This is a genomic window from Lentzea waywayandensis (genome assembly GCF_900115955.1).
GTDB lineage: Bacteria > Actinomycetota > Actinomycetes > Mycobacteriales > Pseudonocardiaceae > Lentzea > Lentzea waywayandensis.
The window spans coordinates 1-56258 of record NZ_FOYL01000003.1; the positions used below are offsets into that span (position 1 = coordinate 1).

Here is a 56258-nt window from a genome sequence, read left to right on the forward strand (position 1 = left end):
AAACCCGCACCACCTACGACGAGACCACCGCCTGGGCACACCACACCACCGCAGCCGCTTGACAGCCCCAGCAACTGGGATGTCTTCGGCTTCGCGGTGGGCTGCGTGTGGCCTCGAACGAGTGGATTGGCCCCCAGCAGGCGCGTCTGTATGCCTGGAGGCGAGGGCCACGAGACGGTTATCGACGGATGGCGACGATGAACAGCCGGTCGGCGGTCGTCCGTCCGACTCCGGGTCCGATCTCGATGTCGTGGAAACCTGCCGTGGACAGACGCTGACGGAGTTCTGCCGTGCTCCAGGGACGCATCATGAAGTCGTAGCTCGACCTTTGCTGAGGCTCGTCTTGTGCAAGAAGGTCGTACTGCTCGTGGACATGCAGCATTCCCGCCTGCCATGTGACGGTGCTGGTGAAGATCAGTTGTTTCCCCGGGCCGAGTTCCACGGTCCGTTCACGGGGCGTCCCGTCTGCGCGTTCCCGGGACCCGTGCTCGTCGCGGACGTCGAGTATCAGCAGACCGCCCTCCTGCAGACTGCTCGCGAGCGAGACGAGAACCGCGTCGCGTTCGGCATCGGTGATCATGTCGTTCAGCACGCCGCGGCAGGTCACCGCCTGGTATGGCGATCCGACGTCAAGCGAGCACAGGTCGGCCTGGTAGCGGCGTGCTGCGGGACACCGTTTCGCCGCCTGGTCCAGGAGTGTGCCGGCTGCATCGGCGAGGTCGACGTGGTGGCCTTTGGCCGCGAGGGCGGCGGCATGCCGGCCGGTCCCGCAGCCTGCGTCCAGAACGGACGCCGCGTGATGGCCGGTCCGCACGAGCACGTCGTGGACCGCGTCGACCCAGGGCTCCACCGGATCCGTGATGAGCAGGTCGTAAGCGGCGGCATGATCGGCGTAGAACGGTCGGGACTGGCTCACCTGCGCAGAGTGTGATGTCACGGCAGACATCCTGCCCAAGCCGCGGACTTCCAGGGCGTCAGGCTGTGTTGGATTTCAGTGCTCTGAGACGTTGTCCATGCCGTGCTCGTTCACCAGCCGGTCGAACACCCGCTTGGCCGTGTGGCGCTGCTTGCGCGGGGCCGGCCACGGTGAGGTCAGGGATCGACAGCTTTCCGTACGAGAGTCGCGGCGGATCGCCGCGAAGAGCTCGACCTTGGATCTCGGGCCGGCCATGCGGGCCCCTGCCTGTCGGAACCACATCGATGCTCCCCGCCGCAAGACTGCCCCTGGGGCCACTTCTGACGAACACTCAAACCCCGATCAAGCCCCAGGGGCCAGAGCACTCGTTCCGTCAGGGCCAGAAACGTCGTTCATCGCCACTGCGTGTCATGAGCGCGCCAAGAATGGCTCGTCCATGCCCCCACCTCGACCCAGCTTCGCCGTTGGTCTCGCCCCTGCCCCCGGCTTGCTCTCGTTCTCGCCCTTGCCTCGCCCTGCTTCGCTCTTGGCTTCGGCTGTGTCGGGCCTGCCGGGAGTGTCAGACCTGCTCTGTACGTTGGGTCGCGGGGGACGCTGAATCCAAGGGGACCCCTGCCTTGGCCTGCCGCTTCAGCGGTTGGCGATGCCGTCCAGGCGGAGCGTTGTCGACTCGTCTCGGTGGCTGCCGGCGGTGCCCACGTGCTTCTCGCTGATCTGCGCGCCGTTCTTCAGCACGTGGTAGAGCGCCATGCCATGGCCTCGGCCCAGGTCGTAGTCGGTCTTCAGCCACTCCAGGAACACGCCTGCCTTGGTGGTTCCGTCGTACCCGCGTCCCGCCGCCTCCGTCAGCAGGTCGGCCGGGGTCTTGCCGGTCTTCTTCTCCGCGCCGTCGAGGTAGGCCTGGAAGGACATCGTGGTCTCCGTTCGTCTGTTGAACAGAGCCTAGGACAAGTCAAGCTGTCTTGACAACATTTTTTGTCGGTGAGGATTGTGGGTCGTAGGTGAGTCTGCGTAGGAGGGTCTCCGCTGGGCCTTGGCGGTTGGCTCGGCGCAGGTTGTCTGCCAGTAGCACTGTTGCCAGCCAGGTGGTTGTGGCGATCGCGGAGGCGGCTGCCGTGCCCAGGGTTGTGCCCAGGTTGCCCGCGTACGGGACGAACAGGGTCACGAAGGCTGCGGACTGCAGCAGGTAGCAGGTCATGGAGCGTTGGCCGCAGGAGGCGAGTGCGGTCAGAACCGGGCCTGGGGTGGTGGTGCGGGCTGCAATGAGGCCTGTTGTGGCGGCGTAGCCCACGCCGCCGGCCAGGCCGGTGATGCCGTGCAGGACGTAGGCGGGGACGGACAGGGTTGCGGGGGCGCCTGTCCAGATCTGGGCGTCCAGCAGGGCTAGGGGGAGACCGCCCAGCGTGGCTGTTGTGATGCCGGCGAAAGCTGTGGTGCGCAAGGCTTTGATGTGGTGGTGTGGCTCGGTCAGCACCTTGTGGCGGGCCGCCCACACGCCTAGTAGGAACGGGACGATCAGTTCGATGAGCAGGAACGGGGTGAGGGTGGCCCAGAGTTCCAGTCTGTCGGTGAGTGCGGTGATCGGGTTGGTGGCCGCGGTCATGCCGGACGGGCCGCCGAACTCGGCGATTCGCAGTCCTGTCAGCGTTGTGGCTGTGGCGTGCACGGTCAGCCAGGTCGCCGCGAAGATCAGGAGTGAGCGGTCCTTCCAGCGCAGGACGCCGGTCAGGATCAGGCCGGCCAGGCCGTAGGCGGCGAGGATGTCGCCGAAGAACAGCAGCAGTGCGTGGCAGGCGCCGAACGCCAGTAGCCAGCGGCTTCGTCTGCGGAGCAGGCGGCGCGTGTGTGGCCATCCGCCTGTCTGTTTGCCTGCGATCTGCACGAAGCCGTAGCCGAAGAGGGCCGCGAACATCGGCATGGCCCTGCCGTCCACGAACGTCACCTGCAGGCCGGTGACGAGCAGGTCTAGTGGGCTGCCGTCGGTCGCGTAGGCGCGGAAGCCCGTTGGGTGCCCTGACAGGTACATGTGCGCGTGGGCGAGAGCGATCAACAGCAGCATCGCGCCCCGTGCGAGGTCGGGTGCCAGTGCGCGGGGCGGTCTGGGTGGCGCGGACATCGACGGATCCCCCAAGTTGGATACGGTGCCGTAGCTTATTGCGGTGATAAGATACGGCATCGTTTCTTGAAGGGGAAGGTGCCTCGTGACGACGGAGCGACGGCGAGGGGACGTGCTGGTCCGCGCGATTCATGAGGCGGCGCTGGCTGAACTTGTCGACGTCGGGCTTGGGCAGCTGGGCATGGAGGGCATCGCGCGGCGGGCCTCGACCGCGAAGACCGTGCTCTACCGGCGCTGGGCGAGTACGCACGAGTTGGTGCTCGACGCGTTGGCTCAGGCGCATCCGGTGGAGGTGCCGACGCCTGCCGCGAACGACCTGCGGGCGGATCTCGTCGCGGCGCTCGTCCTGCTCACCGACTGGATGCGGACTCCGGCGGCGGCTGCGGTGTCCGCGATTCTGGCTGAACGGGAACGTCATCCCGGGCTGGTCGAGGCCCTCTATCGACGGGTGTTCGATCCGCGTGGGGCCACGTTCACCACCACGGTGCTGCGGCACTACGCCGACAACGGGCGAGTGGACGCGCGGCGGCTGACGCCCATCACGACGCAGATCGGGGAGGCGCTGGTCTTCAAGCTGGCGATCGACCTGGGGCGGACGCCGAACGCCGAGGAGGTCGCCGCGATCGTCGACGAAGCCCTGCTGCCCGCGCTCGGGATCTAGCGGCGGCGGGCTCTGGCCAGGGCTCTGGCGCGGATCACCAGGTCGTCCACGAGGTGCTCGTCGACGAGGGGTGGGATGCCGGACTCGTCGGTGCAGCAGCGGGGTTTGGTTCGCTTTTCCGAGAGTCTCGGGCGGACGCCGGCCATCTCGTAGAGGGCCTCGTAGAGGTCGAGGCCCGGGTCGTCGTCGTGTGGGCCCACCAGGAGCACCCACACGACTTCGGGTGAGGGGAACGCGACTACTACGCGGTCGGGGCCTCGCAGGTGTTTCACGCACAGGCGCGGGAGTGGTTCCGGGCCGGTTACGCGGTAGCCCAGGGCGGCGCAGCCTGAGTGCGCCAGTTCGTCCAGGAAGCGTTCGTAGGCCACGCGGGCTCTGCCGCGCAGGCCGTTGGCCTGGGCGTGTGCGGTGGGGGTTTCCACTACCTCGATCAAACCGGGCGGACCACGCGTCCTCTGCCGCTGCGCATCTCGTCCAGGGAGTTGGCGAGGTCTTGGCGGTCCAGCAGCGACTGGTCGCTCAGGCGGCGGTGGACTTCGTCGATGAGGCCGCGGGTCTTGCCTGCGCGGCGGAGGTCGGACACGAGGTGGAGGACCTCGTGCAGGCGCACGGTGTCGAGCAGCATGCGCGGTTCTTGGCTGTGGATGGCCAGTACGCCTTCTCGGGCCCAGGCCTTCACCGTCTTCTCGGTGAGGTCGAGGAGTTCGCCTGCCACCACGGGGCGTACCGGTGGGGCCTGGCGGAGGGTCTTGGCCACGACGCCGTCCAGGCGGTGGCGGCGTTCGTCGTCTACTGACAGGGATGACGCGACGGCTTCGAGTTCCTCGATCGTGTCGAAGAGGTCGCGGATGTGGGCGGCCTCGGTCGCGACAGACATGGCTACTCCTCCCGTTGACTACCGATTATCCACTACTTTTTCGGTAGTCGTCAACGGCCCCGGAGCAGGGATCCGGGGCCGTCGCACGATCAGGAGGAGAAGAAGAGGCCGGCCAGGCCGTGCTTCTTGCGGTGGCCGTAGCCGTACGGGGCGGCGTGGCCGCCGTGGTGGTGGTGGATCTGCTGCGGCGCGGCGCCCCAGGCGGGCTGGGCCGGCTGCGGGTACGCGGCGGGCGGCGGGGCGGCGACGGGCGGCGGAGCCTGCATCTGGGCCTCGAGGCGCGTGATCGACTCGAGCTCGCCGTAGTCGAGGAAGACCCCGCGGCAGCCGTCGCACTGCTCGATGTGAACGCCCATGCGGTCGAACGTGCGCATGTTCGCATGACACTTGGGACACTGCATCGTGGTGAGCCTCCTGCGGTGGGACCGGACAAATACGATATTAGCCGCGGTCACTGCTCTCGTGCGTCGTGGCGATCCGACGACAGGCTTCAACCAGCGGTTCCACTGCCTGCAACCCGGACACGAGTGCCCGCGCTGCCATCTGCACAACGTACGCCTGAGCCGGGATGTTGAGTGCTTCCCATTCCATTGTCGGCAGAGCCACACCACCCGTTTCACGGTAGGCGTTCAGGAAGCGCGCCCACAGGTCACCGGGCAGCACCCCCGCGGCGAACAAAGCCGCAGGTCGCGCCAGGTCCCAGACCGGATCGCCGACCCCGAGATCGTCCACGTCGATGAGCCGCCAGGCACCCCGGTGCACGAGCTGTCCGAGATGCCAATCACCGTGGATCAACGCACGGCCGTTCGTGTCCAACGGCGGCAAGACTTCGAACGCGCGCAACACGACATCGGCGTGCGGCAACTCCGGTGGCAACGCCCGAATAGCCCGAACAATCCGTTCCGGCGTTCCGGCCACGGGTCCTTGCACGGGCAACGCGTGCAGCTTTGCCAGCAGTTCCGCGCTCTCCTCCCACGGCGCGGTATCGGGATCCGCCTGACTCACCGGCGTCCCGTACGGCCACACCGTCACCGGCCGGTCGTCCACGAACTGCAGCGGCTTCAAAGGCGGCAACAACAACTCGGGATGCGCCGCCGCGATCTCCACCCGCTGCCGCAACGCCTCGACGTCGGTGTCCGCGGGATGCGCCTTGGCCACCACGTCGCCCACGCGCACCACGACGACGTCACCGCGGTCGCCGCCGAGCACCTCGGGGGTGGCGGAAGAGCCGGTCAGCGAGGCCATCGCCGCGATCAGGTCGTCCACGCGCACTAGTGAATCACTGGGCTGCGGGCGGCTGACGCAGCGCGTCGGTGTAGCTGTACATGAAGCCGATCAGGTAGGTCGCCGCGTCGCCGGGCGAGTCGAACTCCGCGTAGAAGCGCCGATCGCTGTCATGCAGCCAGAACACGACATAGGTGTCCTCTTCGCGCACGAGGCACAGGGCGTTCTCGACGGCCGTGCCCAGCGAATAGCTGCGCTTGTCGAGGGCCAGGAACTCGGCGATGCCGTGCACGGCCTGCGCCGCGGTCTCGAACTCGCCCGCGAGTGCGGGTTCGAGCTCCGGCGCATCCGTCGCCACCGCCAGCGCGCGTGCTCGCACAGGTGACGACAACCGTTGCGGCAGTTGGTATCCCCGTTCGCGGATGTGTGCGAGGAACGACTGGTCCGGGGCGACGTCGTACTTCTCCAGGTAGTACGCCACCGTGCTGGGCCAGACCCAGCGACCGTCCGTGTGGAAGGCCATCGGCACTTCCCGCGCGCGCTCGGGGTCCATCCAGTCGCGGACGAGACCGCGTGACGCCAGCACCACGGTGGCGTTGGTCAGGTAGTCCAGCAACGCCTTCTTCTCACCGGGCACGACCGGCGAGCGGAACAGCACGGGCTTCTCGTCCTCGTCCATTCCGTCGAACACGCGCACGAGGTGGGTTTCCCTGTTGCCGCGTGCCGGCGACTCGGCGAACACCGACTTCGGCGGCCCTGCCAGCGTGAGCGTGCTGAGCGCTGCGGCCATCCATTCGGGCGTGGCCTGGGGCATCCGCGGGAAGTGGAGGAACTCGGTGCGCAGCAACTGGTCCGCGAGGTCCATGGGGCCGCGGTCGAAGTAGACGGCCCAGCGCGGTTCGGCCCGTGTGCTGAACTTCAGCTTCGGCCGCTCGCCCCTGGTGACCTCGTAGTGCGCGGTCGTCCAGGCGCCGAACGGGTAGGCGTAGTTCGCTGCCCGCAGCCGGTGGAACCACTGGCCGACCATGACGGGCGCGAACCAGCGGCGCTCGTGACCATCCGCATCGCGGAAGGACGCGGTCAGCTCCTGCCACGGTCCCAGCGCGTGGCACTCCACGACGATCGTCTGCCAGCCCCTGGGACAGTGCCGGGTGAGCAGAGCGGTGATCTCGTCCACCACGGCGTCGGCCTGGGCGGGCTTCTGGTCGGAGCCCGGAATCACCAGGTACGGCGGTGCCGCGTCGGTCACGTCGAGGGACGGGAGGAGGTTGAAGCGCATCTGCGCCAGCCGTTCGAACTCCCCGCGGGACTTGGTGACGAACTCCTTCGGCTTGCCGGTTTTGAGCAGTGCCACCTCAAGGTCGTCATCACTGACGCTGCGCACCTCGTACATGGAGCCATCGGTGCCGTGCGCCAACGCGAAGTGGGTGAAGTCCGACTCCACGAGGCTCTGCCCCAGCGGCTCAGGAGTGCCCGAACCGTCGTCGAACACGACGTGAGTCGCGATCCGGTGATCGACCGTGCCGTGGGTGGTGGGCAGCAACCTGTTGTTCCACACCACGAAGTCACCCACGCCGAGTTCGGGCTCCGCCGCGGGCGTGGCGGCTGCGAGAAGGTCGGCTGCGGGGATCGTCACCGAGGCCACGGCCGGGACGCCGGGGTTGAGCCGGAGCAGCACCCCTTCGAGGGCGCCCAGATCGCTGCCACGTGCCCGCTGCCAGCGCGACCAGTTGCCGGGCAGGCGTGCCTCGGAGGTGAAGACGTGCAGAACCTGGTCGTCGCCTTCCCTGGCGATGGCGAAGTGTCCGGGGTGTTCTTCGCGGTCGAAGGTGAAGACCTCCGCCTCCAGCAACGCGAGCGCCACGTCGGCGTCGGGCCCGTAGCCGGTCGCGGCCAGTTCGATCGCCCGCTCCAGCGCGTTCTCCGGCAGGGAGAGCTCGAGCGCACGAGGGCTCGGCCGGTACTTGGCGTTCGGGATGAACTCACCGATCTCGCCGCGGTCGTCCACCGGGAAGGCGCCCCTGATCGCGAACGGCGGTACTGCGCCGTCGGGGTCGAACATCGGGTCGATCGAGTACAGGTGAACGCCGGGGCTCCGCTTGGCCGTCGCCCGCATGTTGTCCGTGATCTCGGGCGTGCCGAGTGCGTTGCCAGGCTTCGTCATGACGTGGTCCCCAGTGCATCAGTGGTGTGCGGCTCGTAGTGCGGGTTGGTGAAGGACTGCTTCGTCGGAACCCACTCCGTGCCGTCCCACTTCACCTCGATGGCCTCCTTGACGAAACGCCGGTCGATGCCGCCCAGGAAGCCGACCTCCGCCTCCTGGTCGACCGACAGCAACAGGTCCCGGTGGCCTTCTCGCTCCAGGGTGGCGAGCACGTCCAGGCCGCCTGGTGCGTCGATCACATAGTTGTACGCGACGTCTCCGATCTGGGGCGCCTGGTTACCGCCGAACTGCTTGCTCGTGTACCAGGTGGAGTCGCGGGTCACCGACACCATGCGGCCCGAGTTCGACGTGACCTGCTCGCGGGTCGTGCCGCCCTGCTTGTGCTCGCTGACGTGGAAGCCTTCGCCGAAGACCGTCGTCGGATGCCTGTTGTCGAACCGGTAGAGCTCTTCGCTGCTGATCCGCCAGGCGGCCTTGTCGCTGATGTCCTCGAAGTGCAGCGCGGCGCCGTCGGGTGCCGCCTGTGCTCCGTGGGCCCGTGCGTCGTCCGAGTGCGGATCGACGTAGTCGGTCGCGCCCTTGGCGATCGCGTCCTCACGCAGGTCGTGGGCCTTCTGAGCCCACTCGCGGCGGATGTCGGGCGGCGGCTCGAACCCGTCCAGGCGCGATCGGATGCCGTTCTTGTCCTCAGTCGCTGGGTACGGCGACGGCGGCAGCTCTGGCTTCGGTTCGGGCTCAGGCGCAGGTGTCGGCTCGGCTTCGCGGATCGGCTCGGCTTCGTGGACCGGCTCGCCTTCGTGGACCGGCTCGCCTTCGTGGACCGGCTCGGTGTCGTGGACCGGCTCGGTGTTGAGCACCGTGCCGGGAGCCTCGACCGGGTCCTGGATGCGTCCGGGCTCGTCCTCGATCCGATGGGACTGCTCGGGTGCCGGTGCCTGCTGGACGGGCTGAGCCTGCGGGGGCGTGACGTCGGAACGTGTGCTCGGTACCGGGCTGTCGTCTCCGGGACGGTGCCACTGCACCTCGGACACGTCGGCCGGCCGAACGGGACGCCAGTCGTTGCCCGGTGCGGGCGGTTGCCAGTTCGGTCGCTGCTGTCCGGGGTTCGGCGGCAGCGGACGGCCGCTGTGCTGCTGCGGTGGTGGCAGCGGCGGCCGCTGCTGGCCGGGCGGTGGGAGCGGCGGCCGTTGCTGGTTCGGTGGCGGCGGGGAGAACCGCTGCTGGACCGGGCCCGGTTGCGCGAAACGCTGCGGACCGGGGCCTGGCTGCGGCACCGGGCCTTGCTGGGGGAACCGCGGCGGCATCTGCCCCGGCGGCGGACCAGCAGGGCGGCGTCCCTGGTTCGGCGGCGGAGGCATGGGTGGCCGCTGGCCGCGGTTCGGCTGCGGCCCCTGGCTCGGGGGCGGGGGCGGGGGTGGCGGCTGCCTGACCTGATGCGGCGGCGCGACATGGCTCGCGGGCACGAGCATCGCGTTGCCGAACCGGTCCTGGACCCACACCATCGGCTCGCCGCGGCGGTGCGCGCGCACGCCTTGCTCGGGGACTTCGTCGCCCCAGGTGGGCGTGGTGCCCGGTGCGGTGGACCTGTCGTGCTTCGAACTGGTGCCGTCCGGCTTGAACGTCGCCCAGTCACCGTTGGGCGGCCAGCCGGGTGAGTCGCCGCCACGTTTGTGGTCGTAGTGCGTGGAGCTGGCGAACACGTTGCCCATGTCGTCGACCCACGCGTCCTTCGTGGGCGCCAGGACCTCGACGCCGAGCTCCTGGCTCAGCTTCGCGGCGAAACCGTCCGCCTTGGTGCCCGTCTGGCAGGACAACAGCCGGATCGGCTGCTTGCCGTCCCAGTCGCCGCTCGACCTGATGATGTCGGCGACGTCCTTCGGCGTCAGCTTGGCGTCGCCGATGTGCACGTTGTCCGCCGACCCGTGCACGTCGACGGTGTAGCGGTGCGGGTCAGGCGCGACCGTTGTCGCGGAGTAGACCGAGCTGTCCCTGCGGTTCCATCCCGCACCGGCGTTGTCGTGCAGCGACAGGCCTGCCTTGGTGTGCGCGGCGTGGTCCTGCAGGTGCTTCAGGTGCTCCGGCAGGGTGACCGGCCGCTTCTGCCGAGCCACCTCCTCGAGCTGGCTGCGCACCTGCCGTTCGTGGGGCTGGGCTGGTGCCGAGCGCTGGTCAGGCGGCGGAACGTGCGCCGCGGCGGCCTGCTGCGGTGCCGGCTGGTGCTGCGGGCCGGGTTGGGGTGGCTGTGGGTGTCGAGGGCCTGGCTGGTGCTGCGGGCCGGGCTGCGGTGGCTGTGCGTGTCGAGAGCCTGGCTGGTGCGTTGCCTGCGAGTGCTGAGGTCGTTGCGCGGGAGGTCCGCCCTGGTACGGCCGGACACCCTGGTTGTGCGGGGCTTGGGGTTGGTGGGCCGGGAAGCCCTGTTGTGCCGGGCCGGGCCCTGGGGACTGCGGCGCGGCCTCGTTGTGACGGTTCGGCGGCGCGGTGAAGGGCGGCGGCGCGAGCGGGGCGGACGTCGCCGCCTGGTGGATGGCATCGCCTGCGGGAGACCTGTGCTGTCCGGGCCCGGACAGATTCCCGGGCATGCCGGGTCCGCTGGTGGGATGCGGGCTCGGCGAGTGCGGCCCGGAGCCACCCGGCAGGTGGTTCGGGCCACCGAGGGGCTGACCACCGGGCGGGCCGCTGTGAACTGGGCCCGACGGACCGTTGTGAGCCGGGCTGTGCGGCGAGAGGCCGCCCGCAGCGGGCGAGTGACCGGGCGACACCGGCGGCGGGCCACCTGTCGCGGGCGACGAGGTGTGGCCACCTGCGGGTGGCACCGGGTTGCCGACGGCCGGAGCATGGCCTCCGCCGGGCACGGGACCGGTGCCGGGTGCCGAGGGGGAGTGGCCGGCGGTCGGCCCGGCGGCGTTGGGCGAGGAGCCTCCCCCGGCGGACGCCGGGGCGTGCCCGCTGCCCGTCGGGGACGGACCGTGACCCGGCGTCGGCCCGCCTGCGGGCGCTGTGCCGGCGGCACTCGTGGGAGAGGGGCCACCGCTGGGCGAATGGCTGCCGGCCGCTGCCGGAGTGCTGCTCGGCGAGAAGCCCCCGCCGCTCGACGGGGACGGGCCGCCCATCGGCGGGGCGGACGGCATCGACGTGCGTGCCGCTGCCGGAGCGCTGGAAGGCGCGTTCGACGCGGCTGGTGCCGACTGACCAGGGGACTGGCTGAAGCCCTGCGGTTGCGTGGATGGCGGGGGTGCTGCCGATGCCGGGGTCGTGTCCGGGGTGGCGCGGTGTTGCGGTTGCTCGGTCGGTGGGGCCGCGTAGGACGTGTTCGTCGCGTCGGCGGTGCGGCGTGGCGGGGCTTCGGTGTCCGGGGCGGACGCAGAGGAAGGTGTGGTGGGCGGCGGGCCCTGAGGGCCGTCCACGCGTGGGGCGGCTTCTGGGCGAGGCATGGCGGACGGGCTTGGCATGTCGCCTGCCGTGGGGACGGCGAAGTCGGCGTTGACGCCCTCGATGCCGGACTTCATCCCCGAGACGCTGCCGCTCACGGCGCCCGAGGTGGCGCCGAACAGGGCGTTCTCGGCCTTGATGCCCTCTTCGCTCAGTGCGCCTTCGGCGAGGGCCGAGCCTGCGCCGGTGATGGCTTCCTCGGCGGCGTTGCGGCCGATGGAGCGGCCGATCGAGTCGCCAACGCCGTCGCCCAGGGCCTTGCCCATGCCGGCGCCCACGCCCATGCCGACGACGCCGGAGATCAGGCCCGACTTGGCGGCGTCGAGGGTCATCTTCGTGTCGAGGGTGTCGCGGGTGCCCTTGGCGAGCTGGATGCCCTGGACGGCCAGGTCGGTGGCTACCGAGGTGGCCACCTCGATGCCCACCTGGAGGGCCAGTTTGCCGATGAGGTTGCGGCCCACCTGCTGCATCAGCTTCTGCACGAGTTGGCGGAAGACGATCTGCACGCCTGCTCGGGTGGCCAGTTGGGCCGGCACGATGCCCGCGGTCGAGGCGCCGAAGGACGCCACGGCGGACGCGATCATCATGGCGATCTGGATGGCCAGGATGACCAGGGCGATGATGATCGAGAGCTTCGCGTACTCGATCTGCATCGCGCAGTTGCGGCAGGCCGTCGACAGCTTGTCGGAGACGTCCTTCATCTTGGGGAGGGTGGCTTCCTCGCCCTTGACGAACTTCTCCCAGTACTTCTTGAACGCCTCGGCCGCTTCACCGTCCATGTTGGACGTCGCCTGCTTGACCGCGTCCTCGGCCTCGCGCATGGCGTCGTCGACGTCGGTGGCGGCCTGCTTCCAGACCTCGGCGAGTCGTTGCAGCGCCGTTTCGTCGCCTTCCGGCCAGCTGTCGCCCACCACGATCGGGATGAGCCAGCGGACCTCGGCGGGCATCTCGATGCCCATGTGCGGCAATCCCCCCAGACTGCTAGCCGCTGATGCCGCGTGCGTTGAACGTGTCCTGCTGTTCCATCAGGTTCGCGGACTCTTCCAGGTTCTTCCCGATGTCCTGCAACGTCTTCGCGACCTCCGCCATCACCTTGCGGACGCCGTCGGACGCGGGGACGTAGTCGGTGCCGAACTTCTGGCCGGCCTCGTCGTTGCCCCAGCACTGGCCTTCCGCGTCGAGGCCGCCGGCGAGCGCGGTGGCCCGGCCGGCCATGTCCTCGCCCGTGTTCACCATCTTCGCCGCGGCCGAGCGCACGCCGGCGGCCTCCATGTACGTGCGGCCACCTGCGCTCACCAGCGGTTCCCCTTGCCCATGATCGAGTTGCCGCCGAAGTCCTCGTCCTCGTCGGTGGAGACCGCGCGCTGCACCGGGCGGGCCTCCTTGCGCAGCACCGAGGAACCGAAGTCCTCATCGGACGGTGGGGGCGGCGGGGCCGGTTCGTCGCGTTGCTCGACCTTGAAGATGTCCTTGATCGACGGCGCGCCGGGCACGATGTCCGGCAGGTCCAGGACGCCCTCTTCCGAGGTCAGCGGGGCCATGTGGGCGTTGACCTGCTCGCGCACGCTCTGCGCGGCGCGGCGGGCCACCTGCGTGATCGTCTGCGACAGCTGTTCGGGCGTGACCCGCTCGAAGGCGCGGGGCCCGAGCTCGAGCTTGTCCAGCACACCCGTCGAGTCCACGGTCACCACGACGTTGCCGTCGGGGGAGGACGCCACACCGGACATCGCCGCGATCGCCGCCTGGGCGTCGCGCAGTCCGTCGGTGCGGTCCTTGAGCTCCCGCATCAGGTTGTCGAGGGTGCCGCGCAACTCTGCGTTACGAGTCGCTAGCTGATCGTCGTCGAGCACCCGGGAAACGTACCGAACCTGATCAGAAGGTGTCGGCCGAACGGCTCAGTTGGTGATGCAGATCGTCTTCACCGGCTGCGAGTACGTCTTCGCGTCGTCCCCGTTGCACAGCGCCCGGTCGGACTCGCCGTCGACGACCTTCGCGACCTTTCGCGTCCCGGTGCCGCACGCCACCCGTTCGAAGTACTGGTTGACCGGCTTGAGGCAGTCGCCCTCCTGCACGTTGAGGACGTAGCAGAGGCGCGTCTTGCCGTTGGTCCTCGACCGTCCCGACGACTCGGTCAGGTAATCACCGGTCGGGCACATCGTGCGTCGCTCACGCGAAGACACGCGGTACACGGCCTCCTGTGACGAACAGTCCACTTCGGCCATCTCGACGTTCGTGTCGTTGAGGTCGACCTGTTTCGCGCACTCGCCGACGCCGGCCTGCTCCTGAAAGCCGGAGCACCCCGACGCGAGCAACACCAGCGCGGCGATCAAGGCAGCGGTCCTCGGCTTGACCTGCACAGTGCGTTCTCCGTCACACGAGTAGCCTGGTTCCTGCGGGCATTGTCTACCGAAGGTGCTGGTGCGGTACCCCCGTTTTGACCCAGGTAGACGTGGGCGGGTATCTTTGCTACTCGTGCCCGACCCATGTCGGGCCGCTCCGCGTGCCCGTGAGGCAGCGGTGTCCTCCACTCGCAGTGGCAGTTGAACTGTTGCTTGCGGACCTGGGGAGCGGGCGACACGCCCGACCTCGGGTGCAGAGAGGGATCAAGAAACAAGTGGGTGAACCGCAAGGGGAACCCGTGAAGACGGAAGAAGCAGCCGGCGAATGCCAACGATCCAGCAGCTGGTCCGCAAGGGCCGCCAGGACAAGGTGGCCAAGCAGAAGACGGCGGCCCTCAAGGGCTCGCCGCAGCGGCGCGGTGTGTGCACCCGCGTTTACACCACCACCCCCAAGAAGCCGAACTCCGCACTGCGCAAGGTCGCTCGCGTGAAGCTGACCAGCGGCATCGAGGTCACGGCCTACATCCCCGGTGAGGGTCACAACCTCCAGGAGCACTCGATGGTGCTCGTCCGCGGTGGTCGTGTGAAGGACCTGCCGGGTGTTCGTTACAAGATCATCCGTGGCTCTCTCGACACGCAGGGTGTCAAGAACCGCAAGCAGGCTCGCAGCCGCTACGGCGCGAAGAAGGAGAAGAGCTAATGCCCCGCAAGGGACCGGCCCCGAAGCGGCCGCTTATCTCTGACCCGGTCTACAGCTCGCCTCTCGTGACCCAGCTCATCAACAAGGTGCTGGTCGACGGTAAGCGCTCCGTGGCCGAGAAGATCGTTTACGAAGCCCTCGAGGGCGCTCGCGAGAAGACCGGCACCGACCCGGTCGTCACGCTGAAGCGCGCGCTGGACAACGTGAAGCCGTCGCTGGAGGTCAAGAGCCGCCGCGTCGGTGGTGCGACCTACCAGGTGCCGATCGAGGTCAAGCCCGGCCGCTCCACCACGCTGGCGCTGCGCTGGCTGATCACCTTCTCGCGGCAGCGCCGTGAGAAGACCATGGTCGAGCGTCTGATGAACGAGCTGCTCGATGCGAGCAACGGTCTCGGTGCGAGCGTCAAGCGCCGTGAGGACACGCACAAGATGGCCGAGTCCAACAAGGCCTTCGCCCACTACCGCTGGTGATGTGCGGCCCGGTTCCGCGAGGAGCCGGGCGCTCCCAGCCCTAGTGAGCCCACAAGCTCAAGACAGGGGAAAGACCCGTGGCACAGGACGTGCTCACTGATCTTGCCAAGGTCCGCAACATCGGGATCATGGCCCACATCGACGCGGGCAAGACCACGACGACTGAGCGGATCCTCTTCTACACGGGGATCAGCTACAAGATCGGCGAGGTTCACGACGGCGCTGCCGTGATGGACTGGATGGAGCAGGAGCAGGAGCGCGGCATCACGATCACGTCGGCCGCGACGACCTGCTACTGGAAGAACCACCAGATCAACCTGATCGACACGCCCGGCCACGTCGACTTCACCGTCGAGGTCGAGCGCAACCTGCGCGTCCTCGACGGCGCCGTTGCCGTCTTCGACGGCAAGGAGGGCGTCGAGCCGCAGTCCGAGCAGGTCTGGCGGCAGGCGACCAAGTACGACGTCCCGCGCATCTGCTTCGTCAACAAGATGGACAAGCTCGGCGCGGACTTCTACTTCACGATCAAGACGATCCAGGACCGGCTGGCCGCCAAGCCGCTGCCGCTCCAGATCCCGATCGGCTCCGAGAGCGAGTTCATCGGCGTCGTCGACCTGATCGAGATGCGCGCTCTGACGTGGCGTGGCGAGGTCCAGAAGGGCGAGGACTACGCGATCGAGGAGATCCCCGCGGATCTGCTCGAGAAGGCGCAGGAGTTCCGCGAGCAGCTGCTCGAGGCCGTCGCCGAGACCGACGACGAGCTGACCGAGAAGTTCTTCGACCAGGGCGACCTGTCCGTCGAGGAGATCAAGGCCGGCCTCCGCAAGATCGTCGCCGCCGGTACCGCGTACCCGATCCTCTGTGGCTCGGCGTTCAAGAACAAGGGCGTTCAGCCCATGCTCGACGCGGTCATCGACTACCTGCCGTCGCCGCTGGACCTCCCGCCGGTCGAGGGCACGCTGCAGGACGGCGAGACCGTCGTGAAGCGCAGCCCGTCGAGCGACGAGCCGTTCTCGGCGCTGGCGTTCAAGATCGCCGTGCACCCGTTCTTCGGCAAGCTGACCTACATCCGGGTCTACTCGGGTCAGGTCGCCGCGGGCACCCAGGTCATCAACGCGACCAAGGACCGCAAGGAGCGCATCGGGAAGATCTTCCAGATGCACGCCAACAAGGAGAACCCGGTCACCGAGGCCATCGCGGGCCACATCTACGCCGTGATCGGTCTCAAGGACACCACGACCGGTGAGACCTTGTGCGACCCGCAGCACCCCATCGTGCTCGAGTCGATGACCTTCCCCGAGCCCGTCATCCAGGTGGCCATCGAGCCCAAGACGAAGGCGGACCAGGAGAAGCTCGGCACCGCGATCCAGAAGCTGGCCGAGGAGGACCCGACGTTCCGGGTCAACCTCGACCAGGAGACGGGCCAGACCATCATCGCCGGCATGGGCGAGCTCCACCTGGACATCCTGGTGGACCGCATGCGCCGCGAGTTCAAGGTCGAGGCCAACATCGGCAAGCCTCAGGTGGCGTACCGGGAGACCATCCGCAAGGCGGTGGAGAAGTACTCCTACACCCACAAGAAGCAGACCGGTGGCTCCGGCCAGTTCGCGAAGGTGCTCGTCACCGTCGAGCCGCTGGAGAAGAAGGAAGACGGCGCGCTCTACGAGTTCGTCAACGCCGTCACCGGTGGTCGCATCCCTCGCGAGTACATCCCGTCGGTCGACGCGGGTGCGCAGGACGCGCTGCAGTACGGCGTGCTGGCGGGTTACCCGCTGGTCGGCGTGAAGGTGACGCTGCTCGATGGCGCCTACCACGAGGTCGACTCCTCGGAAATGGCGTTCAAGATCGCTGGTTCGATGGCCCTCAAGGAAGCCGCCCGTCAGGCGTCTCCCGCGATCCTCGAACCGCTGATGGCCGTCGAGGTCACGACGCCCGAGGAGTACATGGGCGACGTGATCGGCGACCTGAACTCCCGCCGTGGCCAGATCCAGGCCATGGAGGAGCGCAGCGGCATCCGTGTCGTCAAGGCACTGGTTCCGCTGTCGGAAATGTTCGGGTACGTGGGTGACCTGCGGTCCAAGACCCAGGGTCGTGCCAACTACTCGATGGTGTTCGACTCCTACGCAGAGGTTCCCGCGAACGTCTCGAAGGAGATCATCGCGAAGGCGACCGGGGAGTAGTCCCCAACCGGAGCACCGCAGTTCCACCGCGGGCTCTCCGGGGATGAATCCCTGGGGTCCGCACTTTCCGACCCTGACGTGTAGTCCGGCGGGTGGCCACAGATGCCCGCCGGACAAGCAAAAAAGAAGTCCAGGAGGACAATCCAGTGGCCAAGGCGAAGTTCGAGCGGACGAAGCCGCACGTCAACATCGGCACCATCGGTCACATCGACCATGGCAAGACCACGCTGACCGCGGCGATCTCCAAGGTTCTGCACGACGCGTACCCCGATGTCAACGCTTCGTTCGCGTTCGACCAGATCGACAAGGCGCCGGAAGAGAAGCAGCGCGGCATCACGATCTCGATCGCGCACATCGAGTACCAGACGGAGAACCGTCACTACGCGCACGTTGACTGCCCCGGTCACGCCGACTACATCAAGAACATGATCACCGGTGCGGCGCAGATGGACGGCGCCATCCTGGTGGTCGCGGCGACCGACGGTCCGATGCCGCAGACGAAGGAGCACGTCCTCCTGGCCCGCCAGGTCGGCGTTCCCTACATCGTTGTCGCCCTGAACAAGGCCGACATGGTGGACGACGAGGAGATCCTGGAGCTCGTCGAGCTCGAGGTCCGCGAGCTGCTCTCCGAGTACGAGTTCCCGGGCGACGACCTGCCGGTCGTGCGCGTTTCGGCGCTGAAGGCGCTGGAGGGCGACGAGACCTGGGGCAAGTCCGTTCTCGAGCTCATGGCCGCCGTTGACACGGCGATCCCGGAGCCGGAGCGCGACACCGAGAAGCCGTTCCTCATGCCCGTCGAGGACGTCTTCACGATCACCGGCCGCGGCACCGTGGTGACCGGTCGTATCGAGCGCGGCATCATCAACGTGAACTCCGAGATCGAGATCGTCGGAATCAAGGAGACGTCGAAGAAGACGACCGTCACCTCGATCGAGATGTTCAAGAAGTTCCTCGACGAGGGCCGCGCCGGCGACAACGCCGCGCTGCTGCTCCGTGGCATCAAGCGCGAGGAGGTGGAGCGCGGCATGGTCATCGTCAAGCCGGGCACCACGACCCCGCACACCGAGTTCACCGCGCAGGTCTACATCCTGTCGAAGGACGAGGGTGGCCGCCACACGCCGTTCTTCAACAACTACCGTCCCCAGTTCTACTTCCGGACGACGGACGTGACCGGCGTTGTGACGCTGCCCGAGGGCACCGAGATGGTCATGCCGGGTGACACCACCGGTATGGACGTCAAGCTCATCCAGCCGATCGCCATGGACGAGGGCCTCCGCTTCGCGATCCGCGAGGGTGGCCGCACCGTCGGCGCCGGCTCGGTCACCAAGATCCTCAAGTGACCTAGCAGCACCAGTTCGGCGTGAAGCCGGGCCAACGATCTTCGTTGGCCCGGCTTTCGTCGTTCAGAGGAAATTGTGCGACAGCTCACGTAGAACTGTCGCCGACGCGCGGGTGAAGAGCCGTCGCCGAGATTCTGTTGCCGGACAATGGAACCGGCGCGCCCGTCGCTCCACATGCGACGGATGACAGTGGCTCACCGGCCAAGATCCGCACGTGATCTGGGTCCAAGTCACCCACCCCGATTTGGATCGCCTCGCGTCCGTGTGGCATCCTTTACGGGTTGCTCGATGAAGGCCGGACCCGCGTCATGCGTGCCCGCGTTTTCGATCGAGCGTCCGCGCCCTGTTAGTGAACGCCTCCTTGCGGAGATGGGCATCAGGGTGCATGGGCTGTGGTAGGCCCAATCCCACCGGGGAGACCTTGAGTGGGACCGGTATGCGCACCGGGCGCGACACGCCCGACCGCGTGGACCGGGCACCATGACACTTCAACAGGGGCGGAGCGCGCCAAGAGGCTGTAAAAGGCCTCATCCGAGGCACCGCACCGCAGCGGTTACGAGAAGCAGAGGAACGGCAAGCCATTATGGCGGGACAAAAGATCCGCATCCGGCTCAAGGCCTACGACCACGAGGCGATCGACGCGTCTGCACGCAAGATCGTTGAGACCGTGACGCGCACCGGCGCTCGGGTTGTCGGGCCCGTGCCGCTGCCCACTGAGAAGAACGTGTACTGCGTCATCCGCTCGCCGCACAAGTACAAGGACTCGCGCGAGCACTTCGAGATGCGCACGCACAAGCGGCTGATCGACATCCTCGACCCGACGCCGAAGACGGTTGACGCGCTCATGCGCATCGACCTGCCGGCCAGCGTCGACGTCAACATCCAGTAAGCGTTGGGCGCGGAGAGTAACGGACCAATGTCTGACAGGCAGATGAAGGGCATCCTGGGCACCAAGCTCGGCATGACTCAGGTCTTCGACGAGAACAACCGGGTTGTCCCGGTGACGGTCGTCAAGGCTGAGCCCAATGTCGTGACCCAGGTACGCACCGAAGAGAAGGACGGCTACACCGCCGTCCAGCTGGCGGCCGGCGCGATTGACCCGCGCAAGGTCAACAAGCCCGTTGCTGGGCACTTCGCCAAGGCCGGGGTCACGCCCCGTCGCCACCTGGTGGAGCTGCGCACGGCGGACGCCAGCGAGTACACGGTCGGCCAGGAGATCACCGCTGAGGTGTTCGAGGCCGGCGCTGTTGTCGACATCACCGGCACCAGCAAGGGCAAGGGCACCGCGGGTGTCATGAAGCGCCACAACTTCAAGGGCCTCGGCTCCAGCCACGGCACCCAGCGCAAGCACCGCTCGCCGGGTTCCATCGGTGGCTGTGCCACGCCTGGTCGCGTCTTCAAGGGTCTGCGCATGGCTGGCCGCATGGGCCACGAGCGTGTGACGACCCAGAACCTGAAGGTGCACAAGATCGACGTTGAGAACGGCCTGCTGCTCATCAAGGGCGCGGTTCCCGGTCCCAAGGGCGGTCTGGTGTTCGTCAAGACTGCTGCGAAGGGCGGTGCCTGATGTCGACGGTTGAGATCCGCACCCCGGATGGCAAGACGGCCGGCTCGGTCGAGCTGCCTGCCTCCGTTTTCGACGCGCAGGCGAACGTCGCTCTGCTGCACCAGGTCGTCGTGGCCCAGCAGGCCGCGGCGCGCCAGGGCACGCACTCGACGAAGACCCGCGGCGAAGTTCGTGGTGGCGGCAAGAAGCCGTACCGCCAGAAGGGCACCGGTCGCGCCCGCCAGGGTTCGACGCGTGCGCCGCAGTTCGCCGGCGGTGGCGTCGTCCACGGCCCGCAGCCGCGCGACTACTCGCAGCGGACGCCCAAGAAGATGAAGGCCGCCGCTCTGCGTGGCGCCCTCTCCGACCGGGCCCGCGCCAACCAGGTGCACGTCGTGTCCGGCCTGGTGGACGGGGACACCCCGTCGACCAAGACCGCGCGCAAGGTCCTGGAGTCGGTCACCCAGGCTCGTCGCGTTCTCGTGGTGCTCAACCGCACCGACGAGGTCGCGTGGGTCAGCGTGCGCAACCTGCAGCACGTGCACGTGATCGCGCCCGACCAGCTCAACACCTACGACGTGCTCGTCAACGACGACGTGGTGTTCACCAAGGACTCGCTCGACGTGTTCCTCGCCAGCAAGGCCCAGCAGGGTTCTGGCTCGGCTGAGGCCACGGCGACCGTGGTGGACGAGGAGGCCTCGAAGTGATCCCCGACCACAGGGACATCTTGCTCGCGCCCGTGATCTCCGAGAAGTCCTACGGACTGCTCGAGGAGAACAAGTACACCTTCTTGGTGGCGCCGGGTTCGAACAAGACCCAGATCAAGATTGCCGTGGAGAAGGTCTTCGGCGTCAAGGTCGTCAGCGTCAACACCATCAACCGCCAGGGCAAGCGCAAGCGGACCAAGAGCGGTTTCGGCAAGCGCAAGGACACGAAGCGCGCGATCGTCACGTTGTCGGCTGACAGCAAGGCGATCGAGATCTTCGGCGGCCCTGCCGCCTGATGACGAGGACTGCGTAGAGATGGGCATTCGCAAGTACAAGCCGACGACGCCTGGTCGTCGCGGTGCGAGCGTCTCCGACTTCGCCGAGATCACTCGGTCGACTCCGGAGAAGTCGCTGATCCGCCCGCTGCACAAGCTGGGTGGGCGCAACGCGTCGGGCAAGATCACCACGCGTCACAAGGGCGGCGGTCACAAGCGGGCATACCGCCTGATCGACTTCCGTCGCAACGACAAGGACGGCGTGCCGGCCAAGGTCGCTCACATCGAGTACGACCCCAACCGCACCGCGCGCATCGCGCTCCTGCACTACGCGGACGGCGAGAAGCGCTACATCATCGCCCCGGAGAAGCTCAAGCAGGGTGACACGGTTGAGAACGGCCCCAAGGCCGACATCAAGCCGGGTAACAACCTGCCGCTGCGCAACATCCCGGTCGGTTCCGTGATTCACGCGATCGAGCTCCGCCCCGGTGGCGGCGCGAAGATCGCCCGCTCCGCCGGCGCCTCGGTTCAGCTCGTGGCGAAGGACGGACCGTACGCCCAGCTGCGGATGCCCTCGGGCGAAATCCGCAACGTGGACGTGCGCTGCCGCGCCACGCTTGGCGAGGTCGGCAACAAGGAGCACCAGAACATCAACTGGGGCAAGGCAGGCCGCATGCGGTGGAAGGGCAAGAAGCCCACCGTCCGTGGTGTCGCCATGAACCCCGTTGACCACCCGCATGGTGGTGGTGAGGGTAAGACCTCCGGTGGTCGCCACCCGGTCAACCCGGCTGGTAAGCCCGAGGGTCGTACCCGCCGCCGTAAGCCAAGCGACAAGCTCATCGTCCGGCGTCGTCGCACCGGTAAGAAGCGCTGAGCAGGGAGGGAGTGAAGGATGCCTCGCAGCCTTAAGAAGGGTCCCTTCGTCGACGACCACCTGCTCAAGAAGGTGGACGTTCAGAACGAAGCGGGCAAGAAGACCGTCATCAAGACGTGGTCCCGCCGGTCCACGATCATCCCGGACATGCTCGGCCACACCATCGCGGTGCACGACGGTCGCAAGCACGTCCCGGTGTTCGTGACCGAGGCGATGGTCGGGCACAAGCTGGGCGAGTTCGCCCCGACCCGCACCTTCAAGGGCCACATCAAGGACGACCGGAAGTCTCGTCGCCGCTAGGCGTCGAACTGAGAAGAGCAAGGGAAAAGCAGCGATGAACGCCCGTAAGGACGCTGAGGCGCAGGAGTTTCCGCGCGCCGTGGCTCGGGCTCGCTACGTCCGCGACACCCCCATGAAGGTCCGTCGCGTCGTCGAGCTCATCAAGGGTCGTAACGCAAGCGAGGCCCTGGCCGTGCTCCAGTTCGCGCCCCAGGCCGCTTCTGAGCCGGTCGCGAAGGTGCTCGCCAGCGCCATGGCCAATGCCGAGAACAACATGTCCCTGGACCCCTCGACCCTCTGGGTTGCGGTGGCCTACGTGGACGAGGGTCCGACCCTCAAGCGTTTCCGCCCGCGTGCCCAGGGCCGCGCGTACCGGATCCGCAAGCGGACGAGCCACATCACCATCGAGGTGGAGTCTCGTCCCAAGAAGACCAGCGTGAAGGGAACGCGGTAGTGGGCCAGAAGATCAACCCGCACGGCTTCCGGCTGGGGATCACCACCGACTGGAAGTCCCGCTGGTACGCAGACAAGCAGTACGCCGAGTACGTGGCGGAGGACGTCAAGATCCGCCGCCTGCTCAGCAAGGGCATGGAGCGTGCCGGCATCTCCAAGGTGGAGATCGAGCGGACCCGTGACCGGGTGCGCGTCGACATCCACACCGCCCGGCCGGGCATCGTCATCGGCCGTCGTGGTGCCGAGGCGGACCGCATCCGCGGTGAGCTGGAGAAGCTCACCAAGAAGCAGGTCCAGCTGAACATCCTCGAGGTCAAGAGCCCCGAGTCGGACGCGCAGCTCGTGGCACAGGGTGTCGCCGAGCAGCTGTCCAACCGCGTCGCCTTCCGGCGCGCGATGCGCAAGGCCATTCAGTCGGCCATGCGTTCGCCGCAGGTCAAGGGTATTCGCGTGCAGTGCGGCGGTCGCCTCGGCGGCGCCGAGATGTCCCGCTCGGAGCACTACCGCGACGGCCGCGTGCCGCTGCACACGCTCCGCGCGAACATCGACTACGGCTTCTTCGAGGCCCGCACCACGTTCGGCCGTATCGGCGTGAAGGTGTGGATCTACAAGGGCGACATCGTCGGTGGCATCTCGGCCAAGCGCGCGCTCGACGCGGCCCCGGCTCAGGCCGACCGCGCCCCGCGCCGCGACCGTGGCGAGCGTCCGAACCGGGCCCGTCGCTCCGGTGCCAGCGGCACCACCGCGACGAGCACCGAGGCCGGCCGTGCCGCAGCTGACGCCACGGCGTCGGCGGAGGCTCCGGCTGCTGCAGAGAAGACGGAGAGCTGAGTAATGCTCATCCCTCGTAGGGTCAAGCACCGCAAGCAGCACCACCCCAAGCGGTCGGGTGCTGCCAAGGGCGGCACGAAGGTCACCTTCGGTGAGTACGGCATCCAGGCTCTCGAGCCGGCCTACGTCACCAACAGGCAGATCGAGTCCGCTCGTATCGCCATCACGCGCCACATCCGTCGTGGCGGCAAGGTCTGGATCAACATCTTCCCGGACCGCCCGCTGACGAAGAAGCCGGCCGAGACCCGCATGGGTTCCGGTAAGGGTTCGCCGGAGTGGTGGGTCGCGAACGTCAAGCCGGGTCGCGTCCTCTTCGAGATGGCCTTCCCGAACGAGCAGGTGGCCCGCGAGGCTCTTCGCCGCGCGATCCACAAGCTCCCGATGAAGTGCCGCATCGTTACGCGTGAGGGTGGTGAGTTCTGATGGCAGCGGGTACCACCGCTTCCGAGCTGCGTGAGCTCACCGAGGAAGAGCTCGTGCTGCGTCTGAAGGAATCGAAGGAAGAGCTGTTCAACCTTCGCTTCCAGATGGCCACGGGCCAGCTCGACAACAACCGGCGGCTGCGCACGGTCCGGCATGACATCGCCCGGATCTACACCGTGATGCGGGAGCGGGAGCTCGGGCTCTCCGTTTCGCCGGATTCCACTGGTGAGGGTGCGGCATGACCGAAAGCAACGAAGTCCAGACCGAGAAGCGCAACGACCGCAAGGTCCGCGAAGGCCTCGTCGTGTCCGACAAGATGGACAAGACGATCGTCGTGGCGCTCGAGGACCGCAAGAAGCACCCGCGTTACTCCAAGATCATGCGCTCCACCACCAAGGTGAAGGTGCACGACGAGGAGAACGCGGCGGGCATCGGCGACCGCGTGCTGCTCATGGAGACCCGGCCTCTGTCGGCGACCAAGCGCTGGCGGCTCGTCGAGATCCTCGAGAAGGCCAAGTAAGTCTCATCTAGACAGACCGAGCCCGTCGGGTCGGAAATCCGGCGGGCCAGGAATGGTCAAGGAGCAAGTAAGTGATTCAGCAGGAGTCGCGGCTTCGCGTCGCCGACAACACCGGTGCGAAGGAAATCCTTTGCATCCGTGTTCTCGGTGGCTCCGGCCGCCGCTACGCGGGCATCGGCGACATCATCGTCGCGACCGTCAAGGACGCGATCCCCGGTGCCGGTGTGAAGAAGGGTGACGTCGTCAAGGCCGTCATCGTCCGCACCGTCAAGGAGCGTCGCCGTCCGGATGGTTCGTACATCCGCTTCGACGAGAACGCCGCCGTGCTCATCAAGAACGACAACGAGCCCCGCGGTACCCGCATCTTCGGCCCGGTCGGCCGTGAGCTGCGCGACAAGAAGTTCATGAAGATCATCTCGCTGGCTCCGGAGGTGCTCTGACCATGAAGGTGAAGAAGGGCGACACGGTCGTCGTTATCGCCGGCAAGGACAAGGGCGCGAAGGGCAAGGTCATCCAGGCCTACCCGGAGACCGGCAAGGTCCTGGTCGAGGGCGTCAACCGGATCAAGAAGCACACCAAGATCACGCAGACCCAGCGGGGCGCGCAGTCTGGTGGCATCGTGACCCAGGAGGCCCCGATCAACGTCTCCAACGTGATGGTGGTCGACGCGGACGGCAAGCCGACCCGTGTTGGTTACCGGACGAACGACGAGGGCAAGCGGGTCCGCATTTCCCGTCGTAACGGGAAGGACATCTGATCATGACCACCGCAGAGAAGATCATCCCGCGGCTCAAGACGCGCTACCGCGCCGAGATCGCCGGCGAGCTGCACAAGCAGTTCAACTTCGACAACGTGATGCAGATTCCGCGCGTTGTGAAGGTCGTCGTCAACATGGGCGTCGGCGACGCCGCCCGTGACGGCAAGCTGATCGAGGGTGCCGTGAAGGACCTCTCGATCATCACCGGCCAGCGTCCCGAGGTCCGCCGGGCCCGCAAGTCCATCGCGCAGTTCAAGCTGCGTGAGGGCATGCCGATCGGCGCGCGCGTCACGCTGCGCGGCGACCGCATGTGGGAGTTCCTCGACCGTCTGCTGACGATCGCGCTGCCCCGTATCCGCGACTTCCGCGGCCTCTCGGGCAAGCAGTTCGACGGCAACGGCAACTACACGTTCGGCCTGAACGAGCAGTCGATGTTCCACGAGATCGACCCGGACGCTATCGACCGGCCTCGCGGCATGGACATCACCGTCGTCACCACCGCCACGAACGACGAGGAGGGCCGGGCGCTGCTGAAGCTCCTGGGCTTCCCGTTCAAGGAGAACTGAGTCGATGGCCAAGAAGGCGTTGATCAACAAGGCCGCGAAGAAGCCGAAGTTCAAGGTCCGGGGTTACACCCGGTGCCAGCGTTGCGGCCGCCCCCACGCGGTGTTCCGCAAGTTCGGCCTCTGCCGGATCTGCCTGCGCGAGATGGCTCACCGCGGTGAGCTGCCTGGCGTGAGCAAGTCCAGCTGGTAATTCAAAGCTCCATTACTTCGCTGTAGGCCCGCACACGACCGTCCTGTCCCTCCCTTCACCGGGAGGGCAGGTCTGGACCCTGAGCCGGTGAACCGCAGCGAGAAAGGTTGACCAGGTCACCATGACGATGACCGATCCCATCGCAGACATGCTCACTCGTCTGCGGAACGCGAACTCGGCTTACCACGACAAGGTCGTGATGCCGCACTCCAAGATCAAGGCGAACATCGCCGAGATCCTCAAGCGCGAGGGCTACATCGCCTCGTACCGCGACGAGGACGGCGAGGTGGCCAAGAACTTGGTCGTCGAGCTGAAGTACGGCCCGAACCGTGAGCGCAGCATCGCCGGCCTTCGCCGCGTGTCCAAGCCCGGTCTGCGCGTGTACGCGAAGTCCACCGGCCTGCCCCGAGTTCTCGGTGGCCTCGGCGTGGCGATCATTTCGACCTCTGGCGGTCTCATGACCGACCGTCAGGCCAACAAGGCAGGCGTGGGCGGAGAAGTCCTCGCCTACGTTTGGTAAGGGGGAGTAGACATGTCGCGCATCGGTAAGCAGCCGATCATTGTCCCCTCCGGGGTCGACGTGAACATCGCCGGCCAGGACGTGAGCATCAAGGGCCCCAAGGGTCTCCTGACGCTGACGCTCGCTGAGCCGATCATCGTCGAGAAGGCCGAAGACGGCACTCTCGAGGTCAAGCGCCCGAACGACGAGCGCCGGAACCGCGCGCTCCACGGCCTGTCGCGCACGCTCGTGCACAACATGGTCGTCGGCGTGACCCAGGGTTACGAAAAGAAGATGGAAATCCACGGCGTCGGTTACCGCGTCGCGCTCAAGGGCTCTGAGCTCGAGTTCGCGCTCGGTTACTCGCACCCCGTCAAGGTGGAGGCCCCCGCGGGCATCACCTTCGCGGTCGAGACCCCGACCCGGTTCTCCGTCTCGGGTATCGACAAGCAGCTGGTCGGTGAGGTCGCCGCCAACATCCGCAAGCTGCGCAAGCCCGACCCGTACAAGGGTAAGGGCGTCCGTTACTCGGGCGAGAAGATCCGTCGCAAGGTCGGAAAGACGGGTAAGTGACATGAGCGAGTCGACTGTTACGAAGCGCAAGCCGGTGGGCAAGGACATCTCCACCAGGCGTCGTGTTGCGAAGGCCCGTCGCCACTTCCGCCTCCGCAAGAAGGTCAACGGAACTGCCGAGCGTCCGCGCCTGGCCGTGCACCGTTCGTCGAAGCACATCACCGTGCAGATCATCGACGACCTCAAGGGCCACACGATCGCGTCCGCTTCCTCCATGGAGGCCGACGTCCGTGCCCTGGACGGCGACAAGAAGGCCCGTGCGGCCAAGGTCGGCCAGCTGGCCGCGGCCCGCGCCAAGGACGCCGGCGTCACGGCGGTCGTTTTCGACCGCGGTGGCAACGCGTACCACGGCCGCATCGCGGCTCTGGCTGACGCCGCTCGCGAGGCGGGGCTGGAGTTCTGACAATGATCATCACCGGAATTGAGAGGGACGCCTGATGCCAGGACGTACGCGTCGCGAAGGCGGCGGGGGCGAGCGCGGAGAGCGCCGCGACCGTCGTGACGGCGGCCGCGGCGGCGCGGCCCAGGAGAAGACCCCCCACCTCGAGCGCGTGGTTGCGATCAACCGCGTCTCCAAGGTGGTCAAGGGTGGTCGTCGTTTCAGCTTCACCGCGCTCGTCGTGGTGGGTGACGGCGACGGCATGGTCGGCGTCGGTTACGGCAAGGCCAAGGAAGTTCCCGCGGCCATCGCCAAGGGTGTCGAGGAAGCGAAGAAGAACTTCTTCCGCGTGCCTCGCATCGCCGGCACCATCCCCCACCCGATCCAGGGTGAGAAGGCCGCTGGTGTGGTCCTGCTGCGTCCGGCCTCGGCCGGTACCGGCGTCATCGCGGGTGGCGCTGTCCGCGCCGTCCTCGAGTGCGCCGGCGTGCACGACGTGCTGTCGAAGTCGCTCGGCTCCGACAACGCGATCAACATCGTGCACGCGACCGTGGCGGCCCTCAAGGGCCTGCAGCGTCCCGAAGAGGTCGCGGCCCGTCGTGGCCTGCCCCTCGAGGACGTGGCTCCCGCCGGCATGATCCGCGCTCGCGCGGGCCAGGGGGTGTGATCATGGCTCAGCTCAAGATCACGCAGGTTCGCAGCACCATCGGTACCAAGCACAACCACCGCGAGTCGATGCGCACCCTCGGGCTGCGCAAGATCCGTCAGTCGGTCGTGCGTGAGGACACCCCCCAGGTTCTCGGCCTGATCCACGCCGTGCGCCACCTGGTGGTTGTTGAGGAGGTCCAGTCGTGACCATCAAGATCCACGATCTGCGTCCCGCCCCCGGTGCCAAGACCGCCAAGACCCGCGTTGGTCGTGGTGAAGGCTCCAAGGGCAAGACCGCCGGCCGCGGTACGAAGGGCACGGGCGCTCGCAAGAACGTCTCGCCGCGCTTCGAAGGTGGCCAGATGCCGCTGCACATGCGGCTTCCGAAGCTCAAGGGCTTCAAGAACCCGTTCCGCACCGAGTACCAGGTCGTGAACGTCTCCGCCATCGCTGCCTCCTTCCCGGAGGGCGGCTCGGTGGACGTTCCCGCGCTGGTGCTGGCCGGGCTGGTCCGCAAGGGCTCGCTCGTCAAGGTGCTGGGTGACGGTGACGTCAGCGTCAAGCTGGACGTCACGGCTGACAAGTTCTCCAAGACCGCTGTGGAGAAGTTGGCTGCCGCTGGTGGGTCTTCCACCGTTTCTGCGTGACGTTCGCTGGTTGAACGTGGTTGAAGGGCCCTGAGGCTTCGCCTCGGGGCCCTTTGGCGTTCCTCGGGGTGGTTGCGCGTTCGTTGCGTTGGCCGTCTCCCTGTTGCGTTGGCGGGTGCCTGTTGCGTCGTCCGTAGGTGGTTGGGTTGCGGGCGTTCAGGTTGCGCTGATTCCTGGGGCTCCGCCCCAGACCCCGCCAATCTGATCCAAAGCCGGGGCCTGCGCCGTGCGTGGGTTGATGGCACGCCTGGTGCGTTGGGCGGAGTTGCGTTGCTTTGGTGGTTGCGTTGGTGGGGTGGCTTCGTCACGAGTCGAGCCAAGAGCGGGCCACATCAGGGAAGGGGTGTCAAACCGACGAAAAGCGTGTCCAGTTGACACCCCTTCCCTGATGCAGCAAGAGCTGTGGCACGACTCGTGACGAAGCCACCCCACCCGGACCGCTCGGTGAGGACGGCTCGCCTTCGGCTTCGCTGCGATCATGCGTGGTTCGCTCTGCGGGTATTTCTGCGGGAACTTTGGTGTTGGTGTGAACGTTCGCCGGTGGCGCAATTGTTGGTCGTAGCACGGATCTTCAGTGCTCGGTACCCCGGATGGCCTAGTGGTGTGGTCAGAGATCAACGAGTTGGAACCTGTGATTGGCCACTGGGTACGGCCTGGTCCTGGAGGGCTGTTAGAGTCGCGGGCTGAACCCGGATGTCCTCCGGGTTGCTTGGTCGTGGCTACCTGACTCGGCCTGCCAACTACCGCATGTGCCGGTCCCTGGGGGTCGGCAACGCTCAGGAGGTTCGCGTGCTCGGCGCATTCCGCTCGGCTCTCGCGACGCCGGATCTACGCAAGAAGATCCTGTTCACGCTCGGGATCATCATTGTGTACCGGCTTGGTGCGACCATGCCCGCGCCGGGCGTGTCCTTCAAGAACGTGCGGGCGTGTGCTGAAGCGCTCGAAGGTCAGAACATCTACTCGCTGATCAACCTGTTCAGCGGTGGCGCGCTGCTGAACCTCTCCGTGTTCGCGCTGGGCATCATGCCCTACATCACCGCGAGCATCATCATCCAGCTGCTCACCGTGGTCATCCCGCGGTTCGAGCAGTTGAAGAAGGAAGGACAGGCTGGTCAGGGCAAGCTGACCCAGTACACGCGGTACCTGACGATCGGGCTGGCGATCCTGCAGTCGACCGGTCTCGTGGCGCTGGCGGTGCGCGGGCAGCTGTTCGGTGAGTGCGACCAGGACGTCATTCCCGGCAAGGACAGCATCTTCACCCTCATCGTGCTGGTCATCACCATGACCGCCGGTACCTCGGTCATCATGTGGCTGGGTGAGCTGATCACCGAGAAGGGCATCGGCAACGGCATGTCGCTGCTGATCTTCACCGGTATCGCCGCCCGCATCCCCGCCGAGGGCAAGAACATCCTCGACAAGGACAAGCTCACGTTCGCCCTCGTGGTCGTGGCTGCTCTGATCATCATCGCGAGCGTCATCTACGTCGAGCAGGCCCAGCGTCGCATCCCGGTGCAGTACGCGAAGCGCATGATCGGTCGCCGCATGTACGGCGGCACGTCGACGTACCTTCCTCTCAAGGTGAACCAGGCCGGCGTCATCCCGGTCATCTTCGCCTCGTCGCTGCTCTACCTGCCGGACCTGATCGTGCGCCTCACCCAGGGCTCGTCGACCGAGACGAACTGGTTCTCGACGTTCGTCCAGACGTACCTGGTCAAGCAGTCGAGCTGGGTGCACATCGCCGCCTACTTCCTGCTGATCGTCTTCTTCACGTACTTCTACGTCGGCATCACGTTCAACCCGGACGAGCGCGCTGACGAGATGAAGAAGTTCGGTGGCTTCATCCCCGGCATCCGTCCTGGACGCCCGACCGCCGAGTACCTCAAGTTCGTCCTGGGCCGCATCACGCTTCCCGGTTCGCTCTACCTCGGCATCGTGGCGATCCTGCCGAACCTGTTCCTGGACCTGACCGGTGACGGCCAGAACCAGAACTTCCCGTTCGGCGGCACCGCGGTTCTGATCATGGTCGGTGTCGGTCTCGACACCGTGAAGCAGATCGAGAGCCAGCTCATGCAGCGCAATTACGAAGGGTTCCTCCGCTAGATGCGACTCGTTCTCGTTGGCCCGCCCGGTGCGGGCAAGGGCACCCAGGCCGAAGTTCTGAGCCGCAAGCTCGGCGTGCCGCACATCTCGACGGGCGACCTCTTCCGGTCACACATCAGCAACCAGACCGAGCTCGGGCTGGAGGTGCAGAGCATCCTCGACGAGGGCGCTCTCGTGCCGGACTCCATCACGAACGAGATGGTGCGCAAGCGCTTGGCCGAGTCCGACGCCGCGGACGGGTTCCTGCTCGACGGGTTCCCCCGCAACGTCGCCCAGGCCGACACGCTGGGCGAGTTCCTCGCTGTCGGTGGCCACTCGCTCGACGCGGTGCTGGAGTTCCGGGTCGACGAGGACGTCGTGGTGGAGCGGCTGCTCGCACGTGGGCGCACGGACGACAAGGAAGAAGTCATCCGGCACCGCCAGCAGGTGTACCGCAACGAGACCGCGCCGCTGCTGAGCTACTACGCGGAGAAGGTCATCTCCATCGACGCGGTCGGCGAGATCGACGAGATCAGCGAGCGGGCACTGGCCGCGCTGAACGAGAAGTGACTGGTGGACTGCTTGACCGGCTCCGCTCAGTCATTTCGGGCGCAACAGGTAGTGAAGGCATGAGCAAGATCGAGATCAAGACCCCCGGCCAGCTGGAGGCCATGCGCGCCTCCGGCCTGGTCGTGGCACGCGCGTTGCGCAACGTCGTCGACGCGGTGAAGCCCGGGATCTCCACGTGGGAGCTCGACGAGATCGCCGAGCAGACCATCCGCGACGCTGGCGCCATCCCGTCGTTCAAGGGCTACCACGGCTTCCCGGCGAGCATCTGCGCGTCGGTGAACGAACAGATCGTCCACGGGATTCCGAGCAGGACGCAGGTGCTGGCCGAAGGAGATCTGATCTCCATCGACTGCGGTGCGATCCTCGACGACTGGCACGGCGACTCGGCCGTGACGGTCGGCGTCGGCACGCTGTCTCCCGCGGACCACAAGCTGTCCGAGGCGACCAGGCTGTCGATGCTCGCGGGCATCGAGGCCGCGGTGCCCGGTGGCCGGCTCACGGACATCTCGTTCGCCATCGAGTCCTCGGCCATCGAGTCGGGTGAGCGCGACGGCATCGAGTACGGCGTCGTGGCGGACTACGGCGGCCACGGCATCGGCTCCAAGATGCACATGGAGCCGTTCCTGCCGAACTTCGGCAAGCCGGGCAAGGGGCCGCGGCTCAAGGTCGGCATGGCCATCGCGATCGAGCCGATGCTGACGCTCGGCACCGACGACTCCCAGGAGCTGGAGGACGGCTGGACCGTCATCACGCTCGACGGCACGCGTGCCGCGCACTGGGAGCACAGCGTCGCGATCACCGAGAACGGCCCCTGGGTGCTCACCGCGCCCGAGGAAGACTAAGCGCCCCAACGGTTTTGGATGTAACCCCGCTCACCTGCCCGGTGAGCGGGGTTATTTCGTTTGTCAGCCTCGATACGGTCGTGGTGACGAGCGAGTCCAATGCTTGGGGGCATTGTGGGGGTAACCCGTTTCGTCCTGTCCGCCCTTCTGATTCCACTCGCAGGCTGTGCTGCCTCTAAGCCGGCCACCGATTTCACCTACCAGGACGTGCCGGCGGAGCGGATCGCCGACCGGATCTTCCTGGCCGACGCCATCGCGGCGACCGAGGGCTGCTCGCCGCCGTTCTCCGACGTCGTCGTCTGGCGTCCGAACTTCATCAGCCCGCCGCCACCGGTCGACGGTGGGTGCGGAGGCGGCGTACGTGCCTCCGCGCCGTGGGAGTACGTCGACGCCGTGAGCCGCATCACGGTGCTGCACGACGCCGTCGTGCGGGAGTGGGACACGCTGCTCCAGACAGGTCCGGAGGCCGCGGAGACACGGGCGGCCACGGCGACGTTGCTGCACTGCCTCGACCGGGCGGGGTTCGTCCAGCGCGAACCAGGCGAGCCGAGTCTGGCGAGCTACGGCATCGGATCCGGCGACGCCGCGCTCAACAACGCAGCTCAGAGGTGTTCCGACGACACCTCGTACGGGACCAGGACCGCCACTCAACGCCTGCGGACGTTGAAGTCCGTGCTCGGCAGGCACGAGTCCGAGATCAACGACATCGCCCGGCTGCGGCCCGTGCTCGAACGGGGTGCGCACCCCGACAGCGGCCCTGAGCGGACCCGATTTGGGTTGCCGCAGTGAACTGCGTACACTGGTCAGGTGGCGCACCAGTCGCGCCGGTTCAGTCATGCCCTTGCAGGTGAGATCGAACCGGGCTGACGCGCGTCCAAAGGTTATTACAACTGTCACGAAACGCGGAGGACATGGGCAAGAAGGACGGGGCCATTGAGGTCGAGGGCCGCGTAGTCGAGCCGCTCCCCAACGCGATGTTCAGGGTCGAGTTGGAGAACGGTCACAAGGTACTCGCGCACATCAGCGGCAAGATGCGACAGCACTACATCCGCATCCTCCCTGAGGACCGGGTTGTCGTGGAGCTCTCGCCCTACGACCTGTCCCGCGGGCGCATCGTCTACCGCTACAAGTGACCTCCAGTAGCAGGAGATCTCAGGCGTGAAGGTCCAGCCGAGCGTCAAGAAGATCTGCGACAAGTGCAAGGTGATCCGCCGTCACGGGCGGGTCATGGTGATCTGCGAGAACCTGCGCCACAAGCAGCGCCAGGGCTGAGCAGCTCCACCGCGCGCTCGTCGAGATCCTCGATGACGCAGTAACGAGAATCTCCTCGCACCTACCGCACACAGGGCTTCAAGTGTGCGGACACCCCCGGATTCCAGGCCGGGGCCGGGACACCGGCTGTGAGAGCAGCCGGAACGACATAGCGAGTCAGTCACCGGAATTGGGCGAGGAGCAGACCTGGAAGTAATCGACAGGAGTTAATCGCCACATGGCACGACTCGCTGGCGTCGACCTCCCCCGCGAAAAGCGGATGGAGATCGCGCTCACCTACATCTTCGGCATCGGTCGTACGCGCTCCAAGGAGCTGCTCGCCGCCACGGAGATCTCCCCGGACCTCCGGGTGAAGGATCTGACGGACGACGACCTCGCCAAGCTGCGGGACCACATCGAGACGAACTACAAGGTCGAGGGTGACCTTCGCCGTGAGGTTCAGGCCGACATCCGTCGCAAGATGGAGATCGGCTGCTACGAGGGTCTTCGGCACCGTCGCGGCCTGCCCGTTCGCGGACAGCGCACCAAGACGAACGCCCGTACCCGCAAGGGTCCGAAGAAGACCGTCGCCGGCAAGAAGAAGGCCGGCAAGAAGTAAGACCTCGCGTCTACTGCCCTCAACTTAGGAGCTCGTTTTGCCACCGAAGTCCCGTACGGGCGCCGGGGTCAAGAAGATCCGGCGCAAGGAAAAGAAGAACGTCTCGCACGGCCAGGCGCACATCAAGAGCACGTTCAACAACACCATCGTGTCCATCACGGACCCGCTGGGCAACGTGATCAGCTGGGCGTCCGCCGGCCACGTGGGCTTCAAGGGCTCGCGCAAGTCCACGCCGTTCGCGGCGCAGATGGCTGCCGAGAACGCCGCCCGCAAGGCCGCCGAGCACGGCATGCGCAAGGTGGACGTGTTCGTCAAGGGTCCCGGCTCCGGCCGTGAGACCGCGATCCGTTCGCTGCAGGCCGCCGGTCTCGAGGTCGGCACCATTCAGGACGTGACCCCGCAGCCCCACAACGGCTGCCGCCCGCCCAAGCGGCGCCGGGTCTGAGGCACGGGGAGGAGTAAGCACTAATGGCTCGTTACACGGGACCTGCGACGCGCATCTCGCGTCGCCTCAAGGTTGACCTCGTCGGTGGGGACCAGGCGTTCGAGCGCCGCCCCTACCCGCCCGGCCAGCACGGCCGCGGTCGGGTCAAGGAGTCCGAGTACCTGCTGCAGCTCCAGGAGAAGCAGAAGGCTCGCTACACCTACGGCGTCCTTGAGAAGCAGTTCGTCCGCTACTACAAGGAAGCGGTTCGTCGCCCCGGCAAGACCGGCGAGAACCTGCTCCAGATCCTCGAGGCTCGCCTCGACAACGTGGTGTACCGCGCGGGCCTCGCCCGTACGCGTCGCCAGGCTCGTCAGCTGGTTGCTCACGGTCACTTCCTGGTCAACGGCCACAAGGTGAACATCCCGAGCTACCAGGTGTCGAAGTTCGACATCATCGACGTGAAGCCGAAGTCCATGCCGACGCTGCCCTTCGAGGCTGCGCGCGCGTCCTTCGGTGACCGCCCGATTCCCGCTTGGCTGCAGGTCGTCGCCTCGAACCTGCGCATCCTCGTGCACCAGCTGCCCGAGCGCGCGCAGATCGACACGCCTGTCACCGAGCAGCTCATCGTCGAGCTCTACTCGAAGTGATCCTCTCCGGGCCACCGTCTCTTGTGGACGGTGGCCTGGGTCGGGTCCCGCATCGGCGCGAAGGGTGTGCCGAGTGCGTTTGCCGGTCCTCGTGGCTGGCTGTTGTTGACGGCGTCAAATAGCGGGCGTCGTTGATCGGAAAGGTAGAACCCAGTGCTGATTTCCCAGCGCCCCTCGCTCGCCGAGGAAGCGGTCTCCGAGACCCGTTCCCGGTTCGTCATCGAACCGCTGGAGCCGGGCTTCGGCTACACGCTCGGCAACTCGATCCGCCGCACGCTGCTCTCGTCGATCCCCGGTGCTGCTGTCACGAGCATCCGCATCGACGGCGTGCTGCACGAGTTCACCACGGTTCCCGGGGTGAAGGAGGACGTCACCGACGTCATCCTGAACCTCAAGGAGCTCGTCGTCTCGTCCGAAGAGGACGAGCCGGTGACCATGTACCTGCGCAAGCAGGGCCCTGGTGTGGTGACCGCGGGCGACATCGTGCCTCCGGCCGGTGTCACCGTGCACAACCCCGACCTGCACATCGCCACCCTGAACGGCAAGGGCAAGCTGGAGATCGAGCTCGTCGTCGAGCGCGGTCGCGGCTACGTCCCGGCTGTCCAGAACAAGCAGGCGGGCGCCGAGATCGGCCGCATCCCCGTCGACTCGATCTACTCGCCGGTTCTCAAGGTGACGTACAAGGTCGAGGCCACGCGTGTTGAGCAGCGGACGGACTTCGACAAGCTGATCCTCGACGTGGAGAGCAAGCCCTCGATCACTCCGAGGGATGCTGTTGCCTCCGCGGGTAAGACCCTGGTTGAGCTGTTCGGCCTCGCTCGCGAGCTGAACATCGACGCCGAGGGCATCGAGATCGGCCCGTCGCCGGCCGAGGCTGACACCATCGCCGCGTTCGCGATGCCTATTGAGGATCTGGACCTCACGGTCCGTTCCTACAACTGCTTGAAGCGGGAAGGCATTCACACCGTCGGCGAGCTCGTGTCGCGCAGCGAGGCGGACCTGCTGGACATCCGCAACTTCGGTGCGAAGTCGATCGACGAGGTCAAGATGAAGCTCGTCGGCCTCGGCCTCGCGCTGAAGGACTCACCTCCTGGGTTCGACCCGTCCGCGGCTGCTGCCGACTACCACCCCGGTGACACGGGCTGGGGTGCCGGTACCGGCCTGGACCCGCACGACGACGGTCAGGACTACGCGGAGACCGAGCAGCTCTGACGCTCTGATTCAGAGCTAGAGGATCTCTTTTAGTTACTACAGGAGCAAGCGATGCCCACCCCTACCAAGGGCCCCCGGCTCGGTGGGTCTCCGGCGCACGAGCGGCTGCTGCTCGCCAACCTGGCGACGGCGCTGTTCCAGCACGGCCGGATCAAGACCACTGAGGCCAAGGCGAAGCGGCTGCGTCCGTACGCCGAGAAGATCATCTCCAAGGCCAAGGCCGGCGACCTGCACAACCGTCGCGAGATCATGAAGGTGATCCGCGACAAGGACGTCGTCCACAAGCTGATCGCCGAGATCGGTCCGTTCTTCAGCGACCGCTCCGGTGGCTACACCCGCATCACCAAGACGCTGGCGCGCAAGGGCGACAACGCCCCCATGGCCATCATCGAGCTGGTGCAGCAGAAGCTCGTCTCCACCGAGGCCGAGGCTGCGCGCAAGACCAAGTTCGCCAAGGACGAGAAGCCGGCCGAGGCCGCTGTCGTCGAGGCTGACGCCGACGAGACCAAGGCCGAGGACGCTGTCGAGGTTGACGGCGAGCCGACCGCTGAGGCCGTTGAGGCTGAAGAGGCGAAGGACGAGTCCGCTGAGAAGGACAAGTCCTGATCGGTACGTCTGACGAGCCCGTCGTTCCCGGTTCCGGGGGCGGCGGGCTTGTTCGTGTGCGGTTCGACCTGGGATATGACGGGACCGAGTTCTCCGGGTGGGCGCGGCAGCCTTCCCGGCGGACGGTTTGTGGCGTTCTCGAGGACACGCTTTCGATGGTGTTGCGGGAGGACGTCTCGCTGACCGTGGCCGGGCGTACCGATGCCGGGGTCCATGCTTCCGGGCAGGTCGCTCACGCTGATCTGCCCTCGTCTGTTGATGTTGGTGCGTTGCCCAAGCGGTTGGCTCGGGCGTTGCCCTCGGATGTTCGGGTGTTCGCTGCTCGGGTGGTGCCCGCCGCCTTTGACGCGCGATTCTCGGCTTTGCGACGGCACTACGAGTACCGGGTTTCGGATGCTGACTTCGGGGCGCATCCGTTGCGGCGGTTGGACACCCTTGCCTGGCCTCGTCCGCTGGACGTTTCCGCGATGAACGTGGCCGCTGCGCTTTTGTTGGGGGAGCACGACTTTTGCGCGTTCTGCAAGCGGCGTGAAGGGGCCACGACGATCCGGGAGTTGCAGCGGCTTGAGCTGGTGCGATCCGAGGTTGATGGCGTGATCACGGCGTTTGTGTCCGCTGATGCGTTCTGTCACTCGATGGTTCGGTCGCTCATTGGGGCGTTGCTGGCTGTTGGGGAGGGGCGGAAGGCGGTTGAGTGGCCTTCGTCTTTGTTGTCGCTGAGTGGACGGGCCAGCGGGGTTACCGTGGCTCCTGCTCATGGGTTGTGCCTTGTGCGGGTGGATTTTCCTGGGGATTCGGAGTTGGCGGCTCGGGCTGAGGCGACTCGGCGGGTTCGTACGTTGGAGCGTTGACGGCTGGCGTGTGGGTTGCGTGGGTTGCTGTGCGGGCGTGACGTTGCGTTGATTCCTGGGGCTCCGCCCCAGACCCCGCCAATCTGATCCAAAACCGGGGCCTGCGCCGTGCGTGGGTTGATGGCACGCCTGTTGAGTTGGGCGGAGTTGCGTTGCTTTGGTGGTTGCGTTGGTGGGGTGGTTTCGTCACGAGCCGTACCAAGAGCGGGCCACATGCAAGGAGGGGTGTCAACTCGACGAAAAGCGTGTCGAGTTGACACCCCTCCTTGCATGCAGCAAGAGCTATGGCACGACTCGTGACGAAACCACCCCACCCAGACCGCACGGTAAGGACGGCTCGCCTTCGGCATCGCGGGCGATCTGCGTGCTCATGAGCGTGTGGGTTCCGCCCCGCCTCCGCCCCGCTTTGTCGTGCTTGTCCCAGCCCAGCCCAGCCCAGCCCAGCCCAGCCGTGCCGTGCCGTGCCGTGCCGTGCCGTGCCCAGCCGTGCCCTGCCTTGCCTGCGCCCAGCCCAGTTCGGCCCCAGCCCCGTTCGGCTCAGCCCTGTGCGGCTGGCCCCTCCTCTGGAAAGGGAGGAGCCCCCGGCGGGGGGACCGGGGGCTCCGAGGGGTGGTGCGGCTGGCTTAGATGTCGAGCGTCCACGAGTCGATGTGGCCCGTGTCCTGGCGGTAGAGGTCGCGGACCCGCAGCTGCCAGGTGCCGTTGGCGTCCTCGGCCGCCACGTTGACGGCGTAGGTGGCGTTGAGGTCGTCAGCGCTGTCGGAGCCGTTGGCGACCTTCAGGATCTTCACGGTGCCTGAGGGGGCGATCAGGGACAGTTCCAGGTCGCCTCGGTAGGTGTGCTTGATGGCCACCTTCACGGAGCCGGTGGTGCTGGCCTTGCCGTTGCAGTCGGCGACCGTGATCGGGGACTTGACCTCGCTGGCGTCCGGGATGGCCGTGTCGGTGTCGTTGGTGATTGCCGGGCACTGGCCGGGCGGGTTGCCAGGGGCCGTGCCGGTGATGTGGAGGAGCTTGTTCGGCGAGCCGGTTCCGGGGGAGGTGACAACGTCGGAGGTGGCGTTGTCAACGAGGGCGTCCCGGACCTGCTGCGGGGTGGCGGTGGGGGCCGAGCCGAGGTAGACGGCCGCCGCGCCGACTACGTGCGGGGTGGCCATCGAGGTGCCGCTGATGGTGTTGGTGGCCTCGTCGTTGGTCAGCCACGCTGAGGTGATGTCGCGGCCCGGCGCGAAGATGTCGAGGCAGGTGCCGAGGTTCGAGAACGAGCTGCGGGCGTCGGTGCGGTCCGTTGAACCGACGGTGATGGCTGCCGGGGTGCGGGCCGGGGACGTGTTGCAGGCGTTGCCGCCGTTGTCGTTGCCGGCTGCCAGGCCGTAGGTGACGCCTGCGGCGATGGAGCGCGCTACGGCGTCGTCGACGGTCTGGTTGGCGCCGCCGCCCAGGGACATGTTGGCGACTGCGGGCTTGCGGGCTGGGTTGGCCTGGACGTCCGCGGTGACCCAGTCGATGCCCGCGATGACGCCCGCGAAGGTGCCGGAGCCCGAGCAGTTCAGGACTCGGACGGCTACCAGCTTCACGTCCTTCGCGACGCCGAACTTCGTGCCGCCGACGGTGCCCGCGACGTGGGTTCCGTGGCCGTTGCAGTCCGAGGCGTCGGCATCGTTGTCAACGGTGTCGGTGCCGGACACCGCGCGGCCGCCGAAGTCGGTGTGGGTGAGGCGGATGCCCGTGTCGATGATGTACGCGGTGACGCCCGCGCCGCGGTTCGGGTAGGTGTAGCTGTTGTCCAGCGGGAGCGCGCGCTGGTCGATGCGGTCGAGGCCCCAGGACGGGGTCGGGGTCTGCGTGTCCGAGGCGCGGACCTCGCCGTCCTGTTCGACGTAGGCGACGGCCGGGTCTGCCGCCAGGCGCTTGGCCTGGGTCTCGGACATCTGCGCTGAGAAACCGCGCAAAGCGGACTTGTAAGAGTGCTTCACCTTCGCGCCGTACTTAGCGCTGAGGTTCTCCACGCTTGAGGTGCTGATGTCCTTCAGCACGACGATGTAGTTGTCCTTGACCGCGTTGGACGCACCGAGGTTGCGAATCTCCCCCTCGGGCGCAGCGGTGGCGGAGACGGACGACAGGACGAGCGCAGTGCCCGCCACCAGTCCGATTCCGGCCGCTCGTCTGGCCCACGATTCTCCCATAGCAGCAAGCTCCCTCGTCGCAGGGTTGTGCAGTGAGAATTTTCTTAGTGGTGCGGACTGAATTCGCACAAGACGGTCCACGACATTGCCATCGAATGCCGAATCAACAGATTTGCTGCGGCCTGTGAATTAGTTGGTGCAGGTGATCTCTTTACAAAACAATTGCGCCCCGAACGGTTGTCCGTTCGGGGCGCATGTCTCGCCTATTTCGTGCGACCGACTTGCAGGCGAACTCGCCGCCGTCTGCGGAGCAGCGGCCGGCAAGCACTCTCAATCGCCTCGGCGGACTGCTCCGAGGATCTGCTGTTCGGCCGGGGTCGTGTAGAGGCGCAGGTGCGCCCACATGTCCTGGCCCATCGCGATGACCTGGTCGTCCTTGAGCTGGGTCAGCTGCTGGAACATCTGCGGGCGCAGGCGCCACATCTGGCCGGCTAGCTGGGCCTGGCCCATCGGGAGGCGCTGGAGCAGCACGAGGTCCGCGTTGTTCGCCGTGGACGACGCCTGCGGGTGCAGGTACGGCAGCACGTACATCGTGGTCTGCCACGGTGCGCGCGGCGGGAACAGCTCCTGCGGGACGTGGCCGCCGTCGTGGATCACGAGCAGCGGCATGTCCTCGGTCGGGCGCGGGAGGTCGGCCGGGGACAGGCGGCGCAGCTGCACCAACTGAGACGGTCGGCCGTCCGGGCCCTGGCCCGCTGCGCGCACGACCGGCTGCCACGCCTGCGGGCGGCCCGTCGCGATGATGATCCACGCTCCGGTCGCCATGGCGCGCAACGCGATCTGGCGGGCCAGGTACAGGCCGCCCACGACCACCATGCGGGTCGGCGTCGGGCGCAGGACGGACACGCTGAGCGGTTCGCCCTTCGTGCCCTGGCCGAGCATCATGCCGCCGCGGTCGCCGCTCGGGCTGACCAGGTCGAGCATGTTCGGCGACACCAGGAACTCCGGTGCCACCGCGCCTCGGCCGCGCGTGTCGAGCAGACGGGACGAGCTCATGCCACACCTCCCAGCGGCAGCGTCGCGGCGAGGCCCGCGAGCTGCATGCCCCGCAACGGGGTCAGCGTGATGTCGAGCTTGTCACCCAGCTTCGAGAGCTGGTCCTCGGCCCGGTCCAGCTCGCTCGGCGTGCGGGCGGACACCCGCACCAGGCCGCGCAGCGAGACCTGACCGTCCTCACGGGACGGTGAGATGGACATCGCGAGCGTCGACGAGAGAGCGCGCACACCGGTCAGCGAGTTCAGGTTGCCCTTGAGGCCCTTCGACGGCCAGCCGGTGATCGCGTAGCTCGCGTGACCGACGCCACCCGCGGTGACGCCCGCCCACTTCTCCCGCAACGACACGGGGTTCGTGTTGCCGACGGCCGCGGTCAGCTCGGCCGACGAGATCGCCGCGCGCAGCAGCTCGTCCGAGTCGAGCGGGCGGATCGTCACACCGGCGGACTCCAGCGCGTTGCGGACGCGGGACAACGCGCCGATCAACGCCCGGTGCGCGCCGACGACGCCGCCGCCGCGCTCCCGGATCGCCTCGCCGCACCGGCGCGGGTCCAGCCGGACCGTGATCCACGTGGTGCGCCGGGCCGCCGCGGGCAGCGGGCCGAGCACCTCCATGTACGAGCTGATGGCCGGCGAGTTCGGTGGAAGTGCCGCGCTGCCGGGGTAGCAGTGCCAGATCACGGTGATCGCGTCGAGCACGACACCGCGGTCCTCGAGGCACGGTGTGAGCGCTCCCAGGGGCAGTGACGGCGCCGAGCCGACCGCGGAGATCAGCGGCGGTGTCGGGTCGACCAGGAGCACCGCGGTCCACACGCCGTCGTGCCACGACAGTGCGAGCGGACGGCGTTCGTGGTCGACGCCCTTCGCGATCACCAGGTCCGGGATCGCGAGGCGCAGCAACGCGACGCGCGGGTCCTCCGGGCCGAGCACCTGAAGCTCGTCGTCACCGAGCTTGGACTCCGTCTGCTCCTGGCGCTTCGCGGTGCGGCTGTGCGACCGGAAGTTGTAGCGCAGGCGGACGCCGATCCACTGGGTGAGCCAGCGGCCACGCGATCGGGTGAACGCCAGGATCAGTGCGATGAGGAGCACACCGCCGGCGATCGAGACGGAGACGACGTTCAGCGCGCCGGAGCCGTCCTTGACGCCCATGATCGTGAGCACGAGGAGGGCGATGGCGAGACCGACCTCGATCGTGACTACGTTCGAGACGGGCAACGAGCCAAGGCTCACGCCCGCGGCTCTGCGACGGACACGCCCGACCGGACGCGGAGGCGCGGGTGCCTGCTGGCCAGGACCTGCGGGTCCCTGCGGCCGTGCCATCCCTGGGTTGGGCCGGGGCGGATGTGGAGTGGTCACGGACATCCGTTGTGGTCTCTTTCCCCTCGATGGTCGGTGGGCTTGGCGAACCGGCCCACGGAGCAACCTGCGTCCGGCTATCCTGCCGAACCGTACCGCGACTGGGAGAGCAGCGAGCCGAGAATGGCATCAACACCCACGACCAAGGCACAGGTCCAGGCCTACCAATTCGTCCTGAAGCGGATGCAGTCAGCTCTTGTCCGCAGAGATGCGGTGATGCTGCACGACCCTATGAGCATCCACTCGCGCGCTACTGCGGTGGGTGTGGTGCTGGGCGTCCTCGGTCTGATCGTGTTCCTCGTGATCGGGCTCTTCAGCCCGGCGCCGAGGCTCGACGACCAGACGCAGATCGCCATCAGCAAGGAGACCGGCCAGGTCTACGTCGTCGACAGCGCGCCGAGGCGCCTGATCCCGATGACGAACCTGGCGTCGGCCCGGCTGCTCTGGTACTCGCGCAACAACCCGGACGCGCAGCAGGGCCAGGGCGGCGGCGACGCACCGGCCGGCACCGCGGGCGCTCCGCAGGAAGCGGCCGGCGGCACCCCGAAGCTCGTGAGCGAGTCGGCGCTGGCGAGCCTGCCGCGCGGCAGGCTCACCGGTCTTCCGGACGCGCCGGACGTGCTGCCGAAGCAGAACCTGCGCATCGACGCGCAGTGGTCCGTCTGCGACACCCTGAACCTGGACGAGTTCCGCGAGAACCAGGCGGCGGAGAACCAGATCAAGACCTCCGTGATCGCGGGCGTCAGCGAGGGCAACTCCCAGCTGGGCGAGGAGGCCGTGCTGGTGCAGCAGCGCACCGGCGCCAAGAAGGCCTACCTGATCTACAAGAAGCCCGACAGTCGCACCGACATCTCGTCGTCGACGGTCCGCGCCGAGGTGGACCTCAAGAACGACAAGGTGGTCAACGCCCTGAAGCTGGGCGGCAAGCAGGCGCGGTCGATCAGCACGGCGCTGCTCACCACCATCCCCGAGGTCTCCCCGCTGGCCGCGCCGATCATCCCGAACCAGGGCAAGCAGGCGACCTACATCACCGAGACCAACGTCAAGATCGGTGAGGTCGTCCAGGTCGAGCGGCAGAACGGCTTCGAGTCCATGGTGGCGCTGGAGGACGGCTTCCAGACCGTCGAGGAGACCGTCGGCGACCTGCTGCGCTGGGCGTACTCGAACAACAAGCAGGCGATCAAGCTCTCGCCGAGCGCGATCGCGAACCACAAGGACCCGAAGAACCCGCTGAAGCTCGACTCCTTCCCGAAGCAGATCCCCACCACGCTCGAGGCGAACGCCGGCAACACCGTGCTGTGCCTGGGCTGGAAGGCCGACAACTACACCGAGCAGACCAAGGCCGAGCACACCACGGTCACGATCGGCTCGAAGCTGCCCGGCCCCAAGGACATGACCCCGGTGGAGCTGAACGCGCCGGGTGCGGCGGGCGAGATCATCGACCAGTTCCTGATGCTGCCGGGCAAGGCCGCGGTCGTGCGGGCGAGCCAGGGCAAGGGCGACTTCGGCACCGGACCGGTCCAGGTCGTCACGGGTCGCGGCGTCCGCTACGGAGTTCCGGACGGCGGCACCGCGGGGGCGCTGGGTCTCGACGGGACGTTCCCGCCGGCACCGAACCAGATCCTGAGCCTGCTGCCGATGGGGCCGCAGCTCAACAAGAACGAGGCCAACCGCAGCTACGACTCGATCCCGGCGCCCAAGGGCACCATCAAGGATCCGCAGGCGGCCGTTCAGAAGTAGCGGAACCGCGCCGGGTGCATCACCGTCGAACAGGACGAAATGCACCCGGGAGTTCGTAGGGGGACCAGTCGTGGCCGGTCGGATCAGCGTCGATGCCGAGTGGTTGGAGAAGTACGCCGACCGCATCGACGGGACGACGGACGATCTGAGGCGGGTGCGGGACGCCATGAAGGTGTCCCCGCTGCGCCCGCAGTCGTTCGGCGAGATCGGCAGAACCGTCGGTACCGCTCAGGGTTACGCGCGTGCCGCCGAGCTGCTCAACTCGCAGCTCGGCCGCGCCTGTGACGCGCTCGACGCGGCTTCGAAGGGCCTGCACGCCGTCGCCCTGCAGTACGGGCAGGGCGACGACGAGAGCGTGCAGGCCATCAAGAAGGCCGACCGGCGGTAGGGGGAGCTGTGGCCAAGGACGGCAGGCAGATCGCGGCCGAGGTCGGTCCCGAGCTCGACTACCTCTCGCGGGTGAGCCGCAAGCTCGGTGTCGTGGACCTCGTGCACGACTACTTCGACCCGTTGGTGGGCGACTGGAACGACCTGCGCGAGGAAGCCGAACGCTGGCGCAAGGCCGCGAAGGTGACCGAGGCGGTCAACAAGCACGTCACCGAGCCGCTGGGCGGGGTCGACGCGCGGTGGGAGGGCAAGGACGCCGACGCGTTCCTCGACCACATGCGCAAGGTGGGTCTCGCGGGCGGCGACATGTCCGACGCGATGAACGCGATGGCGGACGCGCTGGAGGAGACCGCGGACGGCGTTCGCGTGATCGTGCAGGACATGGCGCACGTGCTCGCCGACGCCGCCGACTCGGTGTCCGGCACGGCCGCGTTGCCGATGGAGGGCGACCAGCGCGCGATCAGGCACATCGAGGAGCTCAAGGACCCGGTCCGCGAGCTGCACGAGTCCGCGCGGCAGGTGCTGGAGGCGTTTCTCAAGCTGTGCGACGGGGTGTCCGGTGAGGCCGGCGGCTTCGAGTCCGTGCGGATGGAGCACAGGTACCCCGAGCAGAACTGGACCTACACGCCGCCTGCCAGGCCCGAGACCACACTGCCCGAACCGGCGAAGGCTTCGGCCACGGCCGCCGCGGGCAGCGCTTCGTCAGGCGGTGCCTCGCCGGGCGGTGGCTCGGTCGGCGGCGGTGGCGGCGGTGTGGGTGCCGGTGGAGTCGGCTCGGTCGGCGCTCCTGCCGCGGCGGCCCAGCAGCCGATGCAGTTCGGAGGCGCCACCGGCGTCGCTGAGCAGGTTCCGGTGGCGGAGCAGGGTGCCGGGGCCGGACAGGCCGCCGCGGCCGCTGGTGGCCGTTCTGGGGCCGTTCCCGGCGGCGGCATGATGGGCGGCGGCATGGCGCCGATGATGGGTGCCATGGGCGGTGGCGGGCAGCAGGGCGGTGACAAGGAGCACAAGCCGAAGCAGCGGCTCACCGGTTCGATCGACGATCTGCTCGGCAAACCCAAGAAGGCCGCGCCGAAGACGATCGGCGACGACGACTGAAAGTCCTGCCGGACAACGAGAAGGGCCCCGCCGGTGAGTTCCGGCGGGGCCCTTCTCGTCGCGTCTCGAACGCTATGCGGTGCTTCTGCGCTTGCGGTTGAGCGAGTTGCGGACGAACAACGTCAGCGCCAGCAGGAGACCACCGGCACCGATGCCGCTCAGCGCCACGATGATCGGCGGCCAGTCGAGCCCCTGCGGCGGGGTGACGCTGGTGTTCAGCTCTCGCGGTTGCTGCGTCTTGAAACCGGCGGCCTCGGCGGGCAGCACCGCGGTCAGCGCCGCCACCGGGTTGATCATGCCGAAGCCGACCTTGTTGTCCTTGCCGGTCACGCCACCGGGGTGCAGCGCCGTGGCCTTGAGACGCTCCATCACCTGGCGCGCCTTGAGATTCGGGAACCGCTCGCGCACCAGCGCCGTGATGCCCGCGACGTACGGCGACGCGAAGCTCGTGCCCTTGATGTCCTGCACGCCCTGCGCGGTCACGTTCGCGTTCGTCAGGCCGGTGCCCTTGGGGTCGACGGAGATGATCTCCTCACCCGGCGCGGCGATGCTGACCCACGGGCCCCAGACGCTGAACGACGACACGTCGCCGGAGCGCGCGATCGAGCCCACCGACAGCACGTCGTTCGCGAACCACGCCGGCGACGACACCGAGTTGACGGTGTTCGGGTCCAGGTTGTTGTTCTGGGCCGCGCACCCGGTGCCCTGGTCGCTCAGGTTGCCGGCCGCCGTGACGATCACCACGTCCTTGACGTCCACGGCGTACCGGATCGCGGCCTGCAGCTTCTGGTCGTCCGCGCTGAAGCCCTTGGGAGAGCTGCAGTTCGTCAGCGAGATGTTGATGACCTTGGCGTCCTGGTTCGCCGCGCGGACGATGGCCATCGCCAACGTGCCGACCTTGCCGGCGGAGGCGCGCTTCTCGTTGTTCGCGTCGCCCTCGAACTCGAAGCGGTCGCTGGTCTGGCGGATCGCCAGGATCGTCGCTTCCGGTGCGGCGCCGACGAAGTCGCCCTCGGTCTTGGCCGCGGCGGCGACGCCGGCGACCTCGGTGCCGTGGCCGTCGCAGTCGTCGGTGCCGTTGGCGTTGCCGAAGACGTACTCACCGCCGCCCTGGACCCTGCCGCCGAAGCGGGGGTTGCGCGGGTCGACACCGGTGTCGATGATCGCGATCTTGATGCCCTTGCCCTTGGCGAACCGGTGCGCCTGATCCAGGTTCAGGTAGACCTGGCCCCAGGGCATGTACTCGATCAGTTCGCTCTTGGCGTCGGACTCCACGCACCCCTTGTTGGTGCGCTTGTACTTGACGTCCGGTGCGCCCGTGTCGGCGGGTGCGCCGGTGCCGGGCGGCAGGTCCGGTGGCACCGAGTTCGGCCGCGCGGTCGCCGGTGTGGACGACGGCTGAGCGGAGGCCTGAGGCAGCGTCCCCGTCAGCAGAAGCAGTCCGGCGGTCGCTGCCGCCGTGGTGCGCCTGATGCCGGTCCTCATAGCGTGATCAGGCCTCGGAACACCTGGTACATGTCCATGACCGCCAGCGCGAGCGGCAGCACGGAGGCGATCAGGATCGCCTCGATGATGTCGACGGTGCGGCGCAACGGCGGCGAGAACTTCTGGCCGGGGAAGATCACACCGAGCACCAGCGCGAGCGCGCCGAGCACGAGCAGCGTGCCGAAGACGAACGCGATGCGGTTGAACGACGTCGACGAGATCAGCCAGCCGATCAGGATGCCGGCGCTGGCGAACATGCCGGTCGACAGCAGTGCCACCGCCTGCGCGCCGTTCGCGTACGCCCGGCCGCGCATCATCAGCACGATCGCGACGATCACACCGTAGATCGGGCCCCAGACCGTGTCGGCGGACGCGGCGACGATGGCGGCCAGTGCCGCGACCACGCCGGTGCCGATGATCATGCCGGTCAGGTACTCGTGCGCGACGGCCGTGCGACGCTCGATGACCGCGTACTCCGGGAAACCGCTGTCCTCCTTGAGGTCCTCGGCGTTCGTCGGCACGACGGGCGGCGGGATCTTGGCCAGCTGAAGCGTCAGCCTCGGCAGCATGGACAGCGCGGCGAGTGCCACTGCACCGGTCGCGGCGGCCACACCGGACAGCGGGTGCTCGACGAACGTCGCGACGAGGAACGCCAGCGCCACGAGCGTGCCGCCGGTCGCCGCGGCGATGAACACCGTGATGCCCTGCCCGATCAGCAGGATCCCGCCCCACGCGAAGATCATCATCAACGCGGAGGCGAGCAGCATCTTCGGGTTGAAGCCCACACCGGGTACGGCGTGGAAGCCCGCGACGAACGCCAGCGGCAGCGAACCGCACGCGGCGATCAGCACACCGGTCGACGCCGAGCTGTAGGCCCGCGCGATGGTCGCGCCCGCCGCCAGCATGGCGATCGCGCCGACACCACCGGCGATGGCGGCCGCGAGCCCGCTGCCGGAGTCGCCCTGCGCGAGCGGCCCGGACAGGAACAACGCCACCGCGGACGCGATCAGCGCGAGCGCGCCGGCCAGGTGACCGAACCGCTGCGCGGTCTCCTTGGTCCAGGGCCGGAACGAGTCCGGATCGGACTCCGCGATCGCGTCGACGACGTCGTCGTACAACGGCGGCGGCGGATTCTCGTTGCGGCGCCGCAACTGCAGCAGTTCACCGTCGACGACGCCCAGCGAGGCCAGCGTGCGAGCCGGGTCCAGCGGGTTGTCGCCGAGCTTGGCGAGGCACCAGCCACCGTGCCGGACGCCACCGTCCGGAGTGGCCTCTCTCGCCATGTCCAGCAGCATCGGCAGGAGATCGGCCACCGCCACATCGGCAGGCAGCGCGACGTCGATACGCGTCCGAGGTGCCACCACCGTGACACGGCTGAACACCGTCGTACCGGTCGCCACCAGGGCCCCCTAAGTCAGATCAGCCTTGCAAACAATGAGCCCGACCTTATTGGTCCACTCGGACGGTTGCCGGGCGGCCCTAGTATGGCCGCACCGACGTCTCTTGCACGTGTCGTTTGCGGAACACGTTCGACTGGGTTTTTTCTCGACCCACCTTCGTGACGCGCGCGGATGCGCAATAGTGTCGGTTGCTACTGGTGGCGTAACGAGTCGAAGAGGTGCCTGTCAGTTGAGCACGCTGCAGTTCAAGCGAACGGCACGCCTTGCTGCTCCCCGGCCTCCCGGCGGTGAGGTACACCTCGAACCGCCACCCGAGGTCCCCCGGATCATCCCCGGCAACATCATGATGAAGGCGATGCCCGTCGTCATGATCGTCGCGTCCATGGGCATGATGGGCATGATGCTCGTGTTCATGCCGCGGCAGCCCGCGGCGATGATCATGCCCGGCATGATGATGATCTCGACCATCGGCATGATGGCGAGCGGCATGGGCTCGGGCAAGGGCCAGAAGAAAGCCGAGATGAACGAGGACCGCAAGGACTACCTGCGGTACCTCGGCCAGATGCGCGACCGCGCCCGCGAGGCAGCCGACGAGCAGCGCGCCGAACGCGAGTGGGTCCACCCGGACCCGCAGATGCTGTGGTCGCTCGCCACCACCCGCCGCATGTGGGAACGCCGCCAGAACGACCCGGACTTCTGCCACCTGCGCGCGGGACGGGGCTCGCAGCGCCTCGCCACCCGTCTGGTGCCGCCGCAGACCGGTCCCGTCGAGGAGCTCGAACCGATCGCGACGCTGGCGCTGCGCCGTTTCGTGCGCGCCCACTCGCTCGTGCCCGACCTCCCGATCTCCATCGCACTGCGCGGGTTCGCCGCGGTCGGCCTGCTCGGCGAGATCGAGGACCGCCGCGACCTCGCGCGCGCCCTCCTCGCCCAGCTCGTCACCTTCCACGCCCCGGACGACCTGCTGATCGCGGTCGTCAGCGCGGGCCGCACCAAGCAGCTGTGGGAGTGGGTGAAGTGGCTGCCGCACGCGCAGCACCCCACCGACATCGACGGCATCGGCCAGCGCCGCATGATGGCGAACTCGCTCGCCGAGATCGAGGCGATGCTGGACGAGAACCTGCGCGACCGCCAGCGGTTCACCCGCAACGCCCCGCCGCCGCCAGACCAGCCGCACATCGTGATCGTCATCGACGACGGCGACATCAGCCGCGAAGAGATGATCATCCTGGAGGAGGGTCTGGTCGGCGTCACGCTGCTGGACCTCAACGAGTGCCTGGGCAACCTGACGGCGCGCCGCGGCCTGCGCCTGGTCGTCGAGAACAACCAGCTGGGTGCCCGTTCCGCGAGCGGTGTCGAGTGGTTCGGCGCGCCGGACCGGCTGACCGTCGTGGAGTCCGAGGCGCTGGCCCGCAGGCTGTCGCCCTACCGCATGGGCGCCGCCGGTGAGGCCGGTGGCGACTCGGGCGAGGACCCGTTGGCGATGACCAACAACCCGCCGCTGCTCGAGTTCATGGGCATCCCCGGCGACCCGATCACGTTCGACGTGCAGCAGGCGTGGCGGCCCCGGCCCAAGCGCGACCGCTACCGCATCCCGTTCGGCATCGGCGAGCACGGCCAGGCGGTCGAGCTCGACATCAAGGAAGCGGCCGAGGACGGCATGGGCCCGCACGGCCTGTGCATCGGCGCGACCGGTTCCGGTAAGTCGGAGTTCCTCCGCACCCTGGTGCTCGGCCTGCTGGCCTCGCACTCGTCGACGGCGCTCAACATGATCCTCGTCGACTTCAAGGGTGGTGCGACGTTCCTCGGTCTGGACAAGGCACCGCACGTCGCCGCGACGATCACCAACCTCGCCGGCGACCTGAGCCTGGTCGACCGCATGAAGGACGCCATCGAGGGCGAGGTGTCGCGTCGTCAGGAGGTGCTGGCGAAGGGCAACTACAAGAACGTCTGGGACTACGAGAAGGCCCGTGAGAACGGCGCTCAGCTCGACCCGTTGCCCGCGCTGTTCATCTGCATCGACGAGTTCTCCGAGATGCTGACGGCGAAGCCGGACTTCATCGACATCTTCCTCCAGATCGGTCGTGTCGGCCGGTCGCTGCAGATGCACATGCTCCTCGCGTCGCAGCGGCTCGAGGAAGGCAAGCTGCGCGGTCTGGACACGTTCCTCTCGTACCGGATCGGCCTGAAGACGTTCAACGCGGCGGAGTCCCGTGCGGCGATCGGTGTGCCGGACGCCTACGAGCTGCCGCCGATCCCGGGCTCGGGCTACCTGAGCGTGCAGGGCATGCCGCTGACCAGGTTCAAGGCGCTCTACGTCTCGGGCACCTACCGTCCCGCCGGCATGCAGTCCGCCGGTGAGTCGGTGGCCGTGCGCAGTGACAAGCGGCCGCGGTTCTTCGTGCCGGACTTCATCGAGATCCCGAAGGAGCCCGAGCGCCCGGTCGAGCCGGTCAAGGTCGAGGCCGCGCCGGTCAAGGAGGACGCGAACGAGCCGACCCAGCTCGAGCTCATCGTCGACCGCCTCGTCGGCCAGGGCCCGCCCGCGCACGAGGTGTGGCTGCCGCCGCTCAACGAGCCGCCGACGATGGACACGATGCTGCCGCCGCTCGACGTGACGCCGGACCGCGGTCTGACGTCGCCGGGCTACCCGGCCAACAGCACGCTGCAGATCCCGATGGGCGTGGTCGACAAGCCGTTCGAACAGCGTCGCGACCTGCTGTGGGCGGACTTCTCCGGTGCCGCCGGTCACGGCGCGATCGTCGGTGGCCCGCAGTCGGGCAAGTCGATGATGCTCAGGACGCTCGTCGCGTCGATGGCGCTCACCCACACGCCGCAGGAGGTGCAGTTCTACCTCATCGACCTCGGTGGTGGTTCGCTCGCCGCGATGGAGGACCTGCCGCACGTCGGTGGTTTCGCCGGTCGTCTCGACGTCGACAAGGTCCGCCGCATGGTGGCCGAGCTGCAGACCCTGATCGCGGAGCGCGAGCTGCGCTGGCGCGACCAGCGCATCGAGCTGGCCGAGTTCCGCAACCGCAAGCGCCGTGGCGAGATCCACGACGACGCCTTCGGTGACGCGTTCCTGATCATCGACGGCTGGATGAACTTCCGCCAGGAGTTCGAGATGGTCGAGCCGCAGGTCCAGGCGCTCGCCGCGCAGGGTCTGTCCTACGGCGTGCACGTGATCGTCGGTGCGAGCCGGTGGGCGGAGATCCGGCCCGCCATGAAGGACCTCCTCGGCACGCGCTTCGAGCTGCGGCTCGGTGACCCGAGCGAGTCCGAGGTGGACCGCAAGGTGGCGGTCAACGTGCCGCCGGGCCGCCCTGGCCGCGGTATCACCATCGACGGCGCCACGGGCCGCAAGCTGCACTACCTCGTGGGTCTGCCGCGCATCGACACCTCGCAAGACGCGAGCACGGTCACGGCGGGTGTCCAGGACCTCAGCGGCAAGCTCAACCAGGCGTGGCAGGGCCCGCACGCCCCGCAGGTCCGGATGCTGCCCGACCTGCTCGACTACGGGCAGTTCATGGCGCACGTCGACCAGGTCGCCCCCAACCGCGGCCGCCTGGTCTCGATCGGCGTCAACGAGGACGAGCTCGCGCCGGTCTACCTGGACTTCGACGCGGACCCGCACTTCTTCGCGCTGGCCGACGGCGAGTCGGGCAAGACGAACATCCTGCGCACGATCGTCCGCGGCATCATGCAGAGCTACACCTCGTCCGAGGCGTTGATCCTGCTCGCGGACTACCGCCGCACGATGCTCGGCTTCATCGACACCGACCACCTGCTCAGCTACGCGGTGTCGGGCCCGCAGTTCACGCAGAACGTCCAGGAGATCCGCGGCTCGCTCGCGGGCCGCATGCCCGGTCCGGACGTCACGCAGGAGCAGCTCAAGAACCGCTCCTGGTGGAAGGGCCCGGAGGTCTTCGTCATCGTCGACGACTACGACCTGGTCGCTCCGCAGGGTGGCGCGAACCCGATGCAGCCGCTGGCCGAGTTCATCCCGCAGGCCAAGGACGTCGGTCTGCACGTCATCGTCGTCCGCCGCATGGGTGGTGCCTCCCGCGCGATGTACGACCCGATCATCGGCAAGCTGAAGGAGATCTCGGCGCCGATCTTCGTGGGTTCCGGTTCGAAGGAGGAGGGCAACATCGTCGGCAACCTGAAGCCGTCGCCGCAGCCTCCTGGCCGGGGCACGATGGTGACCCGAAAGCACGGTCAGCAGCGCATCCAGTTCGCCTGGATCTCGCCGGACTAGACGCAGTGACTGGAAAGGGCCCGCGGCTGATGCCGCGGGCCCTTTCCGTTCGCCGGGAACCGAAATCGATGCGGCCAAGAGGGAGGCGGCCGCACCGCTGTTCCGTCGAGCCACCCCCAGGTCTGACTCCTCCGAACCGGCTGACGAGGACTCTGCCGGACACCGCTCACGCCTCGATGACACCGGTTCCCCGGCAGAATGAAAAAGGCCCGCAGCCGAAGCCGCGGGCCTTCACCGAACAGCAGGGGACTGTCCGGCTCCCCCCATGACCGGATCTCCGCCCGGACCGCGCCACTGGGGAGGGGCGGCCTGGAGGAAGCGCGGCGAGCGTGACACCCCCCAAACTTCGCTGTCACTCTCATCGCTCCGGCTGATGACTACTTTGCCCGGTGGCGCTCACACTTCGGTCACACCGAGTCCTCGCCCCTACACTCGGCGCTCGATCACCGAGCGGGAGAGGGGCGAAGTGCGAGTCGAGTACCGCGTGCTGGGGCCGCTCGAGGTCCTGCTCGACGGCGTCCCGGTCACCGTCCCCGCCGGTCGATGCCGGGTTCTGCTCGGGACACTTCTCTTGCGTGCCAACGAGTTCGTCTCCGTGGACGAGATCGTCGAACGGCTCTGGGACGGAACACCGCCCAGTGCGGACCGCGCGGGCAAGACGCTGCACATGGTCGTGGCCCGGTTGCGGCAGGCGCTCGGCGCGGCGAACTGCGTGCGGACGCGTTCGGGCGGCTACGTGGCCGTGATCGAGCCGGAGCAGCTCGATCTGCTTCGGTTCCGCGCCCACCTGAAGGCCGGTGAGCACGCTGAGGCGACGGCGTTGTGGCGCGGGCCGGTGCTGGCGAACGTTCCGTCGGAGTCGCTGCACCGCGACCTCGTGCCGGCGCTGCTCGAGGAACGGCTGGCCGCGCTGGAGAAGCGGATCGACGACGACCTGGAGCTGGGTGTCGCGGCGGAACTGGTGCCGGAGCTGCGGACGCTCACCCACCAGCACCCGGTGCGCGAGGTGTTCTGGGCGCAACTGATGCTCGCGTTGCACCGCAGCGGTCAGCAGGCGGACGCGCTCGCGACCTACCAGGAGGCCGCGAGCGTGCTGGGCGACCAGCTCGGCGTCACGCCGGGGCCCCGGCTGCGGGAGGCGCAGCAGCGGGTGCTGGCGGGAGAGGTCTCCGCGACGGCGGTGCTCGTTCCGTCGCACCACCACGTCCCCCGGCAGCTGCCGACCGCGTTGCCGCACTTCGTGGGCAGGGAGCTGGAGCTCGACCGGCTCGACGCGGTGCTCGCGTCCGGGCAGCTGGTGATCAACGGCAGCGGTGGCATCGGCAAGACGTCGCTCGCGGTGCAGTGGGCGCACCGGGTCGCCGGCCGCTTCCCGGACGGACAGCTCTACAGCGACCTGCGCGGGTTCGATCCGACCGGAGCCCCGGTGAACCCGATCAGCACGGCCCGCGACTTCCTGCTGGCGCTCGGCGTGCCCGCGGACGAGATCCCGGCCGGCACCGAGGCGATGCTGGAGAGCTACCGGGTGCTGCTGTCACGACGGCGGGTGCTGGTGCTGCTCGACAACGTCCGGGACGTGGCGCAGGTGCGGCCGCTGCTGCCGGGCGGGTCGCAGAGCCTGGCCGTGATCACCTCCCGCAACCGCTTGCGCGGCCTGGTCACGCAGGACCGGGCGTTCCAGCTCGACGTGCTGGGGCCGGAGGAGTCGATGACGCTCTTCGGCGGCAGGGTCGGCGCGCACCGGGTCGCGGAGGAGCCCGCAGCGGCGGCCAGGCTCGTCGAGCTGTGCGCGGGACTGCCGCTGGCACTCGCCGTGGTGGCGGCGCGGGCGACGCTCGACCAGCACCCGCTCGGCCTGCTCGTGGAGGAGCTCGAACACGCCGCGCTCGACGCGTTGGACACCGACGATCCGCTGACCAGCGTGAGGGCGGTGTTCTCGTGGACGTTCGGGTGGCTGAGCCCGGTGGCGGCGCGCCTGTTCGTGCTGCTGGGCCTGCATCCCGGCCCGGACGTGACCGAGCCCGCCGCGACCAGCCTCATGGCACACCCGTCGGGCGACGCGCTGGACGAACTGGTCCGCTACAGCCTGATCAACAGCCAGAACGGCCGCTACCGGCTGCACGACCTGATGCGTTCGTACGCGGCGGAGGAGGCGGCTCTGCGTCTGTCGGCCACTGAACGCGCCGACGCCCAACGGCGGTTCTTCGACCACCTCATGCACTCCGCGCTGGCCGCCACCCTCAAGTCGGACCCGTTGCGCCAGCCCATCACCACACCGGCCCCGGCTCCCGGCGCCGTCGTGCTGGCGTTCGAGGCGAGCACCGACGCCGACCGCTGGTACGCCGAGGAACGCGCCGTCTTCGGTCCCGCGGTCGTCGCGGCGGGCGAGGCGGGCTTCGACGGTCACGTGTGGCGCACGGTGTGGGCGACCAGGCACTTCCTGCTGGCCACCGGACGGTGGCGCGAGGGCGAACGCCTGCAACGGCTGGCCGTCGCCGCCGCGCGCCGGGCAGATGACCTCGAAGGGGAGTGCCGGGCCCGCCGCGGCCTGGTGTCCTGCCTGGTGCCGGGACGGGAGTTCGACGAGGCGGAGCACCAGCTCCGTGCGGCCGTCGCACTGGACGAACGACTGGGCGACCTCATCGGGTTGTCGAACGACCTGCGCGGCCTCGCCTACCTGCTGGCCAGACAGGGCAAGCACCTGCGCGCGCTCGACCCGTTGCTGCGGGCCCTGGACGTGGCGATGCGCAGCGGCGACCGCATCGAACTGGCGAGCGTCTCGGCGTCGCTGGCGTTCGTGCACCACGAGCTCGGCGACCACCACGAAGCGGCGGCGCACGCCGAGCAGGCCCGTGACATGTACCTGGAGCTGGTGCCGGACGAGCGGGACACCGTGGTGGCCTCGAACCGCGACACCCTCGGCAGCATCTACCGCGCGCTGGGCCGGTACGAGGAGGCGGAGGCGAACTACCTCAGGTCGGTCGAGTTGCAGGAGACGTTGTCCTACCGCCACTACCAGGCGGACACGCTCGTGCGGCTGGCCGACATGAAACGGGAGCTCGGCGAGCTGGACGCGGCCCGCGGCTACTACCTCGCGGCGCTCGACGTCTACGACGACCTGGGCAACGCGCAGGCGGACGACGTGCGCGAGCTGCTGTCCTCGTTGAACTGAGGCCGGCCCCTCCACAGTCGAAGAGGGAGGTAACCGCGGAGAGGCCGGCCGCTCACAGAGTCGCTGATCGCGCTCACACTTCGGTCACGGGCGTGACGCCGTGCCCGGGAACTGATGAGCGGTGCTGGTGGCCCCCCAGGTAACTCAGCCACCAGCACCGCTGAGAAGTACTCTGCCCGACCCCGCTCACACTTTGCTCACACCGCGATCACACGCCGCTAAACTGGCCGTGACCTGGGGGGACTTGTGCGAGCCGAGTACCGCGTACGGGGGCCGTCGGAGGTGTTGCCCGACGGCGAACCGGTGGCTGTCCCCGGCGGCCGGTGTCCCGTGCTGCCGGCGACGCTGATGTTGCGGCCCAACCGGTTCGTGTCCGTCGACGAGCGGGCGGAGCAACTCGGCGAGAGGCTGGCGGCCTTGGAGTAGCCGAGGACGACAGCGACCCCCCAGGCGAAGCCATTTGTCGCTGTCGTCCCCGGCTGATGATGAGCTTGCCCGCC

62 protein-coding genes are annotated in these 56258 nt (G+C 67.7%); 44 read left to right on the forward strand and 18 right to left on the reverse strand.

Annotated features, from left to right (window positions below; genetic code table 11):
* Window positions 1–178 precede the first annotated feature (178 nt).
* From BM417_RS10570 to BM417_RS10585, 4 genes are all read right to left on the reverse strand, one after another.
* A complete protein-coding gene (locus BM417_RS10570; protein WP_177320377.1) occupies window positions 179–916 on the reverse strand; it encodes a class I SAM-dependent DNA methyltransferase in 738 nt (245 codons plus the stop codon).
* A 75-nt stretch (window positions 917–991) separates the two neighbouring features.
* Window positions 992–1198, reverse strand: a complete 207-nt coding sequence (locus tag BM417_RS10575; RefSeq protein WP_143138598.1) for a hypothetical protein — start codon at window positions 1196–1198, stop codon at window positions 992–994.
* 348 nt (window positions 1199–1546) lie between these two features.
* The gene (locus BM417_RS10580; protein ID WP_093591145.1) at window positions 1547–1828 is read right to left on the reverse strand and encodes a DUF4287 domain-containing protein; all 282 of its coding nucleotides are present in this window, start codon (window positions 1826–1828) and stop codon (window positions 1547–1549) included.
* 40 nt (window positions 1829–1868) lie between these two features.
* A complete protein-coding gene (locus BM417_RS10585) occupies window positions 1869–3032 on the reverse strand; it encodes a DUF418 domain-containing protein (RefSeq protein ID WP_093591148.1) in 1164 nt (387 codons plus the stop codon).
* A gap of 85 nt (window positions 3033–3117) precedes the next feature.
* Here BM417_RS10585 and BM417_RS10590 point away from each other — a divergent pair, with 85 nt between their 5' ends.
* The gene (locus BM417_RS10590) at window positions 3118–3693 is read left to right on the forward strand and encodes a TetR/AcrR family transcriptional regulator (protein WP_245821841.1); all 576 of its coding nucleotides are present in this window, start codon (window positions 3118–3120) and stop codon (window positions 3691–3693) included.
* Here the strand turns inward: BM417_RS10590 and BM417_RS10595 are convergent.
* The 9 genes from BM417_RS10595 to BM417_RS10635 form a co-directional block, all read right to left on the reverse strand.
* On the reverse strand, window positions 3690–4115 hold the full coding sequence (locus tag BM417_RS10595) for a hypothetical protein (protein ID WP_093591151.1): 426 nt from the start codon (window positions 4113–4115) through the stop codon (window positions 3690–3692). The genes BM417_RS10590 and BM417_RS10595 overlap by 4 nt on opposite strands.
* Window positions 4116–4123: 8 nt before the next feature.
* The gene (locus BM417_RS10600; protein WP_093591154.1) at window positions 4124–4570 is read right to left on the reverse strand and encodes a hypothetical protein; all 447 of its coding nucleotides are present in this window, start codon (window positions 4568–4570) and stop codon (window positions 4124–4126) included.
* Between the two features lie 89 nt (window positions 4571–4659).
* A complete protein-coding gene (locus tag BM417_RS10605; RefSeq protein ID WP_093593477.1) occupies window positions 4660–4971 on the reverse strand; it encodes a TFIIB-type zinc ribbon-containing protein in 312 nt (103 codons plus the stop codon).
* A 40-nt stretch (window positions 4972–5011) separates the two neighbouring features.
* Window positions 5012–5836: a phosphotransferase family protein gene (locus tag BM417_RS10610; protein ID WP_093593480.1), complete on the reverse strand. Its 825-nt coding sequence runs from the start codon at window positions 5834–5836 to the stop codon at window positions 5012–5014.
* Window positions 5837–5849: 13 nt separating this feature from the next.
* Complete coding sequence (locus tag BM417_RS10615) at window positions 5850–7958, reverse strand: type VII secretion system-associated protein (protein WP_093591157.1); 2109 nt, start codon at window positions 7956–7958, stop codon at window positions 5850–5852.
* On the reverse strand, window positions 7955–12346 hold the full coding sequence (locus tag BM417_RS10620) for a WXG100-like domain-containing protein (RefSeq protein WP_093591160.1): 4392 nt from the start codon (window positions 12344–12346) through the stop codon (window positions 7955–7957). The genes BM417_RS10615 and BM417_RS10620 overlap by 4 nt, the downstream gene beginning before the upstream one ends.
* Window positions 12347–12368: 22 nt before the next feature.
* On the reverse strand, window positions 12369–12683 hold the full coding sequence (locus tag BM417_RS10625) for a WXG100 family type VII secretion target (RefSeq protein WP_093591163.1): 315 nt from the start codon (window positions 12681–12683) through the stop codon (window positions 12369–12371).
* Window positions 12680–13237 carry a YbaB/EbfC family nucleoid-associated protein gene (locus BM417_RS10630; protein ID WP_093591166.1) on the reverse strand — a complete coding sequence of 186 codons (558 nt, stop codon included), beginning with the start codon at window positions 13235–13237 and terminating at the stop codon, window positions 12680–12682. Before BM417_RS10630 ends, BM417_RS10625 begins: the two co-directional genes overlap by 4 nt.
* Before the next feature lie 45 nt (window positions 13238–13282).
* A complete protein-coding gene (locus tag BM417_RS10635; protein WP_143138599.1) occupies window positions 13283–13717 on the reverse strand; it encodes an LppU/SCO3897 family protein in 435 nt (144 codons plus the stop codon).
* A 334-nt stretch (window positions 13718–14051) separates the two neighbouring features.
* Between BM417_RS10635 and rpsL the strand changes: the two genes are divergently transcribed.
* The 37 genes from rpsL (at window position 14052) to truA (ending at window position 37687) form a co-directional block, all read left to right on the forward strand.
* Complete coding sequence (gene rpsL, locus BM417_RS10640; protein WP_030473471.1) at window positions 14052–14426, forward strand: 30S ribosomal protein S12; 375 nt, start codon at window positions 14052–14054, stop codon at window positions 14424–14426.
* Entirely contained in the window at window positions 14426–14896 is a 471-nt protein-coding gene (gene rpsG / locus BM417_RS10645) for a 30S ribosomal protein S7 (RefSeq protein ID WP_030478293.1), read from the forward strand. Before rpsL ends, rpsG begins: the two co-directional genes overlap by 1 nt.
* A 77-nt stretch (window positions 14897–14973) precedes the next feature.
* On the forward strand, window positions 14974–17076 hold the full coding sequence (gene fusA, locus BM417_RS10650; RefSeq protein ID WP_093591172.1) for an elongation factor G: 2103 nt from the start codon (window positions 14974–14976) through the stop codon (window positions 17074–17076).
* A gap of 146 nt (window positions 17077–17222) precedes the next feature.
* Window positions 17223–18416 (forward strand): elongation factor Tu, encoded by a 1194-nt coding sequence (gene tuf, locus BM417_RS10655; RefSeq protein WP_093591175.1) that lies wholly within the window; start codon window positions 17223–17225, stop codon window positions 18414–18416.
* Window positions 18417–18999: 583 nt separating this feature from the next.
* Window positions 19000–19305, forward strand: a complete 306-nt coding sequence (gene rpsJ, locus BM417_RS10660) for a 30S ribosomal protein S10 (RefSeq protein WP_003938093.1) — start codon at window positions 19000–19002, stop codon at window positions 19303–19305.
* A 27-nt stretch (window positions 19306–19332) separates the two neighbouring features.
* The gene (gene rplC / locus BM417_RS10665; RefSeq protein ID WP_093591178.1) at window positions 19333–19983 is read left to right on the forward strand and encodes a 50S ribosomal protein L3; all 651 of its coding nucleotides are present in this window, start codon (window positions 19333–19335) and stop codon (window positions 19981–19983) included.
* Complete coding sequence (gene rplD, locus BM417_RS10670; RefSeq protein WP_093591181.1) at window positions 19983–20669, forward strand: 50S ribosomal protein L4; 687 nt, start codon at window positions 19983–19985, stop codon at window positions 20667–20669. The genes rplC and rplD overlap by 1 nt, the downstream gene beginning before the upstream one ends.
* Window positions 20666–20965, forward strand: coding sequence for a 50S ribosomal protein L23 (gene rplW, locus BM417_RS10675; RefSeq protein ID WP_045309807.1), 300 nt, complete (start codon window positions 20666–20668; stop codon window positions 20963–20965). The genes rplD and rplW overlap by 4 nt, the downstream gene beginning before the upstream one ends.
* 19 nt (window positions 20966–20984) lie before the next feature.
* Window positions 20985–21818, forward strand: coding sequence for a 50S ribosomal protein L2 (rplB, locus tag BM417_RS10680; RefSeq protein WP_089949047.1), 834 nt, complete (start codon window positions 20985–20987; stop codon window positions 21816–21818).
* Between the two features lie 18 nt (window positions 21819–21836).
* Complete coding sequence (gene rpsS / locus BM417_RS10685; protein ID WP_030478300.1) at window positions 21837–22118, forward strand: 30S ribosomal protein S19; 282 nt, start codon at window positions 21837–21839, stop codon at window positions 22116–22118.
* 34 nt (window positions 22119–22152) lie between these two features.
* Complete coding sequence (rplV, locus tag BM417_RS10690) at window positions 22153–22551, forward strand: 50S ribosomal protein L22 (protein WP_030478301.1); 399 nt, start codon at window positions 22153–22155, stop codon at window positions 22549–22551.
* The gene (gene rpsC / locus BM417_RS10695; RefSeq protein WP_090046576.1) at window positions 22551–23381 is read left to right on the forward strand and encodes a 30S ribosomal protein S3; all 831 of its coding nucleotides are present in this window, start codon (window positions 22551–22553) and stop codon (window positions 23379–23381) included. Before rplV ends, rpsC begins: the two co-directional genes overlap by 1 nt.
* Before the next feature lie 3 nt (window positions 23382–23384).
* Complete coding sequence (gene rplP / locus BM417_RS10700) at window positions 23385–23804, forward strand: 50S ribosomal protein L16 (protein WP_030473461.1); 420 nt, start codon at window positions 23385–23387, stop codon at window positions 23802–23804.
* The gene (gene rpmC / locus BM417_RS10705; protein ID WP_089915286.1) at window positions 23804–24046 is read left to right on the forward strand and encodes a 50S ribosomal protein L29; all 243 of its coding nucleotides are present in this window, start codon (window positions 23804–23806) and stop codon (window positions 24044–24046) included. The genes rplP and rpmC overlap by 1 nt, the downstream gene beginning before the upstream one ends.
* Complete coding sequence (gene rpsQ / locus BM417_RS10710; protein ID WP_065915974.1) at window positions 24043–24324, forward strand: 30S ribosomal protein S17; 282 nt, start codon at window positions 24043–24045, stop codon at window positions 24322–24324. The genes rpmC and rpsQ overlap by 4 nt, the downstream gene beginning before the upstream one ends.
* 71 nt (window positions 24325–24395) lie before the next feature.
* A complete protein-coding gene (rplN, locus tag BM417_RS10715; protein WP_030478306.1) occupies window positions 24396–24764 on the forward strand; it encodes a 50S ribosomal protein L14 in 369 nt (122 codons plus the stop codon).
* 2 nt (window positions 24765–24766) lie between these two features.
* Window positions 24767–25081, forward strand: coding sequence for a 50S ribosomal protein L24 (gene rplX, locus BM417_RS10720; protein WP_090046578.1), 315 nt, complete (start codon window positions 24767–24769; stop codon window positions 25079–25081).
* Window positions 25082–25083: 2 nt separating this feature from the next.
* On the forward strand, window positions 25084–25647 hold the full coding sequence (rplE, locus tag BM417_RS10725) for a 50S ribosomal protein L5 (RefSeq protein ID WP_093591184.1): 564 nt from the start codon (window positions 25084–25086) through the stop codon (window positions 25645–25647).
* Window positions 25648–25651: 4 nt separating this feature from the next.
* A complete protein-coding gene (locus BM417_RS10730) occupies window positions 25652–25837 on the forward strand; it encodes a type Z 30S ribosomal protein S14 (RefSeq protein WP_030473455.1) in 186 nt (61 codons plus the stop codon).
* Between the two features lie 121 nt (window positions 25838–25958).
* A complete protein-coding gene (rpsH, locus tag BM417_RS10735) occupies window positions 25959–26357 on the forward strand; it encodes a 30S ribosomal protein S8 (RefSeq protein WP_030478309.1) in 399 nt (132 codons plus the stop codon).
* A gap of 12 nt (window positions 26358–26369) precedes the next feature.
* Window positions 26370–26909 (forward strand): 50S ribosomal protein L6, encoded by a 540-nt coding sequence (rplF, locus tag BM417_RS10740; RefSeq protein WP_045309814.1) that lies wholly within the window; start codon window positions 26370–26372, stop codon window positions 26907–26909.
* 1 nt (window position 26910) lies between these two features.
* Window positions 26911–27312, forward strand: a complete 402-nt coding sequence (rplR, locus tag BM417_RS10745; RefSeq protein WP_090015388.1) for a 50S ribosomal protein L18 — start codon at window positions 26911–26913, stop codon at window positions 27310–27312.
* A gap of 34 nt (window positions 27313–27346) precedes the next feature.
* Window positions 27347–27955 carry a 30S ribosomal protein S5 gene (gene rpsE, locus BM417_RS10750; RefSeq protein ID WP_053733140.1) on the forward strand — a complete coding sequence of 203 codons (609 nt, stop codon included), beginning with the start codon at window positions 27347–27349 and terminating at the stop codon, window positions 27953–27955.
* A gap of 2 nt (window positions 27956–27957) precedes the next feature.
* Entirely contained in the window at window positions 27958–28143 is a 186-nt protein-coding gene (gene rpmD / locus BM417_RS10755) for a 50S ribosomal protein L30 (RefSeq protein WP_045309828.1), read from the forward strand.
* Window positions 28140–28583 (forward strand): 50S ribosomal protein L15, encoded by a 444-nt coding sequence (rplO, locus tag BM417_RS10760; protein ID WP_093591187.1) that lies wholly within the window; start codon window positions 28140–28142, stop codon window positions 28581–28583. Before rpmD ends, rplO begins: the two co-directional genes overlap by 4 nt.
* Before the next feature lie 789 nt (window positions 28584–29372).
* On the forward strand, window positions 29373–30683 hold the full coding sequence (gene secY / locus BM417_RS10765) for a preprotein translocase subunit SecY (protein ID WP_093593483.1): 1311 nt from the start codon (window positions 29373–29375) through the stop codon (window positions 30681–30683).
* A complete protein-coding gene (locus tag BM417_RS10770; RefSeq protein WP_093591190.1) occupies window positions 30684–31232 on the forward strand; it encodes an adenylate kinase in 549 nt (182 codons plus the stop codon).
* A gap of 59 nt (window positions 31233–31291) precedes the next feature.
* On the forward strand, window positions 31292–32074 hold the full coding sequence (gene map / locus BM417_RS10775) for a type I methionyl aminopeptidase (protein WP_093591193.1): 783 nt from the start codon (window positions 31292–31294) through the stop codon (window positions 32072–32074).
* Window positions 32075–32281: 207 nt separating this feature from the next.
* On the forward strand, window positions 32282–32863 hold the full coding sequence (locus BM417_RS10780; RefSeq protein WP_093591196.1) for a hypothetical protein: 582 nt from the start codon (window positions 32282–32284) through the stop codon (window positions 32861–32863).
* 122 nt (window positions 32864–32985) lie between these two features.
* Window positions 32986–33207, forward strand: a complete 222-nt coding sequence (infA, locus tag BM417_RS10785) for a translation initiation factor IF-1 (protein WP_005166804.1) — start codon at window positions 32986–32988, stop codon at window positions 33205–33207.
* A gap of 25 nt (window positions 33208–33232) precedes the next feature.
* Window positions 33233–33346, forward strand: coding sequence for a 50S ribosomal protein L36 (gene rpmJ, locus BM417_RS10790; protein ID WP_010148647.1), 114 nt, complete (start codon window positions 33233–33235; stop codon window positions 33344–33346).
* 217 nt (window positions 33347–33563) lie between these two features.
* The gene (gene rpsM, locus BM417_RS10795; RefSeq protein ID WP_089915254.1) at window positions 33564–33944 is read left to right on the forward strand and encodes a 30S ribosomal protein S13; all 381 of its coding nucleotides are present in this window, start codon (window positions 33564–33566) and stop codon (window positions 33942–33944) included.
* A 37-nt stretch (window positions 33945–33981) separates the two neighbouring features.
* On the forward strand, window positions 33982–34389 hold the full coding sequence (gene rpsK, locus BM417_RS10800; RefSeq protein WP_030478320.1) for a 30S ribosomal protein S11: 408 nt from the start codon (window positions 33982–33984) through the stop codon (window positions 34387–34389).
* Between the two features lie 23 nt (window positions 34390–34412).
* Window positions 34413–35018, forward strand: coding sequence for a 30S ribosomal protein S4 (rpsD, locus tag BM417_RS10805; RefSeq protein WP_086669043.1), 606 nt, complete (start codon window positions 34413–34415; stop codon window positions 35016–35018).
* Window positions 35019–35171: 153 nt separating this feature from the next.
* The gene (locus BM417_RS10810; RefSeq protein ID WP_030478322.1) at window positions 35172–36230 is read left to right on the forward strand and encodes a DNA-directed RNA polymerase subunit alpha; all 1059 of its coding nucleotides are present in this window, start codon (window positions 35172–35174) and stop codon (window positions 36228–36230) included.
* A gap of 51 nt (window positions 36231–36281) precedes the next feature.
* Window positions 36282–36836: a 50S ribosomal protein L17 gene (rplQ, locus tag BM417_RS10815; RefSeq protein ID WP_093591199.1), complete on the forward strand. Its 555-nt coding sequence runs from the start codon at window positions 36282–36284 to the stop codon at window positions 36834–36836.
* A 56-nt stretch (window positions 36837–36892) separates the two neighbouring features.
* A complete protein-coding gene (truA, locus tag BM417_RS10820; protein ID WP_093591202.1) occupies window positions 36893–37687 on the forward strand; it encodes a tRNA pseudouridine(38-40) synthase TruA in 795 nt (264 codons plus the stop codon).
* A gap of 623 nt (window positions 37688–38310) precedes the next feature.
* Here truA and BM417_RS10825 read toward each other — a convergent pair.
* The 3 genes from BM417_RS10825 to eccE all read right to left on the reverse strand — a co-directional run bounded on the left by BM417_RS10825 (window position 38311) and on the right by eccE (window position 42185).
* Window positions 38311–39873, reverse strand: a complete 1563-nt coding sequence (locus BM417_RS10825; protein ID WP_093591205.1) for a S8 family peptidase — start codon at window positions 39871–39873, stop codon at window positions 38311–38313.
* A gap of 270 nt (window positions 39874–40143) precedes the next feature.
* On the reverse strand, window positions 40144–40869 hold the full coding sequence (locus BM417_RS10830; RefSeq protein WP_093591208.1) for a hypothetical protein: 726 nt from the start codon (window positions 40867–40869) through the stop codon (window positions 40144–40146).
* Window positions 40866–42185, reverse strand: coding sequence for a type VII secretion protein EccE (eccE, locus tag BM417_RS10835; RefSeq protein WP_407656138.1), 1320 nt, complete (start codon window positions 42183–42185; stop codon window positions 40866–40868). Before eccE ends, BM417_RS10830 begins: the two co-directional genes overlap by 4 nt.
* Window positions 42186–42344: 159 nt before the next feature.
* On the opposite strand from eccE, the gene eccB reads away from it, so the two are divergent.
* The 3 genes from eccB to BM417_RS10850 all read left to right on the forward strand — a co-directional run bounded on the left by eccB (window position 42345) and on the right by BM417_RS10850 (window position 45443).
* On the forward strand, window positions 42345–43961 hold the full coding sequence (gene eccB / locus BM417_RS10840) for a type VII secretion protein EccB (RefSeq protein WP_093593486.1): 1617 nt from the start codon (window positions 42345–42347) through the stop codon (window positions 43959–43961).
* A gap of 70 nt (window positions 43962–44031) precedes the next feature.
* Window positions 44032–44349 (forward strand): type VII secretion target, encoded by a 318-nt coding sequence (locus BM417_RS10845; RefSeq protein WP_093591214.1) that lies wholly within the window; start codon window positions 44032–44034, stop codon window positions 44347–44349.
* Between the two features lie 8 nt (window positions 44350–44357).
* Window positions 44358–45443 carry a WXG100 family type VII secretion target gene (locus BM417_RS10850; protein WP_093591217.1) on the forward strand — a complete coding sequence of 362 codons (1086 nt, stop codon included), beginning with the start codon at window positions 44358–44360 and terminating at the stop codon, window positions 45441–45443.
* Window positions 45444–45515: 72 nt separating this feature from the next.
* Here the strand turns inward: BM417_RS10850 and mycP are convergent, their stop codons facing one another.
* Both mycP and eccD read right to left on the reverse strand, forming a co-directional pair.
* Entirely contained in the window at window positions 45516–46928 is a 1413-nt protein-coding gene (mycP, locus tag BM417_RS10855; protein WP_093591220.1) for a type VII secretion-associated serine protease mycosin, read from the reverse strand.
* A complete protein-coding gene (gene eccD / locus BM417_RS10860) occupies window positions 46925–48328 on the reverse strand; it encodes a type VII secretion integral membrane protein EccD (protein ID WP_093591223.1) in 1404 nt (467 codons plus the stop codon). Before eccD ends, mycP begins: the two co-directional genes overlap by 4 nt.
* Before the next feature lie 229 nt (window positions 48329–48557).
* On the opposite strand from eccD, the gene eccCa reads away from it, so the two are divergent.
* From eccCa to BM417_RS10875, 3 genes are all read left to right on the forward strand, one after another.
* Window positions 48558–52586 (forward strand): type VII secretion protein EccCa, encoded by a 4029-nt coding sequence (gene eccCa, locus BM417_RS10865; protein WP_093591226.1) that lies wholly within the window; start codon window positions 48558–48560, stop codon window positions 52584–52586.
* Between the two features lie 466 nt (window positions 52587–53052).
* Window positions 53053–55758 carry an AfsR/SARP family transcriptional regulator gene (locus BM417_RS10870; protein ID WP_177320378.1) on the forward strand — a complete coding sequence of 902 codons (2706 nt, stop codon included), beginning with the start codon at window positions 53053–53055 and terminating at the stop codon, window positions 55756–55758.
* A 246-nt stretch (window positions 55759–56004) separates the two neighbouring features.
* Window positions 56005–56184, forward strand: coding sequence for a hypothetical protein (locus tag BM417_RS10875; protein WP_093591232.1), 180 nt, complete (start codon window positions 56005–56007; stop codon window positions 56182–56184).
* Window positions 56185–56258 lie beyond the last annotated feature (74 nt).

Bases quoted from the DNA above. Each gene is read 5' to 3' on its own strand.
- BM417_RS10830 (WP_093591208.1), bottom strand. From the start codon at position 40,869: ATGAGCTCGTCCCGTCTGCTCGACACGCGCGGCCGAGGCGCGGTGGCA.
- eccE (WP_407656138.1), bottom strand. From the start codon at position 42,185: ATGGCACGGCCGCAGGGACCCGCAGGTCCTGGCCAGCAGGCACCCGCG.
- rpsS (WP_030478300.1), top strand. From the start codon at position 21,837: ATGCCTCGCAGCCTTAAGAAGGGTCCCTTCGTCGACGACCACCTGCTC.
- rplR (WP_090015388.1), top strand. From the start codon at position 26,911: ATGAGCGAGTCGACTGTTACGAAGCGCAAGCCGGTGGGCAAGGACATC.
- rpsM (WP_089915254.1), top strand. From the start codon at position 33,564: ATGGCACGACTCGCTGGCGTCGACCTCCCCCGCGAAAAGCGGATGGAG.
- BM417_RS10730 (WP_030473455.1), top strand. From the start codon at position 25,652: ATGGCCAAGAAGGCGTTGATCAACAAGGCCGCGAAGAAGCCGAAGTTC.
- rplF (WP_045309814.1), top strand. From the start codon at position 26,370: ATGTCGCGCATCGGTAAGCAGCCGATCATTGTCCCCTCCGGGGTCGAC.
- rpsL (WP_030473471.1), top strand. From the start codon at position 14,052: ATGCCAACGATCCAGCAGCTGGTCCGCAAGGGCCGCCAGGACAAGGTG.
- rplQ (WP_093591199.1), top strand. From the start codon at position 36,282: ATGCCCACCCCTACCAAGGGCCCCCGGCTCGGTGGGTCTCCGGCGCAC.
- mycP (WP_093591220.1), bottom strand. From the start codon at position 46,928: ATGAGGACCGGCATCAGGCGCACCACGGCGGCAGCGACCGCCGGACTG.
- rplX (WP_090046578.1), top strand. From the start codon at position 24,767: ATGAAGGTGAAGAAGGGCGACACGGTCGTCGTTATCGCCGGCAAGGAC.
- BM417_RS10615 (WP_093591157.1), bottom strand. From the start codon at position 7,958: ATGACGAAGCCTGGCAACGCACTCGGCACGCCCGAGATCACGGACAAC.
- rplB (WP_089949047.1), top strand. From the start codon at position 20,985: ATGGGCATTCGCAAGTACAAGCCGACGACGCCTGGTCGTCGCGGTGCG.
- rpsE (WP_053733140.1), top strand. From the start codon at position 27,347: ATGCCAGGACGTACGCGTCGCGAAGGCGGCGGGGGCGAGCGCGGAGAG.
- rplV (WP_030478301.1), top strand. From the start codon at position 22,153: ATGAACGCCCGTAAGGACGCTGAGGCGCAGGAGTTTCCGCGCGCCGTG.
- rpsG (WP_030478293.1), top strand. From the start codon at position 14,426: ATGCCCCGCAAGGGACCGGCCCCGAAGCGGCCGCTTATCTCTGACCCG.
- BM417_RS10620 (WP_093591160.1), bottom strand. From the start codon at position 12,346: ATGGGCATCGAGATGCCCGCCGAGGTCCGCTGGCTCATCCCGATCGTG.
- infA (WP_005166804.1), top strand. From the start codon at position 32,986: ATGGGCAAGAAGGACGGGGCCATTGAGGTCGAGGGCCGCGTAGTCGAG.
- rplC (WP_093591178.1), top strand. From the start codon at position 19,333: ATGTCTGACAGGCAGATGAAGGGCATCCTGGGCACCAAGCTCGGCATG.
- rpsH (WP_030478309.1), top strand. From the start codon at position 25,959: ATGACGATGACCGATCCCATCGCAGACATGCTCACTCGTCTGCGGAAC.
- eccB (WP_093593486.1), top strand. From the start codon at position 42,345: ATGGCATCAACACCCACGACCAAGGCACAGGTCCAGGCCTACCAATTC.
- rpsJ (WP_003938093.1), top strand. From the start codon at position 19,000: ATGGCGGGACAAAAGATCCGCATCCGGCTCAAGGCCTACGACCACGAG.
- BM417_RS10600 (WP_093591154.1), bottom strand. From the start codon at position 4,570: ATGTCTGTCGCGACCGAGGCCGCCCACATCCGCGACCTCTTCGACACG.
- rpsQ (WP_065915974.1), top strand. From the start codon at position 24,043: ATGACCGAAAGCAACGAAGTCCAGACCGAGAAGCGCAACGACCGCAAG.
- BM417_RS10605 (WP_093593477.1), bottom strand. From the start codon at position 4,971: ATGCAGTGTCCCAAGTGTCATGCGAACATGCGCACGTTCGACCGCATG.
- BM417_RS10825 (WP_093591205.1), bottom strand. From the start codon at position 39,873: ATGGGAGAATCGTGGGCCAGACGAGCGGCCGGAATCGGACTGGTGGCG.
- map (WP_093591193.1), top strand. From the start codon at position 31,292: ATGAGCAAGATCGAGATCAAGACCCCCGGCCAGCTGGAGGCCATGCGC.
- BM417_RS10770 (WP_093591190.1), top strand. From the start codon at position 30,684: ATGCGACTCGTTCTCGTTGGCCCGCCCGGTGCGGGCAAGGGCACCCAG.
- rpsD (WP_086669043.1), top strand. From the start codon at position 34,413: ATGGCTCGTTACACGGGACCTGCGACGCGCATCTCGCGTCGCCTCAAG.
- BM417_RS10585 (WP_093591148.1), bottom strand. From the start codon at position 3,032: ATGTCCGCGCCACCCAGACCGCCCCGCGCACTGGCACCCGACCTCGCA.
- BM417_RS10575 (WP_143138598.1), bottom strand. From the start codon at position 1,198: ATGTGGTTCCGACAGGCAGGGGCCCGCATGGCCGGCCCGAGATCCAAG.
- rplE (WP_093591184.1), top strand. From the start codon at position 25,084: ATGACCACCGCAGAGAAGATCATCCCGCGGCTCAAGACGCGCTACCGC.
- rplD (WP_093591181.1), top strand. From the start codon at position 19,983: ATGTCGACGGTTGAGATCCGCACCCCGGATGGCAAGACGGCCGGCTCG.
- BM417_RS10580 (WP_093591145.1), bottom strand. From the start codon at position 1,828: ATGTCCTTCCAGGCCTACCTCGACGGCGCGGAGAAGAAGACCGGCAAG.
- rpmC (WP_089915286.1), top strand. From the start codon at position 23,804: ATGGCAGCGGGTACCACCGCTTCCGAGCTGCGTGAGCTCACCGAGGAA.
- rplP (WP_030473461.1), top strand. From the start codon at position 23,385: ATGCTCATCCCTCGTAGGGTCAAGCACCGCAAGCAGCACCACCCCAAG.
- rpmD (WP_045309828.1), top strand. From the start codon at position 27,958: ATGGCTCAGCTCAAGATCACGCAGGTTCGCAGCACCATCGGTACCAAG.